The organism is Dethiobacter alkaliphilus AHT 1, assembly GCF_000174415.1.
Classification (GTDB): domain Bacteria; phylum Bacillota; class Dethiobacteria; order Dethiobacterales; family Dethiobacteraceae; genus Dethiobacter; species Dethiobacter alkaliphilus.
Window position 1 is genome coordinate 169,039 of record NZ_ACJM01000003.1, and the last position, 56,610, is coordinate 225,648.

General features: G+C 46.6%; 62 protein-coding genes and 1 riboswitch (1 of these 63 only partly in view). Of the genes, 19 read left to right on the forward strand and 43 right to left on the reverse strand.

The window, feature by feature from the left end; genetic code table 11:
* The 7 genes in view from hypB to DEALDRAFT_RS04175 are tightly spaced (at most 12 nt apart) and all read right to left on the reverse strand, a layout consistent with a single transcriptional unit that may run on beyond the window.
* A protein-coding gene (hypB, locus tag DEALDRAFT_RS04145) for a hydrogenase nickel incorporation protein HypB (protein WP_008515171.1) crosses the window boundary here: on the reverse strand, positions 1-582 show its 5' portion. Its footprint begins 123 nt before the window's first position; only the first 582 of its 705 coding nucleotides appear in the window; its start codon is at positions 580-582; its stop codon lies off the left edge, out of view.
* Positions 563-829 (reverse strand): hydrogenase maturation nickel metallochaperone HypA/HybF, encoded by a 267-nt coding sequence (locus DEALDRAFT_RS04150; RefSeq protein ID WP_008515172.1) that lies wholly within the window; start codon positions 827-829, stop codon positions 563-565. The genes hypB and DEALDRAFT_RS04150 overlap by 20 nt, the downstream gene beginning before the upstream one ends.
* A gap of 12 nt (positions 830-841) precedes the next feature.
* The gene (locus tag DEALDRAFT_RS04155; RefSeq protein WP_008515174.1) at positions 842-1,321 is read right to left on the reverse strand and encodes a hydrogenase maturation protease; all 480 of its coding nucleotides are present in this window, start codon (positions 1,319-1,321) and stop codon (positions 842-844) included.
* Positions 1,321-2,604: a Ni/Fe hydrogenase subunit alpha gene (locus DEALDRAFT_RS04160; protein ID WP_008515176.1), complete on the reverse strand. Its 1,284-nt coding sequence runs from the start codon at positions 2,602-2,604 to the stop codon at positions 1,321-1,323. Before DEALDRAFT_RS04160 ends, DEALDRAFT_RS04155 begins: the two co-directional genes overlap by 1 nt.
* Positions 2,601-3,365 (reverse strand): NADH-quinone oxidoreductase subunit B family protein, encoded by a 765-nt coding sequence (locus tag DEALDRAFT_RS04165; protein WP_008515178.1) that lies wholly within the window; start codon positions 3,363-3,365, stop codon positions 2,601-2,603. Before DEALDRAFT_RS04165 ends, DEALDRAFT_RS04160 begins: the two co-directional genes overlap by 4 nt.
* A gap of 2 nt (positions 3,366-3,367) precedes the next feature.
* Positions 3,368-4,216: an FAD/NAD(P)-binding protein gene (locus DEALDRAFT_RS04170; RefSeq protein WP_008515179.1), complete on the reverse strand. Its 849-nt coding sequence runs from the start codon at positions 4,214-4,216 to the stop codon at positions 3,368-3,370.
* 1 nt (position 4,217) lies between these two features.
* Positions 4,218-5,309 carry a 4Fe-4S dicluster domain-containing protein gene (locus DEALDRAFT_RS04175; protein WP_008515180.1) on the reverse strand — a complete coding sequence of 364 codons (1,092 nt, stop codon included), beginning with the start codon at positions 5,307-5,309 and terminating at the stop codon, positions 4,218-4,220.
* Positions 5,310-5,546: 237 nt separating this feature from the next.
* On the opposite strand from DEALDRAFT_RS04175, the gene DEALDRAFT_RS04180 reads away from it, so the two are divergent.
* Both DEALDRAFT_RS04180 and DEALDRAFT_RS04185 read left to right on the forward strand, forming a co-directional pair.
* A complete protein-coding gene (locus tag DEALDRAFT_RS04180) occupies positions 5,547-6,686 on the forward strand; it encodes a phosphodiester glycosidase family protein (RefSeq protein WP_008515181.1) in 1,140 nt (379 codons plus the stop codon).
* 137 nt (positions 6,687-6,823) lie between these two features.
* Positions 6,824-7,666 (forward strand): DegV family protein, encoded by an 843-nt coding sequence (locus DEALDRAFT_RS04185; RefSeq protein ID WP_008515182.1) that lies wholly within the window; start codon positions 6,824-6,826, stop codon positions 7,664-7,666.
* Positions 7,667-7,821: 155 nt separating this feature from the next.
* On the opposite strand, the gene DEALDRAFT_RS04190 is transcribed toward DEALDRAFT_RS04185, so the two are convergent.
* The 4 genes from DEALDRAFT_RS04190 to DEALDRAFT_RS04205 all read right to left on the reverse strand — a co-directional run bounded on the left by DEALDRAFT_RS04190 (position 7,822) and on the right by DEALDRAFT_RS04205 (position 12,865).
* Positions 7,822-8,337 (reverse strand): hypothetical protein, encoded by a 516-nt coding sequence (locus tag DEALDRAFT_RS04190; RefSeq protein ID WP_008515183.1) that lies wholly within the window; start codon positions 8,335-8,337, stop codon positions 7,822-7,824.
* A gap of 248 nt (positions 8,338-8,585) precedes the next feature.
* Positions 8,586-9,584 carry a collagen binding domain-containing protein gene (locus DEALDRAFT_RS04195; protein ID WP_008515185.1) on the reverse strand — a complete coding sequence of 333 codons (999 nt, stop codon included), beginning with the start codon at positions 9,582-9,584 and terminating at the stop codon, positions 8,586-8,588.
* A 402-nt stretch (positions 9,585-9,986) separates the two neighbouring features.
* The gene (locus tag DEALDRAFT_RS04200) at positions 9,987-10,604 is read right to left on the reverse strand and encodes a response regulator (protein WP_008515188.1); all 618 of its coding nucleotides are present in this window, start codon (positions 10,602-10,604) and stop codon (positions 9,987-9,989) included.
* Positions 10,605-10,621: 17 nt separating this feature from the next.
* Complete coding sequence (locus DEALDRAFT_RS04205; RefSeq protein ID WP_008515190.1) at positions 10,622-12,865, reverse strand: GAF domain-containing sensor histidine kinase; 2,244 nt, start codon at positions 12,863-12,865, stop codon at positions 10,622-10,624.
* A gap of 487 nt (positions 12,866-13,352) precedes the next feature.
* Positions 13,353-13,438, forward strand: a riboswitch (cyclic di-GMP riboswitch).
* Positions 13,439-13,614: 176 nt separating this feature from the next.
* Here DEALDRAFT_RS04205 and DEALDRAFT_RS15835 point away from each other — a divergent pair.
* Positions 13,615-14,826: a hypothetical protein gene (locus DEALDRAFT_RS15835; RefSeq protein WP_008515191.1), complete on the forward strand. Its 1,212-nt coding sequence runs from the start codon at positions 13,615-13,617 to the stop codon at positions 14,824-14,826.
* Positions 14,827-14,877: 51 nt separating this feature from the next.
* On the opposite strand, the gene DEALDRAFT_RS04215 is transcribed toward DEALDRAFT_RS15835, so the two are convergent.
* Positions 14,878-15,663, reverse strand: a complete 786-nt coding sequence (locus DEALDRAFT_RS04215; RefSeq protein WP_008515193.1) for a carbon-nitrogen family hydrolase — start codon at positions 15,661-15,663, stop codon at positions 14,878-14,880.
* A 117-nt stretch (positions 15,664-15,780) separates the two neighbouring features.
* Between DEALDRAFT_RS04215 and DEALDRAFT_RS04220 the strand changes: the two genes are divergently transcribed.
* The 3 genes from DEALDRAFT_RS04220 (at position 15,781) to DEALDRAFT_RS15840 (ending at position 16,960) form a co-directional block, all read left to right on the forward strand.
* Positions 15,781-16,110 (forward strand): DUF5658 family protein, encoded by a 330-nt coding sequence (locus tag DEALDRAFT_RS04220; RefSeq protein WP_008515195.1) that lies wholly within the window; start codon positions 15,781-15,783, stop codon positions 16,108-16,110.
* Between the two features lie 120 nt (positions 16,111-16,230).
* The gene (locus DEALDRAFT_RS04225) at positions 16,231-16,560 is read left to right on the forward strand and encodes a DUF5658 family protein (protein ID WP_008515197.1); all 330 of its coding nucleotides are present in this window, start codon (positions 16,231-16,233) and stop codon (positions 16,558-16,560) included.
* 115 nt (positions 16,561-16,675) lie between these two features.
* Entirely contained in the window at positions 16,676-16,960 is a 285-nt protein-coding gene (locus tag DEALDRAFT_RS15840) for a type II secretion system protein (protein WP_008515199.1), read from the forward strand.
* Here DEALDRAFT_RS15840 and aroE read toward each other — a convergent pair.
* Entirely contained in the window at positions 16,953-17,786 is an 834-nt protein-coding gene (gene aroE / locus DEALDRAFT_RS04235) for a shikimate dehydrogenase (RefSeq protein ID WP_008515200.1), read from the reverse strand. The two genes, DEALDRAFT_RS15840 and aroE, sit on opposite strands and share 8 nt — an antisense overlap.
* A 79-nt stretch (positions 17,787-17,865) precedes the next feature.
* The gene (locus DEALDRAFT_RS17385; protein ID WP_008515201.1) at positions 17,866-18,000 is read right to left on the reverse strand and encodes a hypothetical protein; all 135 of its coding nucleotides are present in this window, start codon (positions 17,998-18,000) and stop codon (positions 17,866-17,868) included.
* A gap of 135 nt (positions 18,001-18,135) precedes the next feature.
* Here DEALDRAFT_RS17385 and DEALDRAFT_RS04240 point away from each other — a divergent pair, with 135 nt between their 5' ends.
* The gene (locus tag DEALDRAFT_RS04240) at positions 18,136-18,570 is read left to right on the forward strand and encodes a hypothetical protein (protein WP_008515202.1); all 435 of its coding nucleotides are present in this window, start codon (positions 18,136-18,138) and stop codon (positions 18,568-18,570) included.
* 21 nt (positions 18,571-18,591) lie between these two features.
* Here DEALDRAFT_RS04240 and DEALDRAFT_RS04245 read toward each other — a convergent pair whose 3' ends face one another.
* The 5 genes from DEALDRAFT_RS04245 to DEALDRAFT_RS15850 all read right to left on the reverse strand — a co-directional run bounded on the left by DEALDRAFT_RS04245 (position 18,592) and on the right by DEALDRAFT_RS15850 (position 23,285).
* Positions 18,592-19,098: a YqeG family HAD IIIA-type phosphatase gene (locus DEALDRAFT_RS04245; RefSeq protein WP_143753373.1), complete on the reverse strand. Its 507-nt coding sequence runs from the start codon at positions 19,096-19,098 to the stop codon at positions 18,592-18,594.
* An 86-nt stretch (positions 19,099-19,184) separates the two neighbouring features.
* Entirely contained in the window at positions 19,185-19,553 is a 369-nt protein-coding gene (locus DEALDRAFT_RS04250) for a spore coat protein (RefSeq protein WP_008515204.1), read from the reverse strand.
* A gap of 1 nt (position 19,554) precedes the next feature.
* Complete coding sequence (locus tag DEALDRAFT_RS04255) at positions 19,555-19,755, reverse strand: hypothetical protein (RefSeq protein WP_008515205.1); 201 nt, start codon at positions 19,753-19,755, stop codon at positions 19,555-19,557.
* 89 nt (positions 19,756-19,844) lie between these two features.
* A complete protein-coding gene (locus DEALDRAFT_RS15845) occupies positions 19,845-20,666 on the reverse strand; it encodes a M23 family metallopeptidase (RefSeq protein ID WP_008515206.1) in 822 nt (273 codons plus the stop codon).
* 114 nt (positions 20,667-20,780) lie between these two features.
* Positions 20,781-23,285, reverse strand: a complete 2,505-nt coding sequence (locus tag DEALDRAFT_RS15850; RefSeq protein ID WP_161598011.1) for a diguanylate cyclase domain-containing protein — start codon at positions 23,283-23,285, stop codon at positions 20,781-20,783.
* A gap of 178 nt (positions 23,286-23,463) precedes the next feature.
* Between DEALDRAFT_RS15850 and DEALDRAFT_RS04270 the strand changes: the two genes are divergently transcribed.
* Positions 23,464-23,754, forward strand: a complete 291-nt coding sequence (locus tag DEALDRAFT_RS04270; RefSeq protein ID WP_196776597.1) for a PadR family transcriptional regulator — start codon at positions 23,464-23,466, stop codon at positions 23,752-23,754.
* 1 nt (position 23,755) lies between these two features.
* Positions 23,756-24,421, forward strand: coding sequence for an HAAS signaling domain-containing protein (locus DEALDRAFT_RS04275; RefSeq protein WP_008515211.1), 666 nt, complete (start codon positions 23,756-23,758; stop codon positions 24,419-24,421).
* Positions 24,422-24,525: 104 nt separating this feature from the next.
* On the opposite strand, the gene DEALDRAFT_RS04280 is transcribed toward DEALDRAFT_RS04275, so the two are convergent.
* The 11 genes from DEALDRAFT_RS04280 to DEALDRAFT_RS16400 all read right to left on the reverse strand — a co-directional run bounded on the left by DEALDRAFT_RS04280 (position 24,526) and on the right by DEALDRAFT_RS16400 (position 36,683).
* Complete coding sequence (locus DEALDRAFT_RS04280) at positions 24,526-26,130, reverse strand: long-chain fatty acid--CoA ligase (protein WP_008515213.1); 1,605 nt, start codon at positions 26,128-26,130, stop codon at positions 24,526-24,528.
* 42 nt (positions 26,131-26,172) lie between these two features.
* Positions 26,173-27,204 carry an MBL fold metallo-hydrolase gene (locus DEALDRAFT_RS04285; RefSeq protein ID WP_008515216.1) on the reverse strand — a complete coding sequence of 344 codons (1,032 nt, stop codon included), beginning with the start codon at positions 27,202-27,204 and terminating at the stop codon, positions 26,173-26,175.
* Positions 27,191-28,042, reverse strand: a complete 852-nt coding sequence (locus DEALDRAFT_RS04290; RefSeq protein ID WP_008515217.1) for a 3-hydroxybutyryl-CoA dehydrogenase — start codon at positions 28,040-28,042, stop codon at positions 27,191-27,193. Before DEALDRAFT_RS04290 ends, DEALDRAFT_RS04285 begins: the two co-directional genes overlap by 14 nt.
* Before the next feature lie 14 nt (positions 28,043-28,056).
* Positions 28,057-29,235: a thiolase family protein gene (locus tag DEALDRAFT_RS04295; RefSeq protein ID WP_008515219.1), complete on the reverse strand. Its 1,179-nt coding sequence runs from the start codon at positions 29,233-29,235 to the stop codon at positions 28,057-28,059.
* 12 nt (positions 29,236-29,247) lie between these two features.
* Positions 29,248-30,030 carry an enoyl-CoA hydratase/isomerase family protein gene (locus tag DEALDRAFT_RS04300; protein WP_008515220.1) on the reverse strand — a complete coding sequence of 261 codons (783 nt, stop codon included), beginning with the start codon at positions 30,028-30,030 and terminating at the stop codon, positions 29,248-29,250.
* A gap of 12 nt (positions 30,031-30,042) precedes the next feature.
* On the reverse strand, positions 30,043-31,176 hold the full coding sequence (locus DEALDRAFT_RS04305) for an acyl-CoA dehydrogenase family protein (protein ID WP_008515221.1): 1,134 nt from the start codon (positions 31,174-31,176) through the stop codon (positions 30,043-30,045).
* A 158-nt stretch (positions 31,177-31,334) separates the two neighbouring features.
* Positions 31,335-32,630, reverse strand: a complete 1,296-nt coding sequence (locus DEALDRAFT_RS04310; protein ID WP_008515222.1) for a DUF362 domain-containing protein — start codon at positions 32,628-32,630, stop codon at positions 31,335-31,337.
* Between the two features lie 66 nt (positions 32,631-32,696).
* Positions 32,697-34,055 (reverse strand): hypothetical protein, encoded by a 1,359-nt coding sequence (locus tag DEALDRAFT_RS04315; protein WP_008515223.1) that lies wholly within the window; start codon positions 34,053-34,055, stop codon positions 32,697-32,699.
* 206 nt (positions 34,056-34,261) lie between these two features.
* Positions 34,262-35,692, reverse strand: a complete 1,431-nt coding sequence (locus DEALDRAFT_RS04320) for a sigma-54 interaction domain-containing protein (protein ID WP_008515224.1) — start codon at positions 35,690-35,692, stop codon at positions 34,262-34,264.
* A gap of 215 nt (positions 35,693-35,907) precedes the next feature.
* Complete coding sequence (locus DEALDRAFT_RS04325; RefSeq protein ID WP_008515225.1) at positions 35,908-36,168, reverse strand: cytochrome c3 family protein; 261 nt, start codon at positions 36,166-36,168, stop codon at positions 35,908-35,910.
* 242 nt (positions 36,169-36,410) lie between these two features.
* On the reverse strand, positions 36,411-36,683 hold the full coding sequence (locus DEALDRAFT_RS16400; protein ID WP_008515226.1) for a hypothetical protein: 273 nt from the start codon (positions 36,681-36,683) through the stop codon (positions 36,411-36,413).
* A 191-nt stretch (positions 36,684-36,874) separates the two neighbouring features.
* Here DEALDRAFT_RS16400 and DEALDRAFT_RS04335 point away from each other — a divergent pair, with 191 nt between their 5' ends.
* Together DEALDRAFT_RS04335 and DEALDRAFT_RS04340 are read left to right on the forward strand one after the other, a co-directional pair.
* A complete protein-coding gene (locus DEALDRAFT_RS04335; protein WP_008515227.1) occupies positions 36,875-37,990 on the forward strand; it encodes a KamA family radical SAM protein in 1,116 nt (371 codons plus the stop codon).
* Between the two features lie 45 nt (positions 37,991-38,035).
* Entirely contained in the window at positions 38,036-38,215 is a 180-nt protein-coding gene (locus tag DEALDRAFT_RS04340; RefSeq protein WP_008515228.1) for a hypothetical protein, read from the forward strand.
* 35 nt (positions 38,216-38,250) lie between these two features.
* On the opposite strand, the gene DEALDRAFT_RS04345 is transcribed toward DEALDRAFT_RS04340, so the two are convergent.
* Both DEALDRAFT_RS04345 and DEALDRAFT_RS04350 read right to left on the reverse strand, forming a co-directional pair.
* Positions 38,251-38,562 carry an SCP2 sterol-binding domain-containing protein gene (locus tag DEALDRAFT_RS04345; protein WP_008515229.1) on the reverse strand — a complete coding sequence of 104 codons (312 nt, stop codon included), beginning with the start codon at positions 38,560-38,562 and terminating at the stop codon, positions 38,251-38,253.
* A 145-nt stretch (positions 38,563-38,707) separates the two neighbouring features.
* The gene (locus tag DEALDRAFT_RS04350; RefSeq protein ID WP_008515230.1) at positions 38,708-39,976 is read right to left on the reverse strand and encodes an ammonia-forming cytochrome c nitrite reductase subunit c552; all 1,269 of its coding nucleotides are present in this window, start codon (positions 39,974-39,976) and stop codon (positions 38,708-38,710) included.
* A gap of 307 nt (positions 39,977-40,283) precedes the next feature.
* Here DEALDRAFT_RS04350 and DEALDRAFT_RS04355 point away from each other — a divergent pair, with 307 nt between their 5' ends.
* The 7 genes from DEALDRAFT_RS04355 (at position 40,284) to DEALDRAFT_RS04385 (ending at position 46,967) form a co-directional block, all read left to right on the forward strand.
* Positions 40,284-40,796 (forward strand): RNA polymerase sigma factor, encoded by a 513-nt coding sequence (locus DEALDRAFT_RS04355; RefSeq protein WP_008515231.1) that lies wholly within the window; start codon positions 40,284-40,286, stop codon positions 40,794-40,796.
* A complete protein-coding gene (locus DEALDRAFT_RS04360) occupies positions 40,793-41,512 on the forward strand; it encodes a DUF4367 domain-containing protein (RefSeq protein ID WP_008515233.1) in 720 nt (239 codons plus the stop codon). Before DEALDRAFT_RS04355 ends, DEALDRAFT_RS04360 begins: the two co-directional genes overlap by 4 nt.
* Before the next feature lie 52 nt (positions 41,513-41,564).
* The gene (locus tag DEALDRAFT_RS04365; protein WP_008515234.1) at positions 41,565-41,849 is read left to right on the forward strand and encodes a hypothetical protein; all 285 of its coding nucleotides are present in this window, start codon (positions 41,565-41,567) and stop codon (positions 41,847-41,849) included.
* 260 nt (positions 41,850-42,109) lie between these two features.
* Positions 42,110-42,892: an ABC transporter ATP-binding protein gene (locus DEALDRAFT_RS04370; RefSeq protein ID WP_008515236.1), complete on the forward strand. Its 783-nt coding sequence runs from the start codon at positions 42,110-42,112 to the stop codon at positions 42,890-42,892.
* Positions 42,889-44,736 (forward strand): putative ABC transporter permease subunit, encoded by a 1,848-nt coding sequence (locus DEALDRAFT_RS04375; protein ID WP_008515239.1) that lies wholly within the window; start codon positions 42,889-42,891, stop codon positions 44,734-44,736. The genes DEALDRAFT_RS04370 and DEALDRAFT_RS04375 overlap by 4 nt, the downstream gene beginning before the upstream one ends.
* A 216-nt stretch (positions 44,737-44,952) precedes the next feature.
* A complete protein-coding gene (locus DEALDRAFT_RS04380) occupies positions 44,953-45,885 on the forward strand; it encodes an ABC transporter ATP-binding protein (RefSeq protein WP_008515240.1) in 933 nt (310 codons plus the stop codon).
* A complete protein-coding gene (locus tag DEALDRAFT_RS04385; RefSeq protein ID WP_008515242.1) occupies positions 45,885-46,967 on the forward strand; it encodes an ABC transporter permease in 1,083 nt (360 codons plus the stop codon). Before DEALDRAFT_RS04380 ends, DEALDRAFT_RS04385 begins: the two co-directional genes overlap by 1 nt.
* Before the next feature lie 157 nt (positions 46,968-47,124).
* Here DEALDRAFT_RS04385 and DEALDRAFT_RS04390 read toward each other — a convergent pair whose 3' ends face one another.
* The 10 genes from DEALDRAFT_RS04390 to DEALDRAFT_RS17390 form a co-directional block, all read right to left on the reverse strand.
* On the reverse strand, positions 47,125-47,514 hold the full coding sequence (locus DEALDRAFT_RS04390) for a DUF3887 domain-containing protein (protein WP_008515244.1): 390 nt from the start codon (positions 47,512-47,514) through the stop codon (positions 47,125-47,127).
* 26 nt (positions 47,515-47,540) lie between these two features.
* Positions 47,541-48,905, reverse strand: coding sequence for an alpha/beta fold hydrolase (locus DEALDRAFT_RS04395; protein ID WP_008515246.1), 1,365 nt, complete (start codon positions 48,903-48,905; stop codon positions 47,541-47,543).
* A gap of 57 nt (positions 48,906-48,962) precedes the next feature.
* A complete protein-coding gene (locus DEALDRAFT_RS04400) occupies positions 48,963-49,148 on the reverse strand; it encodes a helix-turn-helix transcriptional regulator (protein ID WP_318026054.1) in 186 nt (61 codons plus the stop codon).
* A gap of 11 nt (positions 49,149-49,159) precedes the next feature.
* A complete protein-coding gene (locus tag DEALDRAFT_RS04405; protein ID WP_008515251.1) occupies positions 49,160-49,723 on the reverse strand; it encodes a hypothetical protein in 564 nt (187 codons plus the stop codon).
* Between the two features lie 316 nt (positions 49,724-50,039).
* Positions 50,040-50,717, reverse strand: coding sequence for a DUF1048 domain-containing protein (locus DEALDRAFT_RS04410; protein ID WP_008515252.1), 678 nt, complete (start codon positions 50,715-50,717; stop codon positions 50,040-50,042).
* The gene (locus DEALDRAFT_RS04415; RefSeq protein ID WP_040378408.1) at positions 50,704-51,042 is read right to left on the reverse strand and encodes a PadR family transcriptional regulator; all 339 of its coding nucleotides are present in this window, start codon (positions 51,040-51,042) and stop codon (positions 50,704-50,706) included. Before DEALDRAFT_RS04415 ends, DEALDRAFT_RS04410 begins: the two co-directional genes overlap by 14 nt.
* A gap of 274 nt (positions 51,043-51,316) precedes the next feature.
* Positions 51,317-52,471: a DUF2812 domain-containing protein gene (locus tag DEALDRAFT_RS04420; protein WP_008515256.1), complete on the reverse strand. Its 1,155-nt coding sequence runs from the start codon at positions 52,469-52,471 to the stop codon at positions 51,317-51,319.
* The gene (locus DEALDRAFT_RS04425) at positions 52,464-52,796 is read right to left on the reverse strand and encodes a PadR family transcriptional regulator (RefSeq protein WP_008515258.1); all 333 of its coding nucleotides are present in this window, start codon (positions 52,794-52,796) and stop codon (positions 52,464-52,466) included. Before DEALDRAFT_RS04425 ends, DEALDRAFT_RS04420 begins: the two co-directional genes overlap by 8 nt.
* Before the next feature lie 306 nt (positions 52,797-53,102).
* Positions 53,103-54,044: a nucleoside recognition domain-containing protein gene (locus tag DEALDRAFT_RS04430; RefSeq protein ID WP_008515260.1), complete on the reverse strand. Its 942-nt coding sequence runs from the start codon at positions 54,042-54,044 to the stop codon at positions 53,103-53,105.
* A gap of 62 nt (positions 54,045-54,106) precedes the next feature.
* Positions 54,107-54,229: a hypothetical protein gene (locus DEALDRAFT_RS17390; RefSeq protein ID WP_276324439.1), complete on the reverse strand. Its 123-nt coding sequence runs from the start codon at positions 54,227-54,229 to the stop codon at positions 54,107-54,109.
* A 395-nt stretch (positions 54,230-54,624) separates the two neighbouring features.
* On the opposite strand from DEALDRAFT_RS17390, the gene DEALDRAFT_RS04435 reads away from it, so the two are divergent.
* Complete coding sequence (locus tag DEALDRAFT_RS04435; protein ID WP_008515265.1) at positions 54,625-56,013, forward strand: sigma-54 interaction domain-containing protein; 1,389 nt, start codon at positions 54,625-54,627, stop codon at positions 56,011-56,013.
* 59 nt (positions 56,014-56,072) lie between these two features.
* Here DEALDRAFT_RS04435 and DEALDRAFT_RS16405 read toward each other — a convergent pair whose 3' ends face one another.
* On the reverse strand, positions 56,073-56,264 hold the full coding sequence (locus DEALDRAFT_RS16405; protein ID WP_243441134.1) for a sigma factor-like helix-turn-helix DNA-binding protein: 192 nt from the start codon (positions 56,262-56,264) through the stop codon (positions 56,073-56,075).
* Positions 56,265-56,610 lie beyond the last annotated feature (346 nt).

Consider the following 56,610-nt stretch of genomic DNA (forward strand, 5'->3'; position numbering starts at 1 on the left):
AGCCTTTTGATTTAAGGAATGCAGCACATCTCTTACCTCCGGCAGGTTAAACGGCACATAGGGAAGCAGATCTGTTTTGCTTAAAAGAATAACATCCGCTTCTCTAAATACCTGCGGGTATTTTTCCGGTTTATCGTCTCCCTCTGTTACGCTGAGGACCACCGCCGTGGCATCCTCACCCAGGTCAAAACCGGCGGGGCAAACCAGGTTCCCCACATTTTCAATAATTAATAAGTCCAGTTGGGAAAGGGGCAAATCGCTGACCACGCCGCCAATCATGGGCGCATCCAGATGACACCCTCCCTCGGTGTTAATCTGTACCACCTGTATGTTACTTTGGGCCAGTCGCTCTGCATCCCGGGCCGTATAAAGGTCACCTTCAATGACGGCGATGCGCAGATCAGTGCTTAACTTAGGCAGGCTTTCTTCCAGCAGGGTGGTCTTGCCTGCGCCGGGGCTGCCCAGAATGTTTAGAACACAAACGCCGTGCCGCTTAAAAAGAGAACGGAGCTCGGCGGCCTCCGATTTGTTTTTGGCCCGTAAATCCCGGGCCAGTTTTACTTTAACAACTGTGTTCGCCATGGGCCTGTTCCCCCTCGTACTCCACGATTTCCAGCTGATTGCCCTCTTTTTTAATAATCTCCAGGGCAGCATCGTGTAAAATGGTTTGCTGTTTAGCCAAATCAAAGCAAAACTGCAGTGAATCCGGCTGAACATGCGAAAGACTGCCAATTGTCAGTGTAACAGAATTTACTTTTTCGATACCGCGCTCACAGGCGTCCCGGCTGACCTGTTCAATAACTTCGGATATCAGGGACAATTCATGCAAAATATCAGCTCCTTACACAGATAAGCCTTCCTGGGAGAGCAAATCCATGACCCTTTGAACCGCTTCGGCCACCGCATCCTGTACCGGCAAAGACATGCTCTTTCCCGGGCCAAGATTTACCGGGTCAATTTCAATGCCCACAAATTCAATTTGTTTGGGAAGCCGCTCCGGATGCAGCACCATCCCCAAAGATAATGTTTCCGCCACAGAAAAGCCGTGCAAAGAAGAACACGGCCTGGCCGTATCCAGGGCATCTAAGTGAAACGACAGTACGCTGCCCACTTCACCCTCAGACATCACCGCATCCACAATAATAGCTTTGTCAAAGCCTGCCAAAATATCCAACAAGCCCACCCCCGGCATCCCTGCCTCCACCAGCTCTACCCCTTCCGGCAGTTTAACCTCCTTAAGAGCAGCGGCCACGGCAAGGCCTGCGGTATCATCACCGCAAAGGCCGTTGCCGCAGCCCACTATCACTGTTTTAGCAGTCATTATCTGTTAATCCTCAGTTTCAGGAAATGAACGGAGCAGGAAAAACAGGGGTCGTAATTGCGGATGTACATCTCACATTTTAAGGTCAGCTCTTCATCGGAGAGATCCAGATGCTCCGGGATAAAGCGCCGTAAACCTTCTTCCATGTTCTTCACATTCCTGGATGTGGGGGCCACAATATCCGCCTCTTCCACCACTCCCAGTTCGTTAAAGCAGTAACTGTGAGATAAAATACCCCGCGGCGCTTCAGTGATGGCAGCCCCACAGCCGGGACGCACAATGTAGCCGTTTTTCTCCGGTACCGGCTTACCCAAAGCGTCAATTATCTCCAAAGACTCTTCTATGCTGTGGACCAACTCCGCTACCCTGGCATCCACACTGTGGAAGGGGTTTTTGGAGGGGAAGCTGACACCGGTCAAAGCGGCAGCTTCTTTGGCCTTGCCCGAGAGCCGGTCAAAATTAAGGTTCACCCGCGCCAGCGGACCCACCAGAAACGAATTTCCGGACAAAGAGGAGTGCAGCGCATGGGAAGGACTCACATGTGCTTCATGCAGGAATTCCCGGTAATCCGCCGGGTCAATATCCAGGCCGTTGTCGGAGACCAGCCGGCCGCCGTTTACCGCATATTCCTTCTTATCTGAGAGCGCCACCGAGGTAAAATCCCAAGACATGTCAGGAACAGAAAGCCCGCCCACCAGCTTTGCCGCTGCCATACCGCCCTCCAGAGCCGCTTCCAGTCTTTCTGCAGCCTGCTTCAGTGCTTCCTGGGAAGGAAGATCGGAAAAACCACCCACCCGCGGTGTAACGGGATGGACTTCCCGTCCACCGATTAAGGCGGTGATGTCATTGCCCAGCCGCTTTAAGTCCAGAGCCAGCTTTACTTCATCGGGAAAATCTTCGGCCATGGAAATGACACTCTCATAACCGAGAAAGTCGGGCGCAGCCAGCATAAAGACATGTAAGACATGACTCTGGATAAACTGGCTTAGGGCAAACAATTTACGCAACAGCCTGGTCTGCTCACTGACCTCCACATCAAAGGCATGTTCAATGGCATTGATGGAGGTCATTTGGTACGACACCGGACAAATGCCGCAGATGCGGGCGGTGATATCCGGGAGTTCCCGGTATTTCCTGCCCACAAGGAAGTTCTGAAAAAACCGCGGCGGTTCAAAGACATTTAGCTTAAGGCTTTCTATGGTGCCGTTAACCAGATTTACATCCAGCGCCGCTTCCCCTTCCAGCCTGCTGATATAATCCACTTTAATGGAGCGATTGGTCATCGGGATCCCTCCCTTTTGCGCAAGTCCATATCCAACCCGGCATACTTCTGGAAATTCCGGTCAATATCTGCCTTTTGCAGGCCCAGCTCGGCAAACATCTCCCTAAGCGATGCTGCGTTGGCCTCGCTGGATGGGCCATGGCAGCCTGTGCAGGCAGTGCTCCTGGCGGGACAAAGCGCTCCGCAGCCTGCCCGTGTAACCGGACCCATACAAGGGGTTTTCTCACTGACGGTGAGACAGACGTTTTCCGAGAGCTTGCACTCCACGCAGACACAATGGGGACGGATGCGCGGTGTTACGCCAAGCAGAGCGCTTTTTACAAACTCCACCAACTCATTTTTATTAATGGGACAGCCGCTAAGTTTGGCGTCGATATCCACATACTCATCAACGGGATAGGACTTTAAAGAACTAACTTCAGCGGGATGTTCATATACCCGGGCCTCCACCTCCCGCTGCGGTGTGCCGTTATTCAGTGACTGCAGCCCGCCATGACAGGCGCAGGCTCCGATTGCCACCAGCAACCCGCAGTCTCGCCGGGCCTGCTTCAGGCGCTCGATATCCTCCGGATTAACGATAGATCCTTCCACAAAACCGATATCATAGGGTCCGGGCTTATTCTCCCGCCGGGCCATAACAAAATGGGTGAGGTCCACCAACCCCAGCAAATCAAGGAGGACAGGTTCCAGGTTTAAAAACTCCAACTGGCAGCCGGAGCATGAGGCAAACTTAAAAATCGCTACTTTCGGCAATTCAGCCATAATTACACCCTCCCCAGCGCACCGACTATTTTTGCCGGTTGATTTGCCACAGCACTGTATGGGAAAACAGGGCCGTCCTGACAGACAAAACTGGTCCCAACCTGACAGCGGCCGCATTTTTTTATCCCGCAGTGCATCTTGCGTTCCAGGGAAACAAAGGTCTGTGACGGGTCAAAACCCCTTTGCTGCAGCCCACTTGCCACATACTTCATCATGATTTCCGGACCGCAGGTCATCACCACCGTGTCTTTTGGAGTACTGTCCATCATCTCAAACAGCTTGGTAACAACCCCGGTACCGTGAGCCCAGTCGGCATGTTCCGAAGAATCATCCACCGTTAAATGTACAGTAAAATCTTTGCTCCAATCGTCAAAATAACGGGTAAAAAGCATTTCCCCCGGATTCTTGGCACCATAGAGCAACTCCACTTTACCATAATCCCCGCGATTTCTGAGAATCTCATAAATGGCAGGGCGCAGGGGAGCCAGACCGATGCCGCCGGCCACAATCAGTACATCTTTACCCCTGGCTTCATCCATTGGCCACCCGGTACCGTAAGGGCCACGGATACCAATCAGGTCTCCCTTCTTTAAGCGGGAAAACATCTTCGTAAGACTGCCCACATGGCGGATGGTATGGGTAAAGGTATCCGGTGAGCAACCGTCGGAGCTGATAGAAATGGGAGCCTCTCCCACACCAAACATGCTTAGCATGTTAAACTGGCCGGGCTGAAAAGCAAAATCCCCTTTCTTCTCCTCTTCAGTAAACTGCAGAGTGAAAGTGGACGTGTCGGCGTTTTCTGCAACCACATCCAACACAACAGCAGAATGAGGAATTAACGGATTGGCCAAGTTACTCACCTCCCAGAGTAGCCGCTACATCTGTTAAATCAATATCCACCACACAGGAATGGATACAACGTCCGCAGCCCACACAACCGGTTTTATTAAACTGCTGCTGCTGATACAGCAGCTTATGGTAAATGCGCCACTGGGCCCGTGCCTCCCTGTCCTTGCGGAAGTTATGCCCCAGGGCAACCTGGGAGAACTCCATCAGCTTACAGGAATCCCATTCCCGCTGCCGCACACCGCTGCTTAAATTCAAATCCAGCTTGTCATAGACGTTGTAGCAAAAACAGGTGGGACAAACCATGGTACACGTACCACATCCCAAACACCGCTGGCGCAGTTCTTCCCAGACAGGGTGCTCCGTATTGGTTTCCAATAACTCATCCAGGTTACGGGTCAGAATATGTTTTGGCAGGCGGCGGCTGGCTGTCCCCAACCGTTCTTCTTTTTCATCCAACATATAACCCGGCGCCTCCGAAAGCATGCCCATATCACTTAACAGCTCCGCCCCGTCATCACTGCCCACCTCTATCAGATACTGGTCATCCAATTTGGTTAATAGCAGGTCATACCCCCTGGAGAGACCGGGACCGGTCTGCAGGTAATAACAGAAGCCACTGCGGCATGGTGTTACACAGTTTTCAGCAACAATTAACGTGTTTTGCCGGGTCTCGCAATAAATGGGGTCGGACATTTCTCCGCAAAAGACCTCATCCAACACGAAGAAGGAGTGGACGTCACAGGGACGCACCCCAAACAGTACTTTCTTCCCCTTATCTGCAGAATCATCTGTAAAACAGATCTTTTCACCCTGCAGACTGGTACACTGACCCTTACTTTCCTGCACCTGCTGTTTTTCAAAAGAAAAAATTGTTTCCACAGGCTGCTGCAGAGTTTTTTTCGGCGGCAAAATAGTGGGCTGATACTCCTCTGCCAACTCATCCCCACTGCCAATATTCCTGAACACAAACTCGTTCCCCTTAGCTACCGGCGCCACAACCGGGAACTGTTTAATCATTGAGTCCACAAAATCCCCCATGGCAGCAGCCGGCATACGGACAGGCCCCGTCACCACATTCCCTTTTTGCCTATCCAAAACTCCCATCCCTCCTTATTTGAATTTTCTAAATATTTAGATTATTGTAAGCCTTTTGCTACTTTTTGTCAATAGGCTATAGGTTTAATCGTCTTGTAACGGGCACCGATCACATGCGCTTTTCTTTTTCGCTTAGTAAAAATTTTCAATGCCTGAAATTTTTACTCCGTATCTGGTGCAAAATCTAAATCAAACTAAAAAGACCATCCATTACAAGTTTAGCAGGAGGTCAGCATAATGCAGGCAAAACAAATATCTTTAATTGCAGTTATTCTTATCTTACTTCATCATCCAGTGGCTAATGCCCAAACGAAACAGGTTAACCCGGACCATAACAGCAGTGTAGTTGAAATAGTACAACAATCAGTTGACACTGCTGTTGATTATCTATTTTCTCAGCAAGCAAACATTATAACTTTAACTGAATTAAAAGAAAACGTAGTAGAATCGGAAAACGAAGACATCAATCAAACAAAAGAAAAACAGGAAACTGACAGCAAAGAAACCTCTGAATCTGAATCACAAGCATCAGCTGATGAGCAAGAAGACCCTGAAGAAATTGTAGACGAACAGTCGACGGAAGCGCCCCCTGAAATGGTAGAGCCAGCACCCGCTCCGACTCCCGCTGATAACACAGCTAAGGAAGAAACTCCTGATAACACGGAAAGTACCTGTATCCATACCCGGAATTATAGTTACAACGAAAATGGTGTAAACATAGAGATAAGACATGTTGAGAAATCCCATAACCGCATTTGGATTGCCACTGTAAAACTTGTTGATCCAACGAAGCTTAGAGTTGCCTTTGCGCACGATGAGTATGGTGCTCCAAGAAAGCCCGTATCAAAAATTGCTAACAGCAATAACGCCATCTTAGCAATCAATGCCTCAGGCTTTAGTGGCAATGTCCCCTTTTCCCCTGTTGTCCGCGAGGGCGAAGTTTATAGTATGGATATCAATCATACTCCCATGGGCATAACTGCCTGTGGTATGTTGATGGATTCAGGAAAGCGGGGAGTAGAACAGATGATTGAGGACGGCGCCCATCAAGTGATTACCTTTCGCCCCGTATTAGTCAGAAACGGCCAAATGACCAGCACAGCCCAAAACAACAATACCATTCACCCCAGAACCGCCATTGGACAAAAAGAAAACGGCGACCTCATCTTTATAGTGGTGGATGGTCGTCGCAATAACTGGTCAACGGGGATTAACCTGGGAGATCTAGCCCAAATCTTCATTGATGAAGGGGCAGCCTGGGCCTATAATTTAGATGGCGGCGGTTCAACCACTCTCTATTTCAACGGTAAAGTATTAAACAAACCCTCCGACGGCCGGGAAAGGCCAGTGCCGGATATTATCTACATAGCAAAATAACTCCATTTAGTTCGTTAAGTTAATTAGTCAGGCCCGGGATACTCCCGGGCCTTTAACATATGCAAAAATAAATATTGGGTAAAGTTACTAAAAATATGTTAAAATATTGTTATTAGCAAATATTATGGGGGTGCCTTGTGAAAAATATTGCCTTAGTAACAGACAGTACAGCTGACCTGACCACTGCTATGAAAGAAGAATTTAATGCCCACGTTATCCCTTTGAAGATAGTTTTTGCACACCAGGAGTATATTGACGGAGAACTAACAGCCGAAGATTTTTATCAAAAACTGGCCACAGCCCAGGAACTGCCCCGTTCATCCCAGCCTTCCCCTGCAGACTTTACTGCGTTGTACCAACAGCTTTTAAAGCAATATGACGAAGTTATTTCCATTCACCTCTCCTCTGCTTTAAGCGGAACAGTAAACGCAGCCAGAGTTGCAGCCGAAACACTGCAGGACAAAATTCATGTGGTCGATTCCAAAAACATCAGCCTGGGCATCGGCCTGATGGTAAAGGAAGCCGCCCGCTGCATTCATGAGGGTATGGACACTCCCCAGATTCTCACAAGAATTTCCGAGGCTCGCAAAAGTATTGAAACCATGTTTACCTTAAACACCCTGGAATATCTGCAAAAAGGCGGCCGCATCGGCAAAGTGTCCGGACTAGTAGGCTCTCTTTTAAACATCAAACCTGTGGTACGGGTAAACGAAGAAGGGATTTACGTCCCCGCCGGCAAAGCAAGAAGCCAGGATAAAGCCCTTGACCAGATAGCCAACAAATTAAAGGAAATAGTGGGTAACCGCAGTGTAAAATCCTTAGCCATCGCCCACGGCGACGCCCTAGATGCAGCAAACAAACTAAAGTCTATCATGGAAAACACCTGCGGCGTCCCTGCCACCATCTTCACCCAAGTAAGTGCCGTTATCGGAGTCCATACCGGCCCGGGAACGGTTGGGGCGGCAATACATTTTGAGTAAATGAACAGGGAGCAGTTTCAGAAGGCTGGAACTGCTCCTAAAATTTTTTACAAAAAAGAAAGCCCCAGGGAGCGTGATAGGTGGTTGCTCCCTAGGGGTCATCTTAATACTTCAATCATTCTTTTATTGCGTAATTATTATTGAACCCTTATAAACTACGGCAGTTCATATGCATTGACGTGGATACCATAATAGCCGTTTAGAGGAACTGTCATGGTAACTGGACTTGAAAGAGCTGTCTGTTTATAAGCGAATAGGCCTGATGCTGTTCTTTGGCCTATTGGTGCAACGTTATAGTCCTGAACGTAGAAATTTTCACCCTGTGCAAATGCCCAACCGTCGAGATAAATGGTTATATCAACATGTGTTGAAGTTTGATTTGTGAATGTTACATGTCCTGCGTAATTAGTTTGGCCAGCGTAGAGATAAGCTGTTAATACCCCATCTTCTTCTGCTAATTCTGAATACTTAACGTAAGTGAACCAGTTACCTCTATCCGGATTGTAGCGATACACTCCTGGTGCATGAGCTGCCCAGATGGTTTGGGATTCGGGTGGGATATAGGTGTTGGTGATAGTACCAATAGCACCGGCTACCGGTGTTTCGCCTGCTTCAACGACTAACTCACGGTTTGCCGGGTCGTAGCTTGGTGTCCAGCCATCAGGAGTCACTTCTGCGAAGGTATATACTCCAGGGAGCAGATAGCCAAGATCATCTTCCCAGTTGTTAGCGTCACTGAGGATAAGCGTGTCAACCAGTGTACCTTCGGAATCGTAGATATTGACGTCGATGGTGCCGTCATATACAACTCCTGTGCCTTGGTCATCCCAAACCTTGATAACCTTGAGGCTACCAAGGTCAATGGTGTTTGTAATAGTACCAATAGCACCAGCTGCGGGATCATCACCGGCCTCAACAACTAACTCACGGTTTGCCGGGTCGTAGCTGGTGTCCAGCCATCAGGAGTCACTTCTGCGAAGGTATATACTCCAGGGAGCAGATAGCCAAGATCATCTTCCCAGTTGTTAGTGTCACTGAGGATAAGCGTGTCAACCAGTGTACCTTCGGAATCGTAGATATTGACGTCGATGGTGCCGTCATATACAACTCCTGTGCCTTGGTCATCCCAAATCTTGATAACCTTGAGGCTACCAAGGTCAATGGTGTTTGTAATAGTACCAATAGCACCAGCTGCGGGATCATCACCGGCCTCAACAACTAACTCACGGTTTGCCGGGTCGTAGCTTGGTGTCCAGCCATCAGGAGTCACTTCTGCGAAGGTATATACTCCAGGGAGCAGATAGCCAAGATCATCTTCCCAGTTGTTAGCGTCACTGAGGATAAGCGTGTCAACCAGTGTACCTTCGGAATCGTAGATATTGACGTCGATGGTGCCGTCATATACAACTCCTGTGCCTTGGTCATCCCAAATCTTGATAACCTTGAGGCTACCGGTTGGCGGCGGTTCAAATTCGAACTCAACATAACTTATGCCGGGGATATTTTTTCCATGTCGTGGAGACTGCAAACCACAGTCGCTAGCTACAGGCACTCCAAGTCCTTCAGGTGGATCGGCAGCATAGTAGTAAATATTAGCATTTGGGCCACCCTTAACTGTAACCTTGGATACAACGGGGAAACCATTTTCCTCCCAGAACTTTAGTGTCTTACCTCCGTCGTAAACTTCATAAAATACCTTATACCAAACACCGTCAAATTCTACATCGATATATCCGCTTCCAGGATCATTAATTCTTGTTCCGATTTCTTCTGGGTTTCCATTGTATTCAACTGGATCAACCAATGGACCCTCACAAGGCGGCACGGAGCCCAGGGCGGTACCTATCGCCAGCAATCCAATAACCAAAAGAACTAATCCCACTCGCCAATACTTCGACACCGGTTTTGCCATATTCAATTATTTTCCTCCCTATTAAGTTTTTTTGAACAGGTGCAATAACAGCTAACAATAAAATAATGCCAGCCTGCGCCCCACCCCCCCCGAGAGTCGGGATTACTCGCCGGAATATATACCGACTGTCGTTTTTGTAGGAACTCTGCCAGAATTGATTACAGCGTGCCCACTTCGTAACAAAATATGCAGGTGCACTACAAAAATGAACATTTCGTAACAAAAAAATAAAGATAATTATAAGCAATAAACCCTATCTGTTTAGACAGGGTTTTTGCAGGAAATAGTTATTTTTTTGTTACCCCCCCCTTAATAATAACAGCGGGGTGACAAATTACAGGCTGGCCAGACTGATTTTATCTCTGACCTGGAGACCTTTGTGAGCTAAGGTTCAGACTGGTGCCTCGTTTACCTATTTAGTGCCTGGGAAACGCCGTAGAGGGCTGCTTGGGTGCGGTCCTGTAGTTCCAGTTTGGTGAGGATTTGGCCTACGTGTTTTTTTACTGTGTGTTCGCTGATAAACAGATCTTCGGCTATCTTTTTATTATTTAGTCCGCGGGAGAGGAATTTCAGTACTTCCATTTCTCGGGTTGTCAGTTCGCTTAACTTATCTTCATTCTTCTCTTCCAAAGCGTGTTGGACGATTACGGGATCAAAATACTTGCGGCCTTTATGTATCATGCGCACAGAAGTGATTAACTCTTCGGGTAAGGTTTCTTTTAATATATAACCGTCTACCTCTAAAGCCATGGCTTGTTTAATTTCTTCTTTTGTGGCATAGGAAGTGAGCACAATATATTTGCAGGTACTGTTTATTGAGCGCGCTTTTTCTATAATGTCTAACCCGTGTTCCCCGGGTAAGCGTAAATCAACCAGGGCAACATCCGGACTGTGTTTTTCCAAGACTTCCATAGCCTCCAGGCCATTTGCGGCAAAACCGCAGATTTCAAAGTCTTCTTCCAGTGAAGCAACCAACTCCAAACCTTTGCGTACCAGCGGATGATCGTCAATAATTATGACTCTCATATCCTTCCTCCCCCGATTTAGTTTTCTGGTACAGGTGACGTAGGAACAGACACAGATATTTTTGTACCTTCGCCCACCTTGCTTTCAATGTTCAGATGGCCTTGTAGTGAACGGGCCAGTTCTGTCATATTGACAACTCCCAGCTTTCTGGCACTGCTTTCGGCATTAGTACTGTAGAGGTCGATATCACATCCCTTTCCATCATCCTGAATAAATAACTGAGATTCGAATGGATCCATTAACAGATCAACTTTGATATTTTTACTTTTGCCATGGCGAATGGCATTATTGGTTGCCTCTTTAACAATGCGATAAAATGCACGACGGATGGCAGCGTTTAGGTATTCTTCCTTCCCACTGATATTAAAATCTATATCTATCTGATTCAATTCCGCCAAGCCGTTTAATTGTTTTTCCAGTTCACTGACAAATGTATGGTCGCCACGATGACGTGGGCTCAGCCTGTAAATAAGCAAGCGCAGCTCTTTTGCTGTCTTTGCCGTAACATCGCGAATAGCCTGAAGAATCTGTTTTTTCTCGTTAGGGGACAAGGTATCGCCCTGCCTGATAATGGCCTCAGCGCCGTAAACCACACTAAAAAGATTCTGAGAAACACTGTCGTGGATCTCATTGGCGATTCTGTTTTGCTCTTCCAGCAAAAGCATCTTATCGGAAAACAACTCGGCTATGTTACGCTCAATGGCCACTGCTGCCAGATTAGCCATAAAGGAAAGGGTTTGCATAACTTCTTCCGTGTTAAAGGCATCCTTTGGCTGCAATGCAGCCAGTAAGCCAAAACAGTGGGAACGTGACTTAACGGGCATACAGAGCAGACGTGCCACCGGCTTACCCTGTGAATCATAAACCAGATGTTCTACTGAGTGGGGAGTTTTTTGAATCCGTGACCACGCTGCTATCAAAGGTTCGTACCAGTAGCTCTCGGGAAGAACATCCTTCTCTCCTTTAACCGTGTAGATACGATTGTTTAATGAGCTGTCTTCTTTAACAGATGTCTTATCCAACCAAAATATTACTTTTTTATTGCCGGTAAGGGCGCGGGCGTAGGCGGCAAAAAGATCAATTACTTCTTTTATGTCATCACGGCTGGAGATTGTTTCCACCGCTTCATACAATGCGGTCATACGCTGCATTGTTTGCTCCGTTCGCTTCAGATTGAAGATATTACAAACGGTTTGTTGAGCGAAGTTAATAAAAAAGTTCAGTTCAGACTGAAAATTGGCAAAGCTTTTGCCAGGAGGTAGCCACCCTACAAAGATAGCCATGATACTATAATCATTTAGCCTAAGTGGCAGTGATAACCAGGAATTGTCTTCAGATATTGCCACTTCATCTTTACCTGGTTCACTCCATCGCCTTGCCAATTCAGCAAGATTAAGTTCCTCACTAATAAAATTATGAGGGATGTCGGGGGGTACCACTGTAAAAAGAATCTGGTGAGTAGGATTTAGAAACGGTGTGGGGGAATCCAGCACCAGTACAGCCGCTTTCTGAAGAGGAAATACGTCTTCGGCGTATTCTACAAGCTTTCTGTAAACATCACTTGTGTTTTTACAGGCGACGGCCTCGCGTTGGAAATCGCTTAAGGACTTTGAACGCTGATGATTCTTTTCTAAACTGTTATAAGCTTCCGTGAGCTTCTCCTGTTGTTCTTCCAATGCCTGGGACTGGACCGCCAAGACACGATAAATGCCGGAAAAAATCTGAAAGGCAAGAGCCATTAGGAAAAGGGCTGAAATAAGGCCGAGATAATTGGAGAAGAAGCCCAAAAGACTAAAATTTGCGCCCTCAAAGTAGAGATCTTCAAGGATCGAAAATAAAAGATAGACAGACATTAAAGTCCAGGGCATGAAGAATGGTAGGTATGCAGAGGCGATCATAACGGGATTTAGCGCATACCATATGAAGGGACTATCCAAGCCACCTGTCAAGGCAACGATGATAGCCAGGATAACAGATTCGGCCAAAACATAAACGGCCAGGTTGTCACTGCGTTTGATTGCTCGGTTATATAGATAAACAAAGATAAACGACGAGATTACTAAAAACAGAAGAAATCCCAGTTTATCAAACAGCAGCCTCTGGCCCGGGGCCAGCATAAATACAATTGAAGTCAGGAGCAGGGAAATAGCCCTAAAGAGACCAAATGTGGTACTAAACCCGGGATGAAAGTTGATTTTCCCCTTACTGTTTAGCAAGTAGTTTTTATCTATCCGATGAAAACTACCTGAAATCGCTCTCATACAATGCCTCCGAACTCGCTTTCCATGGAAATTATTAACATGCTTTGTGTTTTCTATCTTACTATCTAATAAGTTCAGGTGTCAATTAATTCGACATTTGAAAAAAGGCCCCTTTAAGCAAGAAGAATGAGGAAAATCTGAAGTAAAAAACACGTTATTTGATGGAAATTTATAAGTAAATGTTGTTATCGGAAAAATTATGCGTAATAAAAGGAAAAGATGCGGTCGAATGATGTAAAAACAAAGTTTAAAAATAATTTCAAAATGGTAACATTTTCGCTAATTCTAGTAAGCATATTGGATTAGTAGCTAATCATAGCAGAATCTCAAATATGCATAGCAAATTAACCGACTCTTCGACTTTCATGAAGTCCATTCTACATTAGTCAAAGAAACATTATAAAAACATAGTATTTCTTTGTTAAATCGTGTGTAAATATGTGGAAACTTTTTTCTTCCTATCCCTCTGCTATCCTGCTATAATCTAATCAACCATAGAAGCAATGACCAACCTCTTACAAATCGGGCGCCTTGAGAGGTTGAGAGCTGGCGGCGCAACCGGCTATGGCAGGCCGGTTTTTTTTGTGCTCAGAACGGGTTCTGCTCATGCCAACATCACAGTAGAATATTTGCACAATTAGAGCCTAAACCAGCCATCTTTGCATCACATTCGGGGGTGATGAGAGGAAAGACGTAGTTTAGGTTCTTTTTGTGTTTAATTTCATTGAAAAAAAAAGGAGGTAAAACTAATGAAAAGCCTTATGAAAACAAAAGTGTTAGTTATTCTGCTTACACTGGCTATGTTGGTAGCCATGACAATGCCGATGGTCTTCGCGGAAACAGAGCCTACAGCTACACTGGTAGTAACATACGATGACGGGGAAACGACTACAACCTCTAACAGGGATCACCGTTCCAGAGTCCTACATTTTGATGTATACCGGGACACTGGTGCATTAGCAACGTCTGCTGTACTTACATTTGCTGATGAGAGACCAACAGTTTACTGGGAAGTTGATGCCCAAGGCCCTGGTGGCGGATCGGGAACACTGGATAATCCCTTCTGGCAGGGCTCGGAAAATGCAGACCTAACTGGCTCTGAGATTGGCTACTGGCACTGGGTTTATACAGCCTCTGGGGTCCTGACCATTAGTAACAGCTCCGGAGACGAAGAAGAAGAGCCAAAGCTTGGCAAACTTTCAATTATTAAATTCTATGATGCCAATGCCAACGGAGAGTTTGATAACGGTGAGGCTATAATCGAAGACTGGAAAGTAAAGATTTACATCGGTGACGTTTTCTACGGTTGCGTAGAAACACCATATGAGATTGAAAATATAATTTATGGTACCACCTTTAGAATTGTAGAGTGCGAGTCTACAACAGGTAACTGGAGATCGACAACCCCTACTGAATATACGGTTACCGTGGGCTCCGATGTTGATGGACTTGATGTAGAAGTTGAGTTCGGTAACCTCTGCCTGGGTGAAGGCGGCGGATACACCATGGGATTCTGGGGCAACAGAAACGGACAGCGGATTTTTGAGGATGATATCGATGAATCAATAGCAGCTCTTACCGCCCTGAATCTAAAGGATGCAACTGGCGATACTTTTGTTCCAGAAGACCACGACGATTTCCGCAGCTGGTTACGTGGTGCCAATGCAGAAAATATGCAGTATATGCTTTCCGCTCAGTTAGCTGCTATGCGGCTCAATGTATTATGGCAAGGGGTAGAAGGAAATGCATTGGTTTATGCCCCTGGAGTCTTACCTAACAGTGATTATATTTCCATTGGAGCTTTGATCAATTTGGCAAATGAGGCATTAGCAAATGAGGAAGCAAGCCGTGAGTACATGGAGTTGTTAAAAGACGCTTTAGATAGCGCCAATAACAATGAGAACTTTGTCCAATCTGAACCGTGTGATAATTTTGCTTTTGATTGCTGTGATGAAGAATAAAGTACAGTAATAAAGCCCGCCTTTTGGCGGGCTTTATTACTGTAGGCTATGTTACAATAAAACGCGATCGTTAAAAGCTGGGAAACTATCTCGTATTTCTGAGACATGGCTTAGATCTATACTGCCATGTAATAGGGCAGGTTCTTCCCCTGCGGAGTGTAGTACTGTTCCCCAGGGGTCTACCATCATGCTGTTGCCGGCGAAGGGGTTTTCTTTTATCTGGCCGGAGCAGTTGCAGGAAATGAGGTAGCACTGGTTCTCCAGGGCTCTGGTTCTGTTAAAGAGGGTCCAGTGCTCCAGGCGGGCCAGGGGCCAGGCGGAGGTAACCAGGAAGGCTTGGGCTCCAAGGTCTGCCATTTTGCGGTACAGTTCGGGGAAACGAAGGTCGTAGCAGGTGGAGATGCCGAATGTGCCCAGGTCTGTTTTTATAACTGTGGGAGTTGTGCCGCGGGTTAAGAGTTTGCTCTCTTCAGATTTATAGCCAAAGAGGTGGATTTTTCTGTACTTGCTGATTAGTTTTCCATGGGGGTCGATGAATAAAGCTGTATTATATAAATGGTTTCCGTCTCGTTCTACAATGCTGCCGCCTAAGATGTGGCAGTTCATTTTTTCTGCCCAGGGAGCTAAAAAGGAATAGGTCTCCCCTTCTGCTTCTTCACTGTGGGCGGCGTAATCCTGGAATCTGAAAAAGCCGCTTCCCCATATTTCCGGCAGGAGAATCAGATCCGGCTGTGGATTGCCGGCATGAAGCTCGAGCATGATTTGCTCCACTTTTTTGAATCTCTCTTCTCTGCTATGTACATCACTTACTTCCAGCTGAATAATGGCTACGTTCATGATTGTTCCCTCCTATGCTCTTTAAGATAGCATTATTTTGGTCGGATGTCTATCAATGCAAGACTTTGTTTATCTACCCTTTATATTTGTTTGGTAAGATATGTATGGGGGGATATCATGGGAGGGTTAACAAAAGCAGGTGGCCGGGACAGGCTTTTATGGTTATTGCTGTTGGGTGTGGGTGTTTTTAATGTGGCGGATTACTTTCTGACTTTGTATGCCCTTAGTCGGGGGATGCGGGAAGGGAATCCGGTTATGGATATGATTGTGGATACGGTGTATTTTCCCAAGGTGAAGCTGGTTTTGGTGCCGCTGTTGCTGCTTTTGTTGTGGCTGAACCGGCAGCGGGTTGGCAAAAGATTGTATGTGTATGTGTGGATTATATTTATTGCTTACTTTTTGTTAATGGTTTACTATGCATGGCTCTTTTGGGAAGTCTTCAGTTAGAGAATAAAGCACCTGCGGGTGCTTTTTTTGTTTTAGAAAGAAACATGGTTGTACATAATAGAAGGCAAGTTTACCGCAAGTACTCCATAGTAATGATAAAAAAGACCGGAGGCATGATAGTTGCAGTACATATGCGATGAAAATAACAGATTTAGGCTGATAGGGTTGATGTTAATTTGTGTTGCCTTTTTTAATGCGGCGGACTATTTTCTGACGCTACATGCTTTAAGTTTAGGTTTCAGAGAAGGAAATCCGGTGATGGCTTTGATTGTGGATACGGCTTACTTTCCTAAGGTTAAATTGATTATTGTGCCGCTGTTATTATTATTTCTCTGGTTGGTGAGGGTCAGGGTTGGGCGCAGGTTGTTTGGCTATGTATCAGTAATTTTTGCGGCCTATTCACTATTAATGGTTTACTATGGTTTCTTATTTTTGACTATGCAGCTTTAACACAGAAAGCACCTGAAAACAGGTGCTTTTCTTGAAGGAAGAATATTACAGATTCAGTTGGCATATGTATAACACAAAAGAATTTGGGTAAAATTTCCTGTGTGAGGTGTTATACATGAGGTTAGCGGAATTATTTATTGTTTTGGTGATATTGGTTACACTTTCGGGGACCGGAATTACTGTGTACAGTGAGCATATCGGTACTGTGCAAAACAGTGTCTTGTCCTATAATGTGAAGGTAATGCAGCAAGCGGTGGAGATCTACCAGCTGGAAAACGGCAAGTATCCCGATGATTTAGAGAGCTTGGTGGAAAACGGATACTTTCGGGAAATGCCGGTGAATCCGGTTACCGGTGCTGCGGATTTTGATTATGATCCGGTGACGGGTAAAATTAAGTAGAAGTCGCTTTTTTCATAATGTCAGTGGGAGCCTTTGTGCCGGTGAATAGTTCAAAGGCTCTTGCTCCCTGGTGGAGCAACATGCCCAGGCCGTCCAGGCCGGGGCTTTTTAGTTCTTTGGCGTAGGTGAGGAAATCCGAGGGCATTTTTCCGTAACGCAGGTCGTAAAAGAGAGCGCCGGCGGCACTGGAGAGGTCAACGAGCCAGTCGCCGTCTTCTTGTTTAAAGGGGATGGACAGGGTGTTTACCACCAGGTCGGCGCTATAGATGGACGGTGAGTAGTTGGAAATTAGGGGTATGACGCTGAATGTGTGGGCCTGCCCAAGGGATTCAGCCAGTTGTTCTGCATTTTCCAGGGAACGGTTGATGATGGTTATTTGGGAGACCTTGTTTTCCAGGAGGGCTGCACAGATGGCGCGGGCAGAGCCGCCGGCCCCGATGATTACTACTTCTTTGTCTTTGGGGTTGAAGCCGTATTCTTTGAGGGAATCGATAAAGCCGGTACCGTCGGTGTTGTAGCCGGTGAGGATACCGTCTTTGTTGACGATGGTATTTACTGCGCTGCAGCGGCTGGCGGTTTTGTCTATTTCGTCAAGAAACGGGATTACATCCTGTTTGTGGGGCACGGTTACGTTTACGCCGGTGATGTTTAGTGCTTTGATGGAGCCCACGGCTCTTTTTATGTCATCGGTGTTGACGTGAAAAGGCACATAGACGTAGTCCAGGTCCAGATGGGCAAAGGCGGCGTTGTGCATGGCGGGAGACAGGGAATGCTCTACCGGGTCGCCAAAAATCCCGGTAATTTTTGTTCGGCCTGATATTTTCATGAATATCACCTCTAAAAAATGTTTCTTCATAGATGTGTGGATTCCCTGTCAGATGGCAGGAAATTCAAAAAAAATAAGCCTAAGGCTTATTTTTTTCTTCCCAGATAAAAGTGTATTCGCCTGTCTCCCTGTTGACGATTACATCCTGTAATTTTTTTTCGGGGGTTGGTTTGGCGCTTTGATACGCCTCCCTCATTTTTTCCAGAAGATCCACTGGCACCACCTCGAAAGTTAGTGTGCGCAATGGAGCAAATCTCTATACCATCTCCATATTGTCTACATTGGTTCTCCATATTCGTTGGCTATAGTATAAGTGTACTTAAAAAAAATTAAAGGGAGGTGAATGGTTATGCGTAAAGGAGTTGTGGCAGTATTGGTGCTGGGCTTGCTGGTGGCTCTGTCGGTAAGTGCATTTGCCGGTGAAGGTTTTGGCAGAAATGCACAGGAAGGCAGCATGGGGCTGGGCCAGGGCGTAACCCGTCCTTATATCGCCGAGGCGCTGGACATGGATGAAGAGGCTTTGCGGGATGCTCGCAGAGAGGGTAAATCCATGATTGGAGTTGCCGAGAGCAGAGGCGTGAGCGCCGATGAGCTGGTAGATTCCGTGGTAGATTTTCGCCGGGAGCAGATGGCTCTCATGGTGGAAGAAGGCCGTGTCACTGCAGAGCATGCTGAACAGTGTGAGGAAATAATGGAGACACGGATCCGCGAGAATCTGGAACGCGTACCGGAGCCCAGAGGCGGCCAGATGGAGCAGCGTCAAATGATGCAGGGAAAAAGATAGTACGACCAAAAGCACCTGGAATCAGGTGCTTTTGTTATTTAAATTACGGAGAAATACTTTTTCTATTTGGCGGACGATTTTAGTGCCGATGAATTCATGGGTACTCATGGGAGTGACCAGGATGGTATGCATGCCGGTGCGGTTGCCGCCTAAGATGTCAGTAAAGAGTTGGTCTCCCACCACCGCCACTTCCTTGGGGTAGAGATTGAATTGGGCGGCAATGCTGCGAAAAGCACCGCGGCGGGGTTTGATAGCGCCGCCCAGGGCAATTACACCCAATTGGGAGGACATGGCTTCTACCCGGGCGGATGTGTTGTTGGAGACGATGGCAATTTTTAAATCGGCGTCGCGAACGGTATTAATCCAGTCAACCAGTTTTTCCTGTACTTCGGAAGAACGCCAGGGCACCAGTGTATTATCCAGGTCCGCAATGATGGCTTTAATCCCCTGTTGTTTTAATTGCTGCAGGTCTATGTGGTAGATGGAATCCACCATCTGATTTGGTTTTAAGAGCTTCAGTGCACTCACCTCTTGGTTTTCGTAGGCTTTAATTATAACATACTAAGGTGATTGCGGAAAGATGACAGCTTGGAAAAACTCACCTTGCGGTGAGTTTAATGGGGCATTTTTGTTTTGTAGGGTAATTGGTTTAGGTAGCCCATGAAAACAGCGGAGATATCTTTTACCTGAGAAGGGGGTGCGATGTCGGCGGTGTATTCCCCCATATTAAAGAGAGTGTCCAGGACTTTGCCGTGTTGTTGCTGCAGCCGGTGGCGGCAGGTATTCAGGAGATTGTGGAGGTTGATGTCCACCGCTTCAGAGGAGGAAATCTGATAAACATTCATCATATGCTTATGGTGCAACAGGACGTCATAGAGACGATCCAGATCATTGATGGACTGATCCTTTTGAAAGTTGATGGAGACTTGTTTGCCGATTTTTTGAGCGCCGGTTTCTGTGGTAATGGTGGCATTGGGATCCATGCTAGACCTCCTTGGCTTTTTGGTTTACGTAGTTTAAGATGTCCACAAAGTTTTCCTGGTGCATACGGCCGATGTCATCAAGTAATTGGGAAAGTTTCTGGTCCTGACACTGCTGGCCGTGATTGTAGCATTTTTTGGCGGCGGCCAACTCCCAGGAAAGATGATCCTTTAAGTAGTTTACTTCTTTTGTTGACAGATTCAATATGCTTCCTCCCTTCGTTTGCTGTTTATATTCTGCGACGAAGGGAGTGGTTTATACAAAAAAATAAAAAGCCGGAAAAAATCCGGCTTTTAATCTAAGATACGTGAGTATAGTCTGCGGACGGTGTCCGGAGAGCGGCCCTGGCCCAGGAATGTATTGCCGTGCCAGATTTCAAAGTGGAGATGGGGTTCACCGCTGGGGCTTTCTATTACACCGGTAACGTTGGCGCGCATACCGGTATTGCCCACGGTTGCTATGGCTTGTCCCGTTTCCACAATGGTTCCCTCGGTGATTTCGGGGCGAATCTCTTTTAGATGGGCATAACGGGTTACCACACCGTCGGGATGTTCAATCCAGACCTGCATACCGCGCAGCTTGTCCAACAATTCCGGAGGAGTACCGTTGGCGGTGATGGATCTGCGGATAACATCTTCATATTCTTCCAGTGTCATTTCCACATAACCGTGGTCGGCGCGGATTACCGTTCCCGGCCCCGCTGCCAATACGTCACGGCCGATGGTGTTGTAATAGTCCAGGCCTTCGTGAACTCCGTTGCGGTAATTACGGGGAGCATTGGGAAGCTGCCCGTTAACGGAAGTCACGCTGCGCCCTTCAATGGGTGTCTCCATGTAAGAGAGCCTGTCCACCAGTTCATCCATGGAATCATTAACGAAATCGATTTCCGGCAGCTCCGGTTCCTGGGGGATATCCAGCTCTTCTTCCGCTGGAGCATCTGCCGGTTGGTCCAGAGCAACTGCAGGAGCATCCGGGTCGGGGTCAGTTTCTATCGGTTCTTTTTCATTGGGTGCATCGGGGACCGCAAAAGTTTCCAGTATTTCCAGTGGGTTGGCGTTCACAAATAGTAAGCCTATAGCCAGGACGGCTATAAGCAGAATAATTTTCTTTTTCATATGTACCTCCATGAAATTGGGTTTAGCAATATTTTCGCTGTCGGTGGAGGCATATCCTTCATGTTACGGGATATTAATTTTTGGGATAATTTAAACCCGCAGCAGGCTGCGGGTTTAGGCAATATCGTTATCTCTGTTTTGGTTGGCTTCTTTCAGCTGCTGCTCCACAATATCAAGGAACGGTTCCACCAGATTGGGATCAAACTGACTGCCGGAGTACTTGCGCAGCTCTTCTGCCGCTTCTTTGTGCGATAAGGCATCGCGGTAAGGGCGCTGGCTGGTCATGGCATCATAGGCATCGGCAATGGCCAGGATGCGGCACTCCAGAGGAATTTCCAGTTCTTTTAACCCGAAGGGGTAGCCGTTGCCGTCCCACCACTCATGGTGTTTAAGAATCCAGTCGGCAATTGGCACCAAATCCGGCGCCGATAAAGCAATACGGTGGCCGATTTCACAGTGGCGCTTCATCTCTTGTCTTTCTTCTTCATTTAAAGGTGCCTTTTTAAAAAGCAGACGATCCGGTATTCCTACCTTGCCGATATCATGGAACTGGGCAAACAGACGAATATCGGAGATTTTGTGCTTGGGAAGTTCCAGGGTCTGGGCCAGTTGGCCTACCAGATTTTGCAGGCGGTCGGCGTGCCCTTCGGTAACATAGTCTCTGGCTTGCAGTGCTTTCATAAGAATCTGGACCGTAGCACTGCGGGCACTGCGGCTGCGATGAAGCTTTTCGCGGTACATGTTATTGTCTGCCTCTTTGAACAGTTCGGTTATATTGGTGCCGCCGTCTCCAATGGCATGGCCAATGGAGATGCTGAGGTGGAGTCCGGGGCTCTCTTCATTGTAGCGGGAGATGGCTTCCCGGATGCGGTGGCAGGCGGTCTCCAGAGTTTCGGGGGTACTGTGGGGCAGCAGGACGGCAAACTCATCGCCGCCAATACGGGCCACCATATCCTCTTCACGGAAACAGCTCTTAATCACTTCCGCTGCGCTGCGCAGCAAATCATCGCCAACACTGTGGCCCATGCTGTCGTTAAAGAGTTTCAGCCCGTCCACATCGCAGATGATGATGCCGATGGGAGCGCTGCGGCCGTTTTGCAGGCGGCGCATTTCCTGTTCGAAATAAGTGCGATTATAAAGGCCGGTTAAGGTATCATAAAGGCTAAGCCGGCGCATTTGTTCTTCCATTTCTTTGCGGGCGGTAATGTCACGACTGCTTACCAGGATGCCGGTGATATTGTCGTGTTCATCGTACAGGGGATTGGCGATGGACTCCAGCCAGAGATAGTGGCCTTTGATGTGCCGGTAACGAAATTCCTGCCGCTCGATGGTTTGTGTGTGTGCAAACTGGGAAAACGATTCCACTACCTTAGCCCTGTCGGAGGGATGGACAAGATCAAAGGCAGAAACACCTAACAAGTCATGGGGATCGTGACCAAGCACCGCTTTGTGGCTGGGGCTGATATAGCTAAAACGGCCCTCCGGGTCAAGGTGGACCACCAAATCCAGCAGGTTTTGGGTAATCATCATGTTTTGCTGGGATTCTTCCAGTTGATTGAGCATCTGATTAATATTTCCCGTCAGTGAAGACAGTTCGTCTTTGACGCCTTCTTTCTCCAAGCGTTTAAAAACATCTTTTCTGCTTTCAACCTTCTCAAAGCTCTGGCTAAGCCGGGAAACCCGGGAAAGTATTGTTTTTTCCATAAAGAAAATCATGAAGATGCTAAAGGGCAGGGCGATTATTAACATTATCAGAGTCATGCGGTGGAAGGTCTCCGCACCCATTTGCTGGATGGGGCGGGCCTGATCAAACTCCAGCACCGCTGCCGGCTCCCCATACAGATCTGCCAAGACAGAGATTCCGGAGATGGTGCTGTTATTTACTACGGAAACATAGCCCTTTTGTCCGTCTACAGTGACGGGGGTCAGGTCTTCCGGATAATGAAAATCTGAGTAACTATATTTCTGTATGGGTACCAGGGTGCTTGCCGACCAGGTGGCTAAATCCGAACTCCCAAGATATCGTCCCACAACCAGTGTGCCGCGGGGAGAACCGTCTTCGCCGGGAGGCAGGATAGGGCGGGCGGCAACCATAGCTGTATCTGATGCCAGGGTAAGCAACCCATTAACTGAATCGGCTTCAGCAGAAAGAAACGGACTATCCGGTCCCAGGTGTGTGGATAATCCTTTCGGTATTGGCTTTTTTGCTTCTTCATCCAGGTCAAAACCTGTAGCATAAACAATCATGCCCCGGGAGTCAAGAAACAGCATAAAGTTTAATTGAAGATTGACAAAGTAATCATCGGCCAGATTTTCAAGGGAGTCTTGGGATCTGGTTTCCATGAAATCGTAGGTTGCGTCCCAGTTGGCCCAGTCAAAGGCCACCGTATCCAATTTTCTCAACTCGGACTGCAGGGCACGGTTAATACGGGTGATATTTTGTTTAACGTCGTTTCTCTCCATCTCATTGCTGCTTTGTAAAAAGATATGGTTAAAAGCACCGTACATGGTGACAAGCAGGAGAATCAAGGTGCTTCCCAAGATTAAGAATGTTTTGTTGCGCAAAGACATAACATCGCCTCCGGAGCCAACTTCCGTCATTAATTTAATTCTTGGCACAATTTGCATTTCCTGCTAACATGTCTAAATCATGGAATAAAACATCTGTTGGTAGAAACACCATATTACTTGTCTTATTGAGATGTAAAAAACATACCTTGCATTAAAAGGCATATTGTTTTACACTATATTTGAGATGAAAAAAGATAAATCGTTAATCCAAATTAAAAAAGGGGCTTTGGAGTATTGTGTCCTGGCGGTTATTGCCGAGGGGGAAAAATACGGTTATGAGATTGTCAAGGTGCTGACGGAACGCGGACTGACAACTCATGAAGGCACCATCTATCCTTTGCTTTCCCGGCTGCATAAAGAGGGCTTGGTTCAGGCTGCGTGGCGGGAATCAGGCAGTGCGGTACCCCGTAAATATTACCGGGCTACCCGGGATGGGATGAGAGCCCTCAATGAGTTTAAGGAAAGCTGGTCACACTTTTCCCAGTCGGTAGACGGGATATTATGGGGGGAACAATAATATGGACTATCAGTCTGAACAGCTGCTTAATCAATATCTGGATGATGTGGAACGAGAACTCTCCGATATCTCTCCTTCTTTGCGCCGGGATTTTGTGGCGGAAATCCGTTCTCACTTTGTGGAGGAATGGAATCATACTGCCGGGGAATCACCTGCGGAAATGCGCAACATTCTGGAACGGTTCGGCGACGCCCGGGAAATTGCCGCTGAATTCAGAGAGAAGCACAACCTGGCTGAAAAAAGGCAGGCCCCAACAACACAGCCCTTCCCTCCTGTTTTAATTATTATCCTCACCATCTTTTTATGGCCGGTAGGAATTATTTTGGCCTGGCTCTCTCCTTCCTGGGAAACCAGACATAAAATAGTGGCCACAGTGCTGCCGGTATTTATGCTACTACTTCTACCCATGGCAGCGATTGGTGCCTATACCACTTCAGTGGAAACTGTCTCCTATGTGCAAGAGGTTGACATCTCAGATGGATACTCAGAAAGTCCGGTAGGCGGAGCAGAAGGCCCTGAGAGAATCTATGTGGAGCAGAGCAGGGAAACAGGCCCTTCCCGATTGCTGAGTATTGTGGGGTTCATTGTTGCAGGCACCCTGCTATTAATCGGCAATCCCCTGGGCTCCGGAATTTATCTGGCCATGACCAAAGACCCTACCCATTAGTTTCCGGGGCCTAATCAAAGAAAAGCAAAACGTCTGGCGACTGGTTAATGTCGCGCAGACGTTTTTTTGTTAAATGATTAATAATGTTAAACCTGACCCCCAGGTTATTTGGCGTATGTTTCGCGCAGGGCTTTTTTGTTGAATTTGCCTACGCTGGTTTTGGGGATTTCGCCGATGATCTGGACTTTATCGGGCATCCAGTACCTGGCTACTTTGGGTTTGAGGAAATCCAGGATATCCTGCTCGGTGACGTTGGAGCCGTCTTTTAAGACGACACAGGCCATGGGGCGCTCCTGCCATTTGGGGTCGGGGACGGCAATAACTGCCGCTTCCACCACTTCGGGATGGGCCATAATGGTGTTTTCCAGATCCACCGAAGAGATCCATTCCCCGCCGCTTTTGATTAAGTCTTTGGCTCTGTCCTGAATCAGGATAAACCCTTCCTCGTCAATGGTGACAATGTCGTTGGTGTAGAGCCAACCGTCTTTGATGTTTTCAGCACTGCGCTCCGGCTCTTTGTAATATTCGGAGGTAATCCAGGGGCCGCGAACGCATAACTCGCCCATTTCTTTACCGTTCCAGGCCACTTCTTCTCCTTCGTCGTTGACAATCTTCATTTCCAGGCCGGGAACCAGCACGCCCTGTTTGGCCCGCATGGCATATTGCTCTTCTTCATCCCAGTCTTCCATATAACTCTTCATGGTGGAGCAAAGCACCACCGGGGAAGTTTCCGTCATGCCGTAAGCATGGAGAATGCTAAGGCCGAATTTCTTTTCAAAGGCGGCAATCTGGGTTTTGGAGACGGCTGAGCCGCCGTTTACAATGTAGCGTAGTTTGGAGAGGTCATATTTGGCGCCGCTGTCTAAGTGCTGATAGATTCCCATCCAGATGGTGGGCACACCGGCGGCCATGGTGACGCCTTCCTGCTCCATAAGGGTGCAGAGAGCTTCAGGGGTCAGCACCCGGCCGGGCAGCACCAGTTTGGAGCCCATCCAAGTGCAGGAGAAGGGCAGGCCCCAGGCCAGTACATGGAACATGGGCACTACGGGTAGAACCGCATCCCGCTCGGAAAGGCCCAGTACATCGGGGAGAGATTCGGCCAGACTGTGCAGATAGATGGAGCGGTGGGTGTAGGTTACCCCTTTGGGCAGGCCGGTGGTGGCGGTGGTATAGCACATGGCGGCAGGAGTGTTTTCATCCAGATCGGGAAAGTCATATGTATCGGCGGCTTCCGCCAGCAGTTTTTCATAATGGTACACCGGAGAAAGGGATGTTTCCGGCAGTTCATCCTTGTCGGTCATGATAACGTATTTTTCTACGGTGGTCAGCTGAGGTGCCGCTTTTTCCACAATGGGCAGCAAATCCTCGTCCACAAAGATTATTTTATCTTCGGCGTGATTGATAACATGAATAACATGTTCGGGAAACAGGCGCAGGTTCAGGGTATGTAGAACTGACCCGCTGCAGGTAATGGCAAAGTATAATTCCAGGTGGCGGTGGTTGTTCCAGGCAAAGGTGCCGATTTTGTCGCCCTGCTTAACATCCAGTGCTTGCAAAACATTGGCCAGTTTGCAGACTCTGGGATAAAAATCTCCGTAGGTATATCTCATATCCCGGTCTAATCCACGGGAAAAGATCTCCTTTTTGGGAAATAACTTGTACGCTCTCTCCAGCATGGTCTTGATGAGTAATTGGTGATTCATCATCATTGGCATCCCCGGCAACTTTTGAAGAAGCCGGGTTTCACCTCCTTAAGTGCTGTTATTATGGAGCTTTAAGTTTCCCGGCATTTGCCCGGCAGCCGGGCGGTACACTATGCCGCCTGTGTTATTCTCAGTTACCTGTACTAACTTTATTTCCATCAGAAAGTCCAGATGGGCACAGGTTTCAGCCATGGCAAGATAAACATTCCAGCCCCGGACCTGCCCATAGAGCTTTAGTGCCAGTTGGTAAGGGGTGAGACCGTCTGCCAAAAGCGTCAGTACTGTCTGCAGGCGCACTTGATGTTCCTGGCGAACATGGGCAATCCTTTCAGCGATGTTTTGAAACGGGTCGCCGTGCCCCGGCAGTACGGTGCGGGCAGGAAGTCCTTCCAGCCGCTGCAGTGTTTTCAGAAATTCCGTAAGGCTTGGGGTGCGCTCTCCCATGTGAAGTTCGGGCATGGGGTTGGGGCTGACATTTTCCAGTAAAGTATCGCCGCCAAAGAGTATTTGCTTTTCGGCTTCGTAAAAAGCCATATGACCGTGGCAGTGGCCCGGTGTGGCCACCACCGACAAGGTTAACCGGCCGCAGGAAAATTCATCTCCGTCCGATAGTGGCTGATAGTCTTTAAGATTGCCGTAGTAGCGGATGTCGCCAACTTTGCGAAACGAGGCAATCATTTCTTCAGGAACGCCGGTCTGTCGGAGAAACTTTTCTCGCAGGGCAAACATATCTATGCCGGAGAGCTTTTGGGCTTCAGCAGGATGGATAAAAATTTCTGCGCCTTGCTCTTGTAGCCAAGAGGCCAGTCCGGCGTGATCGCTGTGTCCGTGGGTGATTAGGACCCGGCCGATATCCTGCGGGGCCAGGCCCTCCCGGGCCAGTGCAGTTGCCATTGCTTCTTGGCCCACAGGCCACATGGTACCGGTATCAATCAGGGTGGGGATATCCCCCTGCAGCAGGTAAACATTGGTGGGGCCAATGGGAAAAGGAGTGGGTATAAGAAGGCGGGTGCAGCCGTACTGCTGCAGTGACTGGTGTGGGTAGCCCCGCTGCGCAGAACGGTTTCTATTCGTAGTCATAAAATCCTTTACCGGATTTGCGGCCCAGGCGTCCTGCCCGGACCATTTTTCTTAACAGGGGACAGGCCCGGTATTTGGAGTCACCCATTTCCGCATAAAGGTTATCCAATACCATCAGCATCACATCCAGCCCTACCAAATCACAGAGGGCCAGTGGGCCAATTGGGTGATTTGCCCCCAGCTGCATCCCTTTGTCAATATCTTCACGGGAAGCCACACCTTCCTGCAGGACAAAAACTGCTTCATTTAGCATGGGAACAAGAATGCGGTTTACCACAAAAAGCGGTGCTTCATTGACGGCAATGGGTTCCTTGCCCAAAGTCTGTGATAAAGACATGGCGGCAGAAAAGATTTCATCGGAGGTGGCGTCACCGCGGATGACCTCCACCAGCTTCATCACCGGCACCGGGTTAAAAAAGTGCATTCCTACCATACGGTCCGGACGGTTAGTGGCGGCGCCCATTTCGGTGATGCTCAAACCGGAAGTGTTGGAGGCAAACCAGGTCTGGGGCTTACATATCCGGTCCAGCTCAGCGTAAATCTCCCTCTTTTTGGCCATATCCTCAAAGATGGCTTCAATTACAACGTCCACATCCTGCATTTGTGCCAGACTGGTGGTGATGGTCAGTTTGGCCAGGCGGTCATCGGCCTCCTGCTGGGTGATTTTCCCCTTCTTTACCGCACGTCCCAAATTGGAAGCTATGGATTTTTTGCCGCGCTGGATAAATTCATCGGCCACATCCTGGAGCACCACGGCAAATCCGGCATTAAGAGCCACTGTGGCAATGCCGCTGCCCATGGTGCCGGCACCTATCACACCGATCTTTTGTATCGACATAGTCCTCCCCCTTCCTAAAGCTGTTCAATAATAACCGCCATACCCATACCGCCGCCCACACACAGTGTGGCCAGGCCGTATCTTTTCTGGCGTCGGCGCTGTTCATTTAAGAGGCTTAGGATTATCCGGGCGCCGGTAGAGCCCACCGGATGTCCCAGAGCTACTCCGCTGCCGTTGACATTGACGATGTTGCGGTTTAAGTTTAGCAGTTTTTCACAGGCCAGATACTGGGCGGCAAAAGCTTCATTTACCTCAATCAGGCCAATGTCACCCATGTTCAGCCCGGCCTTCTCCAATGCTTTTAAAGTGGCGGGCACCGGGCCGTAACCCATCAGCTCCGGCTCCACCCCCGCCCACGCATAGCTGACCAGCCTGCCCAGGGGGCGGACTCCTTCCTTTACGGCCCGCTCTTCGCTCATCAGCACCATGGCGGCGGCGCCGTCATTTAGTCCTGAGGAGTTACCGGCGGTAACCGTACCCCCTTCTTTAAAGGCGGGGGGCAACTTGGCCAACTTCTCCATGGTTAGATCACAGCGGATGTGTTCATCGCTGTCAATCATTTTCACTTCACCTTTGCGCCCCTTTACCGGCACAGGGACAATCTCCTCGGAAAAGGTGCCGTCCTTTGCGGCACGGCCGGCATTGTTATGGCTGCGCAGAGCCACAGTATCCTGCTCTTCCCGGGTGATGAAGTATTTATCCGCCAGGTTTTCCGCCGTTACCCCCATCAGTATATTATGAATGGGATCGGTGAGCAATTCCCACAGGCCGTCGGTCAACTGACCGTGCTGCAGGCGCTTGCCCCAGCGGGCATCTTTTAATACGTACGGGGCACTGCTCATGGATTCTGCGCCGCCGGCCACCACCACCTCCGCATCTCCCATGGCTATTTCCTGGTGGGCCGAAACAAAGGCCTGCATGCCGGAGCTGCATTGGCGTTGTATGGTAAAGCCGGTGGTTTCTTTGGGGAACCCGGCCTTTAGAGCCACGGTGCGGGCCAGGTTGGGCTCGTCGGTGCGCTGAACACAGTTGCCCAAAATCACCTCTTCCACCATTTCCGGAGCCAGGCCGGCGCGTTTTACCGCTTCCTGCACCGCTGTTACCGCCAGGTCATTGGCCAGCAGATTTTTGAACTGGCCGCCAAAATCGCCGATGGGCGTTCTGGCTCCTGCTACAATTAACACATCTTTCATTGTCTTCACCTCTTAACTGTCGGTAAACTTCGGTTTACGTTTTTCCTGAAATGCGGCCATTCCTTCTTTTTGGTCATTGGAGGCAAAGCAGATGCAGACCGACTGGATTTCCACCGTTTTACCGGCAGGACCTCCCGCATCAAGATGGGCATTAATGGCGGTTTTAGCCATGTTTAGGGCCACCAGGCTGCGCTGTACCAGAGTTTTTGCCTCAGCCTGTACCGCAGTCAGAAATCCGTCTGCGGGAAACAGGCGGTTTACCAGACCTATTTTTTCTGCTTCCTGAGCATCGATGACCTTGCCGGTGTATACCAACTCCCGGGCACGGCCGATGCCCACCGCCTGGGGCAGCCGTTGGGTTCCGCCCCAGCCCGGGATAATACCCAGGGTAATTTCCGGCAGGCCAAACTTTGCTTCCTCCACAGCAAAAATGTAATCGCAGGCCAGGGCCAACTCCAGGCCGCCGCCCAGGGCAAAGCCGTTTACTGCGGCAATTACCGGCTTGGGGAAGGCGGCAATCAAATCAAAGGTTTCATGGCCGGCACGAATATATTTCTGTGCTTCCAATGGACCCAGATTGGCCATTACGCCGATATCGGCCCCGGCCACAAAAGCCTTTTCTCCGGAACCGGTGATAATCACCACTTTGACCTCGTTGTCCTCACGCAGGCTGTTAAACGCTTCCTGCAGCTCCAGAAGCACTTCGTACTTTAGAGCGTTTAAAACCTTGGGGCGATTGATGGTAATGACGGCCATCTTCTCTTCTGTTGTAACCTGTAAATAGTTAAATGACATTTTTGTCTACACCTACCTTAGAATATTACCTGCAATGACCAGGCGCTGAATCTGATTGGTACCTTCATAAATTTGCATGATCTTGGCATCGCGCATATACTTCTCCACCGGATATTCGCGGGAATAGCCGTAGCCCCCCAGGATTTGTACCGCGTCGGTGGTCACATCCATGGCCACATCACTGGCATACATTTTGGCCATGGCCGATTCTTTGGCAAAGGAGGCATCTTTTTGATCCACCATATCGGCGGCGCGCCAGACCAAAAGCCGGGACGCATCGATGCGGGTGGCCATATTGGCCAGCATGGCCTGAATCATCTGGAAGTTGGCGATGGGTTGGCCAAACTGCACCCTTTCTTTAGCGTATTTCACAGCACTCTCATAAGCGCCGCGGGCCACGCCAACGGACAACGCACCGATTAATGGCCGGGATGTATCCAGAGTCTGCATGGCAACCTTAAAGCCCATCCCTTCTCCGCCCAGCACATTTTCTGCCGGGACAAAGACGTTATCAAAGTTAACCACCACCGTACTGGAAGCGCGGATGCCCAACTTTATCTCCTTTTTCCCGGCACTGACGCCATCGCTTTTGGGAACCACAAAGGCGGTTAGCCCTTTTAAGCCTTTACTCTTATCAACGGTGGCAAAAACCACAAACAGATCGGCCACGTCACCGTTGGTGATAAAGCATTTACTGCCGTTTAACACATAACCGCCGTCCACCGCTTTAGCATTGGTGGCAACAGATGCCGCATCGGAGCCGGCGTTGGGCTCGGTGAGGCAAAAGGCGGCATATTTGCCGGCGGTGGTGATGGGAGGAATAAACTTTTTCTTCTGCTCTTCGCTGCCGGCAATCAGGATAGGGTAGAGCGCCAGCGAATTGGCAGCGGCCACCGTGGTAATACCGGCGCAGCCTCTGCCCAACTCCTCTGTTAACACGCAGGAGGTCAGCGTGTCCAGCCCCACCCCGCCCAGAGCTTCAGGGACCGTAAAATTGACCAGGCCCGTTTCCCACATTTTACGAATCACCGCATCGGGAAACTTCTCCTGTTCATCATACTCAGCAGCCACCGGAATAATTTCTTTTTCCGTAAAGTCGCGGGCCATTTTTTGCATGGCCAACTGCTCTGCCGATAATCTAAACATTTATTCAGCTCCTTTCTCTCCCGGTTATTAAGTGCAAAACCGGTGCCAATGTTTTTAATGTTCAGAAACTTAAGAATAGGTATTAATACAAGGGTTTGCGATATCCAGGCCCTCACAAAACGGTGCGAATCTGCACCGTGGTGCAAAAATGTGATGCGCTACTGCATAACACTAAAGTGCTCTTCAACATATTCCCCCCGGTTTTCGTACCGTTTGGCTAAAGCGGCGCGGTAAGCAGCATAGGCCCGGTCGTCGGCGGGAATTCCCTGGCCGGTCAGCGCTTCAAGAATTCGGGGTATATCCGGCGGACAGCCTTTGATGGGTACCGCTTCGCTGATATGGGGGTTATTGTGGTTAGCATGGATCGCGCACTTGCCAAACAGAAAGGTTTTGGCAAAGCCTCCCTTTGAACGGGAGGCTTTGCCGCCCAAAAATTCCATGCCTGCAAAAGGCGCCTTGGCGTATGCTCCCATTAAAGCAATAAGCAAATAATTATTCAGGTAAGAACAGCCGGAACAGATGGTATTATCGTATTTGGGAAAGTGGATACCCTTGATTCCCTGACGGATAAACGCTTCCGGACCGGAGTCATCCTCAAGCCAGGCCCAGTCCCATTCCAGGGAATGCGCCACATCTTTTATCTGTTCACCGATTACTTCAATGTCGTCAAAGCTGCGGTTATACCCGGCGGCATATTGCTGCAGGTAAGCAATGTCCTCCGGCGCAAAGCCCAGCACCCGTGCCCCTGCCACATCGGCAGCAAACATATCTGTGGAAGCAATGAGCACATCGGTTCGGTAGGCCCGGCCGTTGACAACGGGACCCTTTTCCAGAGCATAGATGCCGTCAATTAGGGTTAGGGCAGGTTTGATTTTCTCACCCAGGGCACAGACAAACCCCTCCAGCGGCAGCTCGGTATGATGACAGAACATTTTTGACTTGCTGTTTAGGCAGCCTTTCAGATTCTTAAACCCTAAAGACACCTTTGTATTACTGTGGGTTTTCAGCACCGGCAGATTGATGAGAAAATCTGTTTCCAGCACATGAGCAGAAACATCCAGAGAATAGCCGCCGAAGTCGGTTTGGACAAAAGGCCCGTCATTAAAGTCCACCAGTTCCACACCATAACGGTCCCGCAGCTTATGGTAGCCCAGGCCGGCAAAGGCGGCCGTTGTGTCTGAGCCCAAACCCTTATCCACAATGGCCCCTTCGCCGATGGCGATCTTGGTGCACCCATACTCTTTTAGCGCCCGCACCACCCCTTCCATTACCACAGAAGTGGTGAGGACCCCGTATTTGGGAAACGGGTAGACCCGGTCCCACATCACCAGGTTTGGTTTGAGCAGGACCCGGTCTTCTGTATGAAGCTTTGCAAAACCGTTAATTTGGCCAATGGCATTGGCAATAGAACTGTGGTCATTGTTAAAACTGGTAATACTCACTTGTTGACTCATATCGCTCTCCTGTTTCTTGGTTTATTAGGAATAATATGCAAAGCTCATGCCAATAACCACTCCACTCTACTTCTTGATATTCATATCATAGGGCATGGCAATCATCTGCCGGCGCTGTACCAACAAGAGGAAGAACAAACCAATACCCACCACCATGCCATAACCGGGGCCGAATGTGGCGGTCAAAAGACCGATAAATACAGCGTAACCACGTCCTGTAGGTGTATCTACCATGCGCATGGAAATATAGGCGCAGGCAAATCCGGTGAGGATTAGCGTAATAGACAGGGCCACCGGCAAAATGGGCATCATAAAGGTAACCACAGGGGTTAAAAACATCAGGGGAAAAGCCAGCCAGTACCAGTTAACGGTCCCGGAATAAATGGAATCCATGGTTTGCCGGCCTTCCTTATACCTCTCCACAATAAACACGGTCACGCCGGTCCAGACAGGGCCATGCAGCGGAATAAACACCCCACCACTCAACAGATGACCCAAGTTGCGGAATGCTGTGGCAAAATGGGAGCGAATGGGATCTATAATAATTTTTTCATCTGTACGAATGCGGTCCGCATCCTTTAACAGTGTATCGGCAATGAGCAAATCGCCAAATACCACGATATAAATCATTACCGCCAAAGGCAGAGCCTTCATATACATTGCCCAATCGGGCCAGCCTACGTAAAATGGAGAAACAGCCTGAAGAAACGGTCCAAACTGCGGCAAAGAGATACCTGACTGGATATTAAACGCCACTTCCCCGGATAACGGGCCCACCAGTGCTGCCACCAAAAAACCAACCAACAAGGCCATGGAAGCAATTCTGTTAAAGAACTTACTCTGGGCCCGGATTTTACTGAACCAGACGGAAAACATCAGCAAAAAGACAACACCCCAGACCACCGACAACGTGTAGGGCATGGTCTGAATCCGGTCAAACTCCGAATTAAACGCTGCTATGGCAGAGCCCATAATAATTCCCGCACGCAATTCAACGGGTATCCATTGAAAGAACTTTCCTCCCAGCTTTGTAATGCCAAAGAAAAGAAAGATTGCGGAAACACAGATGGTTAGTGCGGTCATGGCCTTGACGGCCTCGGCACCCGGAGTAAAACCACCCAAAAAAACCAGAATCAACGGCAGGGCCGGTGTAATCCAGCCGGGGCCATAGGGCTCGCCAAACAAAAAGGTGTGGGACCAGACCCAGAAGATCTGAATAAACATAACCGTCCAGGCCACCTCAAAGGGAACATTGAAATAAGCCATCATCAGCGGGGCCACCGCTCCTCCTGTGGCAGTGGCAATCAAGCCCCCCTGAATCACTTCGGGCCAGGTAACTTTGACGTGGACCCCGGGTATCCGGATGGTAAATCTCCACCAGTTAATTCCCGGCTGAACACCGCCTTCTTCACGTTTATAACCCAATTGTTTCATCTCCTTTCTTTAATTAAGCTTACAGATGCCGGCAGCCTATCCGTTAGTGGTGCAAGAGCAGTGCCAATAATTGAAATTATCTGAAAATTTCAGAAATACGCGATGATATAAGGCTTTTGGCCTGCCTGCAAGAGATCTGTTTTAGGCTAAAAAAAAGTAACGGTGGGAAAAACCACCGTTACTGGTGCAAAATTGCTTTATTTATGCTCAAGCCCCAGGCTTTTCATTTTCCGCACAACCGTTGAATGGTCAACCCCCAGGGATTTGGCTGCCTTACGAATGCTGCCGTGCAGGGAAAGTGCTCTGCATATGGCGTCCCGCTCCGCGGATTCACGGGCCTGTTTTAAGGAGATTTCCGCGGTGCATTCCTGCTTAGGACTCATATCAGAGCGGGGAGCCTGGCCGGAAGAAACATTGCGCGGCAGCCAATAGGGCGTCAGCACCTTCTCATCGGAGATAACCACCATCCGCTCGATCAGGTTTTCCAACTCCCGGACATTGCCAGGCCAGTCATACTCTTCAAAGCAGGCACAAACTTCCGGGGAAAGGGACTTGTCTGTGCCGTGTTTTTGGTTAAAACTTTTCAGAAAGTGCAGAGCCAATGGCACGATGGCTTCGCGACGCTCCCGCAAAGGGGGGATATGTATGGGAATTACGTTTAAACGGTAATACAAATCTTCCCGGAACAGATTTTCTTCCACCATTTTTTCCAGATTCTTGTTGGTGGCAGCGATGATACGGACATTTAGTTTAATAGGTGTGGTGGAGCCTACCCGGTAGATAACCTGTTCCTGAATGGCCCGCAGCAGCTTGACCTGCACCAAGGGCGAAAGGTCACCGATTTCATCCAGGAGAATGGTACCCAGATCCGCCATTTCCATCAAACCGATTTTCCCCTGCCTGCCGGCGCCGGTAAAAGCTCCTTTTTCATAACCAAATAATTCAGACTCCAAAAGGGTCTCAGGGATGGCACCGCAATTTATCTGCACAAAGGGACCTGACTTACGGGGGCTGGAATTATGAATTAATTTGGCAATCATTTCTTTTCCCGACCCCGATGGTCCTGAGATAAGCACATTGGTATCAGTCTGGGCAACCCTGATAGCCCGTTCACAGATATCCTTCATCTTCCGGCTGATAACAACCATCTCGTCTTGCTCCAATATCTGTCCACGCAGCTGCAACAGTTCCTGATAGTAACGAAAAGACTGGTCTTTTGTTTCCTCCACTTCCTGACGCAGGCGACTAAGCTCGGTCATATCACGAATGGTGGCCACATAAAACAAAAATCGGCCCCGGTCATCATAAGCGGGTTTGCTGGTAATAAACAACTCTACACCGGTGCGGATATTCTGCTTCAGGGTAAGGGGGTCTTTTCCCAGAATGATTTTGCTCTGTGAAAGGATAATACCCTCTTTTTCCAGCTCCAGCGCTGTCTTACCCAATAAATCCGCTACCTTAATACCTCCGGAGACACGTTCCATGCTTTGATTGGCACGGAAAATCCGCCCCTCCCTGTCACTGAGGATGATGCCGTCATAACATGATTCAATGATAACATCCAGCTCTTTTTTGAGCCGACGGACCTCGTCCACTTCAGTGATATGGATAACGTTACCCTTATTCACCGACTTCCCTCCCCATATCCTTCGGATATGTTTATGTAAAAAAGTATGTTATTACTATCAATATTGTTAAAATTAAACATTATTACATAAATACCTGCCGGTTACGTGCTTTAGGAGCCCCATGAGCAAAAAAAAGAACGCCCTAAGGCGTTCTCAACAAGAGCTTGATTTATACTTCTGCAGGGGCGAGAGTAAAACTTATTGCCTGATCAAACTTACAGAGCCTCGTGGCAGTCCATGCAGCGGTCTTCGTAATCTGCGCCATAATTGGCTTCATGATCTTCGGCGATGTCTCCGTGACAAGCCATGCAGTCATCATAAGGAGCTTCTGTACCGTGTCCAAAAGACGGTCCGGCCACTACGTCATTACCATTATCGTTACCATTATCCACATTACCGTTGTCACCACATCCTACAGCAAAAGCAGCCATGAGCAGTAAAGCAACAACTAAAACCATCCACTTCTTAGCATTCATATGTTCTTCCTCCCTCTCTTTTTAAAATTTGTTATCGTGCTCTGCCCCCGGGCAAAAGCCAATGTTATGTACCTACAATGCAGATTCTACCACCTATAAGGCTATTTTTCAAACATTGTTACCAATATTTAATAGAATTGTTACATATGAGTGTCGGAATTTGTACTTGCCAAAACGACACATCTCTGGTATACATTGAGTAGACTAGAAAAGGAGCCCTTTTTGAGGGCTCCTATCCATGATTACTGTTGCTGGGGTTTGTTTTGGGCCTGCTGAATGGACTGCTGGGCCTGCTGCAGTTGCTGCTGAGCCTGTTGCAGCTGTTGTTTTTGCTGCGGATTGGCCTGAGCGCCAAGAGCTTGCTGAGTTTGCTGCAGCTGCTGCTGCGCCTGCTGAAGCTGCTGTTGGGCCTGCTGGATTTGTTGCGGATTAGCTTTAATTTGTGCCTGCTGTACAGCGTTTTGTGCCTGTTGGGCAGCTTGCAGAGCTTGTTGCATTTGTTGTTGCTGGTTCATTAAACAGATCATCCCCTTAATTTGATTTTGGAATCCTTCTTTAGTCTGTCAAAACTTATAGTCCGCTATTCTATAAGAACCTGTCGGAACAAGCAGATGTAACCAGTTCCGGCGGACATTGCTTCGGCTAAAATAGCGTCAGGTTACAATACTAAGATAAAGGTAAGTTTTTTAAAAGGAGGTCTTGCCGGATGGAAGATTGGAAATGGCAGATGCAAAACCAGGTGAACACGCTGGAAAAATTGGAAGAGTATATTAAGGTGACTGAAGAGGAAGCTGATGCCATTCGTAATTGTGAAACACGCTGGGGCACCACCCCCTACTTTGTCTCTTTGATGGACAAAGAAAACCCGGAATGTCCCATCCGCAGGCAGGTCATTCCTTCCAAACATGAAAACGTTAACGAGTTCGGTATAGAAAACTATCTGGTCTACAAAGAAAACCGCGACAATCATGAACAGCGTCCCGACACCATTGCGCGGCAGTACAAAGACCGGATTGCCATGACTATTACCAACCATTGCGGTATTTACTGCAGGCACTGCTTCCGCAAGGAACTGGTGGTGGACAAAAGCATGCAGCTGCGCTTTGACGTTGACGAAGGACTGGAATGGGTGCGGCAGCACCCGGAACTGCGGGAGGTATTGATTACCGGCGGAGACCCGTTTTTGCTTCCCGACGACCAAATCGAATACATTATTCGCAAACTGCGGGAAGTCCCCCATATTGAAATGATTCGCTTTGGCAGCCGGCTGCCCATTGTCTTACCGCAAAGAATAACTCCGGGCTTAAAGAAAGTGCTGGGTCAATATCACAAAGTGCCGATTTGGGTAAACACCCAGTGCAACCATGCCAAGGAAATCACGGAAAGAACTGCACAGGCAATCTGGGATTTATTAACCTGTGGGGTAAATGTGGGCAACCAGGCGGTATTGATGAAAGGCATAAACGACGACGAACATTCTTTCCAACAACTACACCAAAAATTGCTCTCCATCCGTATCCGCCCGTATTATGTCTTTTACCTGGAACCGGCACCCGGCATCGATCATTTCAGAACGCCGGTGGAAAAAGGTGCCGAGTTAATCCGCGATACACTGCGCGGTCATACTTCAGGCCTGGCTCAGCCAATGTATGTAATAGCTACAAACATCGGCAAGGTGCCGCTGATGCCCGACTACTACATTAAAGAAAAAAATGAAAAAGAATATATTCTGCAAAATCACCGCGGCGAAACCACCACTCTGCCTAACATCGACGATCAGGGCTGCACAGGTCTGCCTTGCTTTAAGAAGGAATTTGCCTGATAAACTGCGAATTGTTCATAGTAAACCAACATTGTGGGGATGCCTATGGACAATGAAAAAATCCGTTTAAAAACCGAATTAAACCGCATCAGCCAACGCATTTATGCTACCAAAAACCAGCTGGAGCGGGAAACCGACGCAGAAAAGAAAAAACTGCTGACCAAAGAACATCAGCAGCTCCAGCGCCAAGCACTCTATTACATTCAAAAGCTCAAACAAAAATAAACAGACAAGGGAGCGTCCCTTGTCTGTTTATTTGTCTAGCCAAGCAGAGACTGCAGCTTCATGGCCAGCGACAGATCCCCTTTAATCTTAATTTTTCCCACCATAAAAGCGGTAGTGGCATTTAACTTTCCATGAAGCAGCTTGTTAAAATTCTCATCGGACATTTCAATGGTCACATCGGCATCCTCAGCCTGCCCTTCACTAACCTCTCCTTTGCCATTGGCAACAGAGATATAAAAATCTCCCCCGTTATCACCGCTAAGAGCAAACTGAAACACCGGCTCTCCATCCACACTGGCCGATTCCGTACCGGCTCTGACTTTCTCAAGCATTTCCGTAAACTGCATTCTCTACCCCCTCAACTAAACTAAATAGAATATTGCAATAATAATTCGCCTCCCAACAGCATTTTCCTTCAAAATATTAATATTTCACATATACAATAAAAGCCACCAGCCAAAGTACTTTCCCTGGCTGGTAGCGTAAGTGATGCTATTCAAGTATTGACCATGCTTCTTCCAAGAGTTCTTCCACATTGCCCAGAACTCTGTGGGCTTCTTCCCAGTTGTGGAAACCGTTGCTGTTCTCTACCCAGATGAAGTCCCAATAAAACTGTGCTTCTCTGTGGATTGCCTGGAGGCGTTCCAGCTCCTCTGCAGAAACAGTGTCGTTTTCCCTTGCTTCGCCTACAGCCAGAATGAACTCTTCCAGTTCATAACCCACTCTGTTTTGTTGCTCGTAAACGCCGGACTGAACTCCTTCGGTTCTTTCGATGATTCCTTCTGCACCCCAGTCACTGTGACAGGTTAAGCAAGAATCTTCAATGTGCTCCAGGGGAGTGGTCCATCTGTGTGAGGTAAACTCATTGCCATCTGCATCAGTTACGGCGGGCATATGACAATCGGTACAGCCCATGCCTATTGCAGAGTGGACACTTTGAATCTGCCCTTCGTGGTACAGCTCATACTCAGGGTGCTGTACTTTGGCAACTAAAGCACCGGTAATTTCATGTTCCCATTCATCGTTATAACGGGGACCCTGATTATAATGCTCAAACTGATCTTCCACCGTCAACCCGATGCTCCAGGGCAGTACCGGCTCTCTGGTTTCAGGGTTAAAGTGATAGTTTACGTGGCACTGGGCACAGGTGAGGTCGGCCCGACCTTCAGGATTAATGTTTCTGAAAGTATTTTGCTCCAAAGCTTTGGTCAGGTAGTCCCTTTGGTAAGTGACGGAGGCATCATTGGCATCATGACAATCCAGGCAGCCAATGGCGTTATCTCCTACAACCTCGGCAAATGATCTGCTGTACCACTCATCGCCGTACTTGTCCTGCAGGACAACAACATCTGTACTTTTACATGACAAGCATGTTGCGGGCCTTGTTTCCAGATCCGGAAGTCTACCGGTTTCCAGAGTATCTGTTAAAGAATATACATGACCGCGCGAACGATAGTAACTTACACTAAAGGGAAAACCGGCATAAGTTGACTTCAGGAAAGGATACATCTCCAGATAGTCCATTTTTTCTCCGTCTTCTCCGGAACCACCATAAGTTGTTCTAACCATTTCGGCTGTTTCCAGATATGTTGCATACTGATTAGGGAAATAGTCCTGCCAAGCTTCAGATACTGCAGCCTCTTCCAATGAATCAAAGCCTGTAAACTCTCTGGGTTCAGTACCTTCATCTGCAGGCTGACACCCACTTGCAAAAACCACAACAAGGCTCAAAGCCAACACTAAGAGAAGAATCTTTTTCATTTTAAACCTCCCTCAAAATAATTACCGAACTGTCCTTGATAAAAAAGCTACAAACTAAGGTGAAAAAAATTGCCATAAACAGTTCGGATTTGTCAAACTTTAATCATATTTTAAAACAGAATAATTTCTATCCAATAAACAAGTTATTAATAACTTATAAACAAAGAAATAATTTTCACAAGAAAACACGGAGAGATGTTATAGTCCGGGCAATATTACGTGCACACACCTGCACAAACCGACAAATTATTTACAAGTTGGACTGTATAATGTTATTAATGAAATTACTACGGGGGATTTTGTCATAATGAGCATCTCTAAGCCGGAGCAAATACTCTTCGAGGAACACTATAGTAAGGTTTTTAAATCTGTATATCTGTATTGCAAAGATTTTCACATTGCAGAGGATGCCACACAGGAAGCTTTCCTTAAAGCCTTCGATAATATCAACCAACTTAGAGATGTTAAATCTTTTCCCGGTTGGGTCTACGTAATCGCCTTAAATGTAGTCAAAAAAGAATTTAACAGAAACAAAAAAATAACTGAATTGAATTTCGAAGATTACCAAAACATATTCAGCAATCAAGATGAATTTAAGAACATTGAGCTAAAAGAAGATCTTAAATTGCTCCTGAAACATATTAGCCCGGAAGAGAGAAAAATGCTAAACTTATATTATGGGTTTGGTCTTTCACTTAAAGAAATAGCCGTCCTGACAGATACCAATATTTCAACCTTAAAGGTGAAAATGCATCGCACCCGTCAAAAGCTTAAGAAAAAGGCTATAAACGACGTTGTGTTAACGGGGGAAGAAAAATGAACAAAGAAGAGAGTTTTGACAAAGAAATAAAAGATGCATACAACAGTATTTTAAATGATATTCCGGACCCGGATGTTAACCAGGCCTTTGAGATGCTCAAACAAAAGAATGCTTTACGCAATAAAAGAAGGAACAAAAATAAATTTCTGTTAACCGCAGCTTCCATATTAATAGCAGTTATATTCATTGCTTTTACCGGCCCCGCACAGGCAGTCAGACAATTAATATTCACTTCCTACATTCTCCACAATGAAGACTTTAGCTTAGTACAGCAAAGTGAGTCGGTAGAAGACCATGAAATAATTGTCCATATTCCGGATGAAGACTTCCACAGTGACATTTCAGCTATTCAGTATATCAATAATCCCAGACTATTTGTTCCCGGCCCTGAGCTGGAAGATATTTTCGTTTCTGCAGAAGTTACCAGCTTTGAAGGTGAAGTCTTAACTCTGTACATTACGTTTTATTTTGACGATGAAATAATTAGGCTAAATCAACATTATTATCGCGGCGAATGGTCCAGCAGCTTTGGTTTTGACCCTTCTACCACAACGGTGGAAGAAAAAGAAATTAACGGGATCGATGTTATGATTTTTACTTTTAGGGATTCGTCTACTACAATGATGTGGAATCATTCCAATGTAAACTATCAACTAGACAGCAATCTAGAGTATGAAAAGCTGGAGGAATTTGCCCACTATCTGCAACTTTTTTAACCAGAAGGATACGCCAAGACAGCGTCGAAGTTAATAATCCCGGAGGTGCGATATGGGTAACGATAATCAAGTATTTGAGCTTATGACAAAGATGTATGCGGAGATGCAGAAAGGTTTTAAAGATGTCAATGATAGGATTCAGGCAACCAATGTTGAAGTTCAATCAATTAAAGGGGAAATTCAAAACGTCAAAAACACAGTAATTAAAATTGAAGCAGACCATGGACTTAAATTTGGAGCTTTATTTGACGGACATACGCAAGTTTCTCAAAAGCTCGATCGCATAGAAGCGGAAGTATCAAAACACGACGAATTCATTCTAAAAAAAATAAAATAGTCTAAACAACTTACAAACGGACCACCGATTATCGGTGGTCCGTACTGCTATGCCTGAATAACTCTTCTGCTAATATTGTTCTCTGATCTTTATTTTTTCTGCCGGCAAATGTTCCCTCAGCAGAGAAATGACATCAGAATCATTTTATCAATTTCACTACTGAGTATTACTATGGTTTACTTTGTTCAGTAAATGTTCAGATGCTAAATTTAAAATATAGATATGAATAAGAGATCTACAATTGTTGGGGAGTGATGGTAATGGATGAAGTTTTAATTCACACAAAAGGATTAACAAAGCGCTACGGAGCGTCTACAGTGGTTGACAGCTTGAACCTGGAAGTAAAAGCTGGAGAAATCTATGGCTTCTTAGGACCAAATGGTGCCGGTAAAACAACTACCATTAGGATGTTAACCGGCCTGTTAGATGCCAGTGAAGGTGAAGCGTACATCTGTGGTTTTCATAATGACAGAGAAGCTGCTCAAGCCAAAGCAATGATGGCTTATGTGCCGGATCAGCCTAAATTATATGGTAAGCTGACGGCAAAGGAATTCTTGCATATGGTAGCAGCACTTTACCGTATATCCAAAGATATTTACCTGGAGCGGGCTGAGGAGTTAATGGCCATGTTTGGACTAAGGGAACGTGCTGATGAATTGCTGGAGGGGTACTCTCACGGCATGAGGCAGAAAGTGGTGCTGGCGGCTGCACTTATTCATCAGCCCCGTGTAATCTTATTAGATGAACCGACAGTTGGCCTGGACCCGGCCAGTGCCCGTTTACTCAAAGATGTACTGCAGGAACTGGCGCGGCAGGGAGCGGCGGTTTTTGTCTCCACTCATATTCTAGAGATTGCCGAACGGATGTGCCATCGTGTAGGTATTCTTAAGGAAGGTAAACTTATCGCCCAGGGCACTCCTGAAGAGCTGCGCAAGAAGGTTAAGCATTCCGAAGGCAGTTTGGAAGATATTTTCCTTGAGCTTACCGGCGGCCATGAAACTGCAGAATTAATTAAATGCCTGGAGGAGGAAAACTCCCTATGAAAATAGCACTCCCTTCTCCGTTAACCGAACCCCCTCTTCCCCAATCCTTTGGGCACGACTTTAAAATGATGCTTATCTACCAGCTCCTTGTAACAAAGAACAAGTTAAAACATTGGCCGGTTGGTGCCTGGCTGGGAATGATAGTAGTCACCATAGGCCTAACTGCAATCTTAATCTTTTTGGGAAACACTGCTTACGGCGCTCTGGCGGCCATGTCACCGGAAATTGGTGAAGGATTTTTATCTCTAATATTTATGGTGGGTATAGCCGGACAGATATTTTTTGGTATTACCGCAGCATTTGTAACTTTATATATGTCCGAAGATCTGGAGCTTTTATTTATGTCTCCCGTTCCCTTACGCGTTGTTTTTGCTGTGAAGTCCCTGCTAATCGCAGGCAGTAACTTTATAGCTGCCTTACTGTTTTGTTTTATTCCCGGTACATTTTACGGGTTATTATTTCAGGCCGGTCCCGTCTACTACCTTTTCGTATTATTGGTAGGCTGCGGTCTTTGGGCTATGGGAACTTCTTTGGCAATTCTTTTAAACATGGTGGTTATGCGTATTATACCACCACACCGTAGTCGGGAAGCCATCGGTTTTCTTGGAGCCATAGCAGCCATCTTAGTTGCTATTACTTTTCAGTTGCCAAGCATAATGATGCATCGTGGGCAACAGCTTAATCTGACCAATTGGCTGGAAAGTCAGGAGCAAATGCTTCGCATCATGGATTTCCTGCCATGGGGATGGGGAGCGCAAGCTTTAGCAGCAGGTATCACCGGCAACCTATTAACAGGGTTTTCCTGGAGTATTCTGTTACTTCTAACAGGCGGAGTTATTTTTTCATTCTCTTTTGTCTCACTGGAGCGCGGATTCCGTCGGGGCTGGATTGCTGTTAGCCAGGGAGAAGGCGGGCGGCGTCGACAGAAAAACAGCTCTCATCATAGTACAGGGGATATTAGCGTTTCCGCAATGCAATTAACAGCCGCACAGCCCACTGCAACTGCAGCCCATCTTTGGGACAGTTTATGGGCTGTTGCCAAGAAAGATTTACTGTATATGCGCAGAGATACGCGGGAATGGTTTGGTTATATGGTGCCCCTAATTCTAATGGCATTTCTTGTAGCACAGTTCCTCTTCTTACAGGCAGAAGCTACGCAGATATCCATGATTATAGTACTGGTCATGTATAGTATCATGTTTAGCGGCAATATGGCACTGCAATCTTTTGGCCGGGAAGGCGAATCCGACTGGTTCCTAAACAGCGTACCCATGGCCGGATGGCCGGTTGTTTGGGGGAAACTTTTAGGATCTGTAATTCCCACCTTAATACTAATGCAAACGCTGTTGGTGGGGACCGCCCTGGCTATTGGTGTCTCTTTTTCCCTCACCGTAATGCTGGCAGTTGGTACCATTCTTTTAACTCTTGGTTCCAGTGCCATCGGCCTCTTCTATTCAATCAATAACAGTCGCTATAATCCCGACAGTCCACAGCACCGCATTTCTCCCGGAGCTTCCATTATAATGTATCTGGTTAATTTATTGTTCATGCTCATCCTGGGTATAGGCATGGTTTATCTCATTCCCCCGGAAGAACTTATAACCGTCCTGCATACATTACCCCCGGTACCTGCTGAAGGTGGTTTTCTAAATAATCTGGCCCGCTTTTTCTTCTTTATCAGCCGACCACTGCTATGGGAACCATATTTACGTGTATCCATGGGCATAGCTGTTGCACTAGGCTCCTGGGCCTTGGTATTCTTTGGTTTTATGGCTGCAACGGTACGCCAAAGCCGTAAAGGATTCCGGGTAGAAATCATTACCGGCAGCAAAAAGAAAAAATAATGGCACTTAGAGTCTAAATCAAGGTAGCAAAGAAGTGCCATTTCTTCAACTTAACACAGAGGCGTGAAATCGCGGCTGATTTCACACCCCTGTGTTTCGATGTTATTTTACGTTTTAAGCCGTATTCCAAAGTGTTAGTAAAGAGAATTGGAAGTCTTCTCGGCTGGCATGATAAAATAGGATTTGTAAGTTTGTAAACAGGCAGGAGGTTTTTAAGTGCAGGGTATTATTGAAGTAAAGAATCTGACCAAAAGATATGGTGATCAGGCAGTGGTTGATGATATCAGCTTTACTGTTGAGTCACAGGAGATTTTTGGTTTTCTGGGTCCTAATGGTGCGGGGAAAACCACCTCCCTGGAGATGATTGAGGGATTGCGAAAACCCGATGGTGGAGAAATCTTTATAAAGGGACAGACGGTTTGGCCTAATCCCAATAAAGTAAAGAATCTTATTGGTGTGCAGCTGCAGTCAACTTCCTTTTACGAGGAATTAACTGTAAAAGAAACCCTGGCGCTATTTGCCTCCCTTTATGGCAAAAAGCTTTCTGCCGGGGAACTAGAAGACCTACTGGCCATCGTTGGCCTAACGGAAAAAGAAAACGCCCATACCCGCTCCCTCTCTGGTGGACAGCAACAGCGGTTAGCCATCGTCACCACACTTGTAAATGAGCCGGATGTGATCTTTCTTGATGAACCCTCCACAGGACTGGATCCTCAATCAAGAAGGAATATCTGGGACGTGGTTAAAGAACTGCAAAGAAGAGGCAAAACCGTTATCTTAACCACTCATTACATGGAAGAAGCAGAGTACTTATGTGACCGCGTTGCTATCATCGATCAGGGGAAAATCATTGCTTTGGATACTCCCCAAAAATTAATTGACGGTTTAGGCTCGGAGGCTAAAGTATCATTTACCAGTGAAGCTCCAATTAAAAGGGAGCTCCTCTCCCAAGTGGAAGCAGCAACGGTTAAAGAGCTCTCCGGCAATAATGGCAAGCAGCTGATTTATAGCAGTGACCCAGCGCAAACAATTACCAGCTTACTGGCTTTAGCAAAACAGGATAACGTGGAGATAAAAGGCTTACACGTTAGCAGTGCTACGCTGGAGGATGTCTTTTTAGAATTAACAGGAAAGGAGCTGCGGGACTAATGAGCTTTCGTATGCTAACTATAGCTAACTTAAAAATGCATTTACGGAACCGTTCATCCCTTTTCTGGCATTTTGCCTTTCCGTTAATCTTTATGGTTCTTTTTGGACTTATTTTTAGTGGCGGGATGACATCTCAGATCAGAGTCGGTCTGGTAGATACCAGTTCAGATTTTGATGAAGTGTTCAATACTGCTTTTGCTGAAATAGATAACGCAACATTGGTAGAAGGTGAGAAGGATGAGCTAATTGACGACCTTAAAAATGGCGGCTTAGATGCTGTTATCGTGCTTGATGAGAGTACTGCCGCAAATAGTTTAATAGATGTAGAAATATTTTACGACCAGACGCAAAGTTTAACCGGCAGCATGGCCCGGAGCTTCATTATTTCTCTCTTAGACCAGATTAGAATGCAAGCTTTTGCTGTGCCGGAACTGTTTGACGTGACAGAAACAAGTGTGGCCCGTGAGACTTTAAGTTACATGAGCTTTTTGATGCCGGGAGTTATCGGCATGTCTATAATGTTTTCTGCCTTGTTTGGCACGTCTTATCCTCTGGTAATGGAACGGGAAAAAGGAATTTTGCGACGCTTGCGCTTGACACTTGTTACACCGGTTTCTTTCATCGGCGCTAAAACTGTAGGCTTGCTGGCAATAGCTTTTATGCAGGCCGCCATTATTATTATTACCGGCATATTATTTTTTGACGTACAGATTGTGGGTAGTCTTTGGGCAGCATCATTTGTTGTTTTAATTGGTTGTTTAATGATGGTGGCCTTGGGCCTCCTGGTGGCTGGTTTAGCCAACAGGCTGGAATCCGTTGACGCCATAGCTAACTCAATTGGTATGCCCATGATGTTCTTGGCAGGCACTTTTTTTCCCGTTGATGGAGCACCCAGGTGGTTGCAGACCATTGCTACAGTACTTCCCTTAACATATTTAAACGATGCCCTGCGAGAAATTTTGGTAACAGGGAGTACTTTAATTGATGTTTCAAACACGCTACTGATTATTGTAGCCTGGACCGTTGTTTTCTTTGCTTTCGCTATCTATCTATTTAAATGGGAAGTGAATTATCAAAAATAATAGCAAGAGTTTATCAGATCCTGGTAACAGTCAAAAAACGTTTCTGCAGCCAAACTGCAGAAACGTTTTTTACTCTTTTGCATCTTAAACAAAATCCCGGCGTTTTAGCTAACTTACCTCATAAAATAAGTATAACCTGTATTTTCAGCAATGTACCTTACTGGAAGAACAGACCGGATATCTCTTTCTCACTATTAAAAACAACAATTATATCTATTGTTGCGTCTTCAAATTCACTGTTTACAAAAACTCTGTCGTATCCGTCTACCTGGTCTGTGCGCTTACCCACTTCGCCCTTATAATCACCCACCTGTGTTATTACCTGCTCCCAGGCTGCCTGCAAATCGCTCTGGGGAAGTGCCGCCTTCATGTCGTCGTCAAATGATGCAAAGGCACTGCTGTAATCTCCATCCACCAACTGAGAGACAAACTCGCTAGCCTTTTCATATAACTCTTCATTGACATCGGATTCCCCGGACTGCCCACAGGAGGCGAGAACAAAAACAAAGATAACCAGCAGGCAAAAGACAGCAAAGCGCTTTAACATTTGACCACCCCTTTTTCATGTTTATATTAACGGACCTGTAGCCAACTTACAATGTCGTCCACTACCTCTTGAGCCACATTGCCCGGTTGCATGTATTCATTAGGGTTACCCGGTCCTTCACCTTTCATAAACAGATGATTTAAACCGGGATAAGACTTAAAAGCTACATCTGTACGTGAACTGAGTTCATCCTGCCAGATTGTAAAGTCTTCCATTGTAACCTGGTAGTCCCGCTCACCCTGCAGTATCAGCACAGGCACAGAAAGAGTTTTCGCTGTCTCGGCAGGGTTGTAATCCCTCAGGTACAACCAGTAGGATGCCGGCATGCCAAGTGGTAGTTTGTCTGCAGGCGTATCCAAAGAGAGATCGGGATCTTTCACACGTTCAACCCTCAACTGCATGTCTTGCAATGCTGCTTCTGTTTCTTCAGTAACCTTCTCTTCCAAACCTGCCAGATAGTGATACTGCTCAAGGATAATGTCTTCAAGAGGCCTTGCTGCCCCCGCCAGGATAATTAATCCGGCTATCTCCCTGTCTTCTGCGCCGATAAGCGGGGCCAGGGTACCTCCCAGGCTGTGCCCCAAGACATAAATGCTCTCAGGATCAATATCATCTCTACTTCTTAGCAAAGCCACTGCTGCCAGGGCATCATCTATAACTTCTTCCTTCGGTGTCAGAGTCTCCATCTGGGAAGCCATTGCCTGCCCGTGTTCTTTAGTTCTTTTTTCATATCGCAAGACTGCAATTCCTCTGGAAGAGAGCCCTGTTGCCAGGTCTTTAAAGGGCTTGTTGGGACCGATAGTTTCATCCCTGTCATTGGGGCCTGAACCGTGTACCAGGACAACTGCAGGGTGCGACCCGCTTTCCAATGGCACAGTCAAGGTGCCGGGCAGAGCCCACTCTCCGCTGCCGACAGTAACCTCATATTCAGTAAAGGCAGCAGTGTCGGTATAAGGCGGCAGGCGGTATTCACTCTCATAATGCTCCTGGGCAGGCTGGAAGAAAAGCCCCGCCACACGCTTATCCCTATTAAACACGACTCTTATATCCAATACCAGGCTTTCAAACTCTGAGGTGACCAAGACTGCATCATACTCATCATCGCTTTCTACTCTTGTATCCAAGATACCCACAAAAGGGCCTGCCTGCCCCAGCAGTTGTTCCCATACTTCCCGCAGATTACTCTCAGGTAAGGCCTGCCTCATGTTTGCATCATAATATGCCACTGTTCCGGCAAAATCCTCTTCGGACAGCTTGGTAACAAAATCAACTGCCAGGTCGGTAACGTCACCTTCCAGAGGGGGATCTGCAGGTGCAGTTTGAGTACTGCAGGACGCTGTCACAACAGCTAAAAGAATTAATAGGATAAAAGTTAGTTTATACAAACGCACACCAACCTTCCGCCCCAAATTAGTCATATATTAACAAATGCCACATTAATTATATCACTATTTTTCATCGTAAATGAACAATTCTTCCACATTTACTGCAAAAAAACGGGCCATCTTAAAAGCCAGCTTAATGGATGGATCGTATCTGCCTTTCTCAATGGAATTCACAGTTGCCCGGGTAACGCCGAGCTTTTTTGCCAGTTCTTCCTGAGTAAGGTCATGCATAGCTCTATAAACTTTCAACTTATTTTCCACTACTTTCTCAACCCCAAAACAGTAATATTAATTACCCAGAACAGATAAGTGACGCCAAGGACACCAATCCATAAACCAAGGTTGTCAAGACCTACCCAGGGCTGCGCCAAGGCACCAATTACCAGAAAAAACAGTAAAAGAAAAGACCAGGCACTGCTCCAGGCAAAATGATGCAGTTGCCTTTCATCATATTCGGGAACATCACGCAAAAAATCTTTATCGTCAATACGGATAGCAATAAAAATTATGAACAGCAGTCCCAGTATATAAACAGTGAAAATGCTTTGCAGCGAAGTATCAAACCCCAGCAGGGAAAGTATATAAGTGACTATCCCTGTTATGACAACCGGAATAAAAAGTGCTGATAAAATTGCTATTACCCAACGGCGAAAGGGCCCTTTGGCAAAATGGATAACAAAGATTCCCAGAGATACTCCGGCTAGTATTCCTAATAACATAAACGGATTAATAGCACCTCCGAAATACTGTGCCAAAACAGTACCAAACGCACTTCCAGTCAGCAGTAATAGCCAAAAAATCAACTTCCTTGCTTTTCCGTCCATTATTATTCCCTCCTAAACCTCTCACTTAAAATATATAACATACTTATCTATATGTCAAAACTTAATAACTTTATGTATAGCATGCTTTACATCGTAAACATAAAAATAAACACTGAAGATAAAAGCTTATTCCGCCAGTTTATCGTTATACTCTCAAATTGACGATAATTAATGAGGGCAAAATAGTTTTGTCCCGCAGTAGTCAACGAATTGATATCCAATCAGAACAGGGGTGTGAAATCGCAACTGTCTTGATTTTCACACCCCTGTATAAAGGCAAAAAATCCATTGTTGATTTGCTCCAAAGTGCAGGCTGTTACTTTGTCGTCGTCTGTAACAGTTTTTTCTCTTTGTTACCGGCGATTATATATGTTCCCCATGAAAAGGCTATGGCAAGGATAATATTGATTCTGAAAAGTACGGTACTCATGTCAATCGTCAGTAAGTGGAGTAAACCAATTAGCAGCAGTGGTAAAAGGAGCGCTAAAGGAGTTAACAGCATCTTAAATGCCGAGTATCCGGATTTGCCAATAATTAAACTTATTAAAATGGCACCCAGTAAAGTTCCTACAACGATAATTGCTGATATTAAGGTAACGTCAAAAACCGGTGTTGGTCTCTCCCCTACATAATAACGGTAAAGTTCAAGGATACCTAGCCCGGTAACAAAAAAAGACAGGATTAACATATATTGACCAAGACTGAAATACACAAGAAAGTTTGGCTTCATTTTTAGTGCACTTTCACTGATAATTTCATCGCAAAACTTCTTATAATCCCCGCCAATGACTGATTGAACTTTTTCACCTCTACTCTGGCTTTCCAAAAACAGATCCAATATGTCCTGTGCAATTTCTTCTAAGAGCCAATGATTCAGTGTGCGAAATACCAGGTATTTAAACACGGCACGATATGTTTTTAGATATTCACCCTGCAGCTTTTTCTCCAGTTCTTTCCGCTTGTTAACTCTATCGACATAACTATAAACATTCATCGTCAATGCCTCCCCACAACGCATCCATACTACTCACCAGGTTTTGCCACGAACCTGTAAAGCTTTCCAACTGCTCCTCGCCAAAGCTTGTTAAGTAATAATATTTTCTGTCCGGCCCCAGAGGGGATTCTTTTTTCTCAGACCTAATATATTGCTTTGTTTCAAGACGAACCAACAACGGATACAGGGAGCCCTCGGAAAAGTCCTTAAACCCGTACTGCATTAAGATTTGATAAATCTCATAACCATAGGTACTTTTTTGCGAAATAATCTTTAATATTGCTCCTTCAATAACACCCTTCAAAAGCTGGGGGGATTTCATCATACCCACCTACCCTGCAATACATGCTAGCAACTACATTGTAATACATGCTAGGGCTGCAGTCAATAAACCCTGAGTCAAATAAAACACGCTTACCTGTTCTTATCAACAGTAAGCGTGGTATATAGCGTGTCGTTCATTTAGGCCTAAAATTTGTGGTCTTTAGAGTACAACCTGTAACCGGCATATACGCTCAAAGGGACTATAAGCAATGCAGCAATACCAAGGCCTGTTAGAATCTGAGCTGTTTTCAAAACAGTGAGAAGGTGGTTTTAAGTCAGGCATTGTTGTGGGTGCAGATCCTGTTTTTCAGCCGTCTGTAAAATAACCAGGAGCGGACGGTAAAAGAGCCGAAGATAATGATGCTCATGCCAAAGAGAAATATTGTATCTGTTCTATATGCCTGATCAAGCCTGATGGCATTTATCTGCTGCAGAATAAAACCCCCATAAATAATGACGAGCGGCATAGAAAAGGCGGAATACGTAACAGCAACCTTTTTTGCACGTTGCAGGGAATCGGAGGCATCGCTGTAGATTTGCGGTTTCTCTTCCCCCTCCCGGTACTCACGGGACAATATAGTCCAACTCTCCATGAAGGAAGTGCGGGAGTAGCGAATTTTCCAGCCGGCGTCCTGGTGGATCTGAAAGTACCCTGATTCTGGTTTATTGTTAAAATCCGCATGATAGGCGACCCGGCGCGGTTTGCCTTTCATAAAATAGAACATGCTGCCCATGGGATCGATCCGGCAGAGATTGTAGCCCTGGGCTTCCATTGTTTCCAGCCAGTGTTCCAGTTTATCCGGAGCATACATCCATCCCGGTTTAAACCTGCGAATCAAACGGTCAGGGCTTAGTGCGGCACATTCAGGATCAGAGTACGGCTCAGGAGTGAACGTTACTCCCTCCCCGCTTTCCTGCTCAAGAGATTTATTGGTTATAAAGAGTTTGATGAAGCTGTAATAGACCCAGCTATAAAACAAAATATGGACTGACCAGAAAGGACTGGGAACAAATGTGGTGGGAATTTGTGTAAGGATCCTCGATATCAGGCCAGTCAAGAAAAACAGAATGAAATGGGTGACGGCAAAGAAGCCGGTAACATACATAATGATTTGATTGCGGGAAAGCAGCGCGTTACTTCGGATTGGAAACGTATGGACTTCTGCGGCAGGGTTTGCATTGCCCAGCACCGTCCAATTGCCGCTCTTTAGAACCTGGAACCAGCCGGCCTCCTTCAGTGACTCCGACAGCGGGTTGGATTTATAATCAATAAAGTAGGTTATGCTTTGCGGTTCATTAACCGCAAAAACAAACATACCGCCCCATTCCAGTGCCTGAAGATGATACCCTTTGGCCGCCATTTCGGACAACCATTTTTGTGTTGATTCCACATCATAGCTCCAGAACGGCCGGAACACTTTCTTAGTCATAAAATGCCTCCTCATAGCGCGCGGCATTCTCATGCAGCTCTTTTAGCCGGGTTATTTCCGCTAACATAAGTTGCTTTCCGGCTCCGGTGATTTCATAGACTGTTTTGCGCCGCTGATCGGAATGGACGGTTATGATACCGTCTTTTTGCATTTTCGTCAGCGTACCGTATACAGTGCCCGAGCCTAACTTAATACGATTGTTTGTAATTTCTTCCACATGCTTAATAATCCCGTACCCGTGACGTGGCTGTGTAAGCGAAAGAAGTATATAAAAAGCTGTCTCAGTCATGGGTAGATAATTTTTAAGTATCTTTTGCAGGCTCAAGCAATCACCTCAATTCAACTATGTCGCACCCTGACTATATCACGCTGCTACATATCATGTCAATACATAATCACACGTCCACTTACTTTTGCAATGACTTTCATACCCAGTGTTTACACCTCTACTTCTATTTGCGTTTATAGCCTCGAACATACCTACCCAGTTGCGCCCCCCTTGTCCGCCGGGTAATAAAAAAAGCCAATCCCAACCTCAAAGGTCAGGAGCGGCTTTCCAGCATCTTGCGGTCTACTTCGTTTAGGATCAGTTCTTCGTCGGAGCCCAGGACATCTAAGAGCGTTGGGTTCGTTAAAAGATGATAAAATGAATTATTGTTCTTAACAGGATTCCAACCAGAGCTCCTATGATGGCAGGTTTACCTACCGATGCAACACGGGGCCCGGAAGAAAACAGCACGGCAAAAGCCACCGGATCTAAAGTGTTTATTGCAAAGCCGGCTATCCGATTTAATTCTGTTGCCGTTAAAGCACCTTCTGCTACCAGGTCTAAAGTTATTGCCATCATCGCAGTGCCGCCTGCCAGATATTTTGTTATCATCGGGAGCACAGCAATTCCCGGCACCCCAATACTAACTAATAGCGGAGACAAAGCAGTTTCCAGCAAATCAATTGCACCAACAGATCTTAAAATATTCACGAACAGCAGTGCTAATATCAGGGCAGGAAGAGTACTAAACACTATGTGAACGCCTTCTTCTCCTCCCCTGTTAATAGTCTGTAGTATACCTCGCTTTTCGACCGGTGCAGCTTCAATAATTTTCTTGTTATTTTGTCCTTCTTCTCCCGAATCCTCTGTATCTGTCAATCGATAGGCGACAAACCCTGCCAGCAATCCCCCTGCCAGAGAAGTAGCTAATGCAACAGGGACGTTTAGCCCTGCAACAGCTAACGGAAAGGTAACGTTTGCCTGGGACATTGCCATAATTGCAGCCAATGTCGCAGCAATTTTCTGTTTTGAAATATGAATGTCTCGTTCAATAATTTTTAAAGTACTCAAGGGGGCTGCAAAGTTTACAAACATAACCTGTAGAATAGCAAACACCCCCAGACCAGGGAGTCCAAATAAAATTAGAATTGGTGATAATTTTAAGGCGACCCGACCTAAAATACCCTTCTCTTCTAACACCTTCATAAAAGACATCATTATCACCATAACAGGTAATAGCACATATAAGGCGAGATTTATTCCTGTCTCACCTGAAGTTAGTAGTAGTTCAATAATATTTTGCAAAACAATTCTCCTCTAATTTTTATTTCACAATAGTAGAACAGCTTAAAGGTCATGCCTTATCATCAACTGGTAAGTACAGCTTTCTCCGCTGTTGCCGGCATGGAAAGTCCGCTTATCTCAGCCATTAATTCACCGGTACTTGAATCGGTAACGGGCATATAATTTTCGGTTTTGACTGCCTCCATTCTCCGTGGACACAGTACTCCAAGCGCTTTACCATATGTCATCACTCCTTCTGCTTTGGGTCAAACTATCGAAGCGCAGTAATCAATAGTCTGTAACCGAGTGTCTTTTTATTATATAAAGCAAGGACCATGCCATTTTACTAACTTTGAACAATTTCGATAATTTTGCCGATTTTATGGGGCTTTCTGCGTTTTCATAGACAGTGGTAGATAGACAAGTGTAGTTATACATATACACTCAGCAGCGAAGTACATGTAGCGATAATACTACACCCTTGATAACAGTACATCGCCAAGCATTCAGTATTATCCTTGAGCTTATTGGAAAAGTCTTCAAGCTTATGGTAAAGTAAAACTAATAACTTTAAAAACGCAGATAGCCGGAGGGGTAGTCTATGGATTCAGAACTGGCGAAGATTTTTAAAGCTAAAGATACTTCATGCAATGTATGCAAAATTTACGAATACATCCTAAATGTTATCCCGGAACCCATCGCCCTCGTAGACAACGAGGGTTATGTGGTTTTCTTCAATAAACAATATCAGGAATTTTTAAATATTTCGGATGAAGAGGCCATTGGCAAACATGTTACCGAAATTATTGAAAACACCAGACTGCATGTAGTTATTTCCACTGAAAAGCCTGAAATAGATTACTTGCAAAACATCAAGGGAAGAGAGGCTATAGTCCAGAGAATCCCGGTCTTTATGGATGGTAAGCTATTGGGCGCCATTGGCAAAATCAGCTTCCGTGATGTGGATGAGGTAAAATCACTGGCAAAAAAGCTGCAAGTAGCCGAAAACAAAGCAAAAAAATTCGAAAACGAACTAAGGTATACCGCAACCTATGACTTTGCCGATATTCTTGGCGTATCCCAGTCCATTACCGCAGTTAAAAGGCTTGCTCATAAGGTTGCAGCAACAAACACTAATGTTCTGATTCAGGGAGAAACCGGTGTTGGTAAAGAGCTATTTGCTCATGCCATTCATAACAATAGTAATAGTTGCAACGGGCCTTTTGTCAGCATCAATTGTGCAGCCATCCCGCAGGATTTATTAGAATCTGAGTTATTTGGCTACGATGAAGGGGCATTTACAGGGGCTCGAAAAAATGGGAAAATAGGAAAATTCGAACTGGCCGATGGTGGAACAATTTTTCTGGACGAAATTGGCGACATGCCTTTGGGGATGCAGTCAAAACTATTACGTGTCCTGCAGGACAGGCAGTTTGAGAGAGTAGGAGGCCTGACCAGACAAAAAGTAGATGTCCGGGTTATTGCCGCTACCAATGTGAATATCGAAGATAAAGTCCGCAATAATGAATTCCGGGCAGACTTGTTTTACAGGTTAAATACCATTAGCCTGATTATCCCGCCTTTAAGAGAACGATATGAAGATATCTCTCTGATAGTGGACAAAAGCCTCAAAAATCTAAACAGCTCAGAGTATGGCAATAAACGGTTCTCCTCACAGGCGATGCAAACCTTAACCATGTATGATTGGCCGGGAAATATCAGAGAACTTCTCAACGTGGTAGAACGGTTATTTTTTCTTGTAGACAGTGACTTGGTAGAAGAAAATCATGTTAAACAAGCATTATCCGGCATAAATTCCGAAGAAAGAAAAAGCAACACCAATGCACTGGAAGACCAAATTCACCTCACTGAAAAAGATGCAATAATCAATGCTTTGGAGTCCTGTAACGGCAACAAGGCACAGGCCGCAAAACTACTAGGGATTCACCGGACCACCCTCTACCAGAAAATGAAAAAGTTAAATATGTAAGATCCTAAATGAAAGAAGCCCGAAATTTTCGGGCTTCTTTCATTCTTACAATATATCTACTATAAACTCTGTCTTTCCTGGCGGAACTCTTCGGCTATTTTCGCGATCACTTTCTTCTCAATTCGGAAAACGTAGGATCGGGAGATGCCAAGGGATTTGGCGATTTCCTTTTGGGTTTTGCGCCGGCCCATGGGCAGGCCAAAGCGCATGGCCAGGACGGTGCGTTCGCGGAGTTTTAGCTTTGTTGCCAAAGCGGCAAACAGACTACAAATTTCTTAATAAAAGCTATGGTCATTAGTCTCCAACAATAATGGCGGCACTCAGACAGCTAAGTGATACTATCATGCAAAAAAGAAACAGCTTCCGGTTAAAGTCTTTAATATTTTCTTTTTCTTTATTTGTAATTCTTTTAGTTCTTCTACCAAGTAGAATGCTTTGCCTTTCTGAATATCGTTGTAATAATGGGAATAATTTAAAGACTGGCTTGTCCAGTGCTTGAAATATTATTACTAAGTAAAAGAAAAACCATGGGAAAAAAGCTAAAACAAATAGAATTTGACTTATTTCTTTTGTTTGGAAGGAGCCTAATACAAAGCC

Bases quoted from the DNA above. Each gene is read 5' to 3' on its own strand.
- DEALDRAFT_RS04155 (WP_008515174.1), bottom strand. From the start codon at position 1,321: ATGACTGCTAAAACAGTGATAGTGGGCTGCGGCAACGGCCTTTGCGGT.
- DEALDRAFT_RS04160 (WP_008515176.1), bottom strand. From the start codon at position 2,604: ATGACCAATCGCTCCATTAAAGTGGATTATATCAGCAGGCTGGAAGGG.
- DEALDRAFT_RS04165 (WP_008515178.1), bottom strand. From the start codon at position 3,365: ATGGCTGAATTGCCGAAAGTAGCGATTTTTAAGTTTGCCTCATGCTCC.
- DEALDRAFT_RS04180 (WP_008515181.1), top strand. From the start codon at position 5,547: ATGCAGGCAAAACAAATATCTTTAATTGCAGTTATTCTTATCTTACTT.
- DEALDRAFT_RS04200 (WP_008515188.1), bottom strand. From the start codon at position 10,604: ATGAGAGTCATAATTATTGACGATCATCCGCTGGTACGCAAAGGTTTG.
- DEALDRAFT_RS04205 (WP_008515190.1), bottom strand. From the start codon at position 12,865: ATGAGAGCGATTTCAGGTAGTTTTCATCGGATAGATAAAAACTACTTG.
- DEALDRAFT_RS15835 (WP_008515191.1), top strand. From the start codon at position 13,615: ATGAAAAGCCTTATGAAAACAAAAGTGTTAGTTATTCTGCTTACACTG.
- DEALDRAFT_RS04215 (WP_008515193.1), bottom strand. From the start codon at position 15,663: ATGAACGTAGCCATTATTCAGCTGGAAGTAAGTGATGTACATAGCAGA.
- DEALDRAFT_RS04220 (WP_008515195.1), top strand. From the start codon at position 15,781: ATGGGAGGGTTAACAAAAGCAGGTGGCCGGGACAGGCTTTTATGGTTA.
- DEALDRAFT_RS15840 (WP_008515199.1), top strand. From the start codon at position 16,676: ATGAGGTTAGCGGAATTATTTATTGTTTTGGTGATATTGGTTACACTT.
- aroE (WP_008515200.1), bottom strand. From the start codon at position 17,786: ATGAAAATATCAGGCCGAACAAAAATTACCGGGATTTTTGGCGACCCG.
- DEALDRAFT_RS04240 (WP_008515202.1), top strand. From the start codon at position 18,136: ATGCGTAAAGGAGTTGTGGCAGTATTGGTGCTGGGCTTGCTGGTGGCT.
- DEALDRAFT_RS04250 (WP_008515204.1), bottom strand. From the start codon at position 19,553: ATGGATCCCAATGCCACCATTACCACAGAAACCGGCGCTCAAAAAATC.
- DEALDRAFT_RS15845 (WP_008515206.1), bottom strand. From the start codon at position 20,666: ATGAAAAAGAAAATTATTCTGCTTATAGCCGTCCTGGCTATAGGCTTA.
- DEALDRAFT_RS04275 (WP_008515211.1), top strand. From the start codon at position 23,756: ATGGACTATCAGTCTGAACAGCTGCTTAATCAATATCTGGATGATGTG.
- DEALDRAFT_RS04280 (WP_008515213.1), bottom strand. From the start codon at position 26,130: ATGATGATGAATCACCAATTACTCATCAAGACCATGCTGGAGAGAGCG.
- DEALDRAFT_RS04285 (WP_008515216.1), bottom strand. From the start codon at position 27,204: ATGACTACGAATAGAAACCGTTCTGCGCAGCGGGGCTACCCACACCAG.
- DEALDRAFT_RS04290 (WP_008515217.1), bottom strand. From the start codon at position 28,042: ATGTCGATACAAAAGATCGGTGTGATAGGTGCCGGCACCATGGGCAGC.
- DEALDRAFT_RS04295 (WP_008515219.1), bottom strand. From the start codon at position 29,235: ATGAAAGATGTGTTAATTGTAGCAGGAGCCAGAACGCCCATCGGCGAT.
- DEALDRAFT_RS04300 (WP_008515220.1), bottom strand. From the start codon at position 30,030: ATGTCATTTAACTATTTACAGGTTACAACAGAAGAGAAGATGGCCGTC.
- DEALDRAFT_RS04305 (WP_008515221.1), bottom strand. From the start codon at position 31,176: ATGTTTAGATTATCGGCAGAGCAGTTGGCCATGCAAAAAATGGCCCGC.
- DEALDRAFT_RS04310 (WP_008515222.1), bottom strand. From the start codon at position 32,630: ATGAGTCAACAAGTGAGTATTACCAGTTTTAACAATGACCACAGTTCT.
- DEALDRAFT_RS04325 (WP_008515225.1), bottom strand. From the start codon at position 36,168: ATGAATGCTAAGAAGTGGATGGTTTTAGTTGTTGCTTTACTGCTCATG.
- DEALDRAFT_RS16400 (WP_008515226.1), bottom strand. From the start codon at position 36,683: ATGAACCAGCAACAACAAATGCAACAAGCTCTGCAAGCTGCCCAACAG.
- DEALDRAFT_RS04335 (WP_008515227.1), top strand. From the start codon at position 36,875: ATGGAAGATTGGAAATGGCAGATGCAAAACCAGGTGAACACGCTGGAA.
- DEALDRAFT_RS04340 (WP_008515228.1), top strand. From the start codon at position 38,036: ATGGACAATGAAAAAATCCGTTTAAAAACCGAATTAAACCGCATCAGC.
- DEALDRAFT_RS04345 (WP_008515229.1), bottom strand. From the start codon at position 38,562: ATGCAGTTTACGGAAATGCTTGAGAAAGTCAGAGCCGGTACGGAATCG.
- DEALDRAFT_RS04350 (WP_008515230.1), bottom strand. From the start codon at position 39,976: ATGAAAAAGATTCTTCTCTTAGTGTTGGCTTTGAGCCTTGTTGTGGTT.
- DEALDRAFT_RS04355 (WP_008515231.1), top strand. From the start codon at position 40,284: ATGAGCATCTCTAAGCCGGAGCAAATACTCTTCGAGGAACACTATAGT.
- DEALDRAFT_RS04360 (WP_008515233.1), top strand. From the start codon at position 40,793: ATGAACAAAGAAGAGAGTTTTGACAAAGAAATAAAAGATGCATACAAC.
- DEALDRAFT_RS04365 (WP_008515234.1), top strand. From the start codon at position 41,565: ATGGGTAACGATAATCAAGTATTTGAGCTTATGACAAAGATGTATGCG.
- DEALDRAFT_RS04370 (WP_008515236.1), top strand. From the start codon at position 42,110: ATGGATGAAGTTTTAATTCACACAAAAGGATTAACAAAGCGCTACGGA.
- DEALDRAFT_RS04375 (WP_008515239.1), top strand. From the start codon at position 42,889: ATGAAAATAGCACTCCCTTCTCCGTTAACCGAACCCCCTCTTCCCCAA.
- DEALDRAFT_RS04385 (WP_008515242.1), top strand. From the start codon at position 45,885: ATGAGCTTTCGTATGCTAACTATAGCTAACTTAAAAATGCATTTACGG.
- DEALDRAFT_RS04390 (WP_008515244.1), bottom strand. From the start codon at position 47,514: ATGTTAAAGCGCTTTGCTGTCTTTTGCCTGCTGGTTATCTTTGTTTTT.
- DEALDRAFT_RS04405 (WP_008515251.1), bottom strand. From the start codon at position 49,723: ATGGACGGAAAAGCAAGGAAGTTGATTTTTTGGCTATTACTGCTGACT.
- DEALDRAFT_RS04410 (WP_008515252.1), bottom strand. From the start codon at position 50,717: ATGAATGTTTATAGTTATGTCGATAGAGTTAACAAGCGGAAAGAACTG.
- DEALDRAFT_RS04415 (WP_040378408.1), bottom strand. From the start codon at position 51,042: ATGATGAAATCCCCCCAGCTTTTGAAGGGTGTTATTGAAGGAGCAATA.
- DEALDRAFT_RS04420 (WP_008515256.1), bottom strand. From the start codon at position 52,471: ATGACTAAGAAAGTGTTCCGGCCGTTCTGGAGCTATGATGTGGAATCA.
- DEALDRAFT_RS17390 (WP_276324439.1), bottom strand. From the start codon at position 54,229: ATGGAGGCAGTCAAAACCGAAAATTATATGCCCGTTACCGATTCAAGT.
- DEALDRAFT_RS04435 (WP_008515265.1), top strand. From the start codon at position 54,625: ATGGATTCAGAACTGGCGAAGATTTTTAAAGCTAAAGATACTTCATGC.